This is a genomic window from Polyangium fumosum, from assembly GCF_005144585.1.
GTDB lineage: Bacteria > Myxococcota_A > Polyangia > Polyangiales > Polyangiaceae > Polyangium > Polyangium fumosum.
Map to the genome: position 1 here is coordinate 1 of NZ_SSMQ01000026.1, position 57,671 is coordinate 57,671.

The 57,671-nt window shown below is 69.9% G+C and carries 39 protein-coding genes and 2 tRNA genes (1 of these 41 running past the window's edge); 23 read left to right on the top strand and 18 right to left on the bottom strand.

What is annotated here, in order from left to right:
• Positions 1 to 136 precede the first annotated feature (136 nt).
• A complete protein-coding gene (locus E8A74_RS23985; RefSeq protein ID WP_136931390.1) occupies positions 137 to 976 on the top strand; it encodes a hypothetical protein in 840 nt (279 codons plus the stop codon).
• Between the two features lie 24 nt (positions 977 to 1,000).
• Here the strand turns inward: E8A74_RS23985 and E8A74_RS23990 are convergent, their stop codons facing one another.
• The 5 genes from E8A74_RS23990 to E8A74_RS24010 all read right to left on the bottom strand — a co-directional run bounded on the left by E8A74_RS23990 (position 1,001) and on the right by E8A74_RS24010 (position 7,768).
• Positions 1,001 to 2,431, bottom strand: a complete 1,431-nt coding sequence (locus tag E8A74_RS23990; RefSeq protein WP_136931391.1) for a hypothetical protein — start codon at positions 2,429 to 2,431, stop codon at positions 1,001 to 1,003.
• 47 nt (positions 2,432 to 2,478) lie between these two features.
• Positions 2,479 to 4,413 carry a tetratricopeptide repeat protein gene (locus tag E8A74_RS23995; protein WP_170229324.1) on the bottom strand — a complete coding sequence of 645 codons (1,935 nt, stop codon included), beginning with the start codon at positions 4,411 to 4,413 and terminating at the stop codon, positions 2,479 to 2,481.
• A gap of 179 nt (positions 4,414 to 4,592) precedes the next feature.
• Positions 4,593 to 5,111, bottom strand: a complete 519-nt coding sequence (locus tag E8A74_RS24000; RefSeq protein ID WP_136931393.1) for a tellurite resistance TerB family protein — start codon at positions 5,109 to 5,111, stop codon at positions 4,593 to 4,595.
• Positions 5,112 to 5,516: 405 nt separating this feature from the next.
• Complete coding sequence (locus tag E8A74_RS24005; RefSeq protein ID WP_136931394.1) at positions 5,517 to 6,053, bottom strand: hypothetical protein; 537 nt, start codon at positions 6,051 to 6,053, stop codon at positions 5,517 to 5,519.
• A gap of 242 nt (positions 6,054 to 6,295) precedes the next feature.
• On the bottom strand, positions 6,296 to 7,768 hold the full coding sequence (locus E8A74_RS24010; RefSeq protein WP_136931395.1) for a DUF4178 domain-containing protein: 1,473 nt from the start codon (positions 7,766 to 7,768) through the stop codon (positions 6,296 to 6,298).
• 117 nt (positions 7,769 to 7,885) lie between these two features.
• Here E8A74_RS24010 and E8A74_RS24015 point away from each other — a divergent pair, with 117 nt between their 5' ends.
• From E8A74_RS24015 to E8A74_RS24025, 3 genes are all read left to right on the top strand, one after another.
• Complete coding sequence (locus E8A74_RS24015) at positions 7,886 to 9,424, top strand: polyamine aminopropyltransferase (protein WP_136931396.1); 1,539 nt, start codon at positions 7,886 to 7,888, stop codon at positions 9,422 to 9,424.
• 41 nt (positions 9,425 to 9,465) lie between these two features.
• Positions 9,466 to 11,019 carry an FAD-dependent oxidoreductase gene (locus E8A74_RS24020; RefSeq protein ID WP_232379718.1) on the top strand — a complete coding sequence of 518 codons (1,554 nt, stop codon included), beginning with the start codon at positions 9,466 to 9,468 and terminating at the stop codon, positions 11,017 to 11,019.
• Between the two features lie 178 nt (positions 11,020 to 11,197).
• A complete protein-coding gene (locus E8A74_RS24025) occupies positions 11,198 to 11,974 on the top strand; it encodes a PP2C family protein-serine/threonine phosphatase (protein WP_136931397.1) in 777 nt (258 codons plus the stop codon).
• 128 nt (positions 11,975 to 12,102) lie between these two features.
• On the opposite strand, the gene E8A74_RS24030 is transcribed toward E8A74_RS24025, so the two are convergent.
• The 4 genes from E8A74_RS24030 to groES form a co-directional block, all read right to left on the bottom strand.
• Entirely contained in the window at positions 12,103 to 12,870 is a 768-nt protein-coding gene (locus E8A74_RS24030) for an MBL fold metallo-hydrolase (protein WP_136931398.1), read from the bottom strand.
• Between the two features lie 5 nt (positions 12,871 to 12,875).
• Positions 12,876 to 13,523, bottom strand: coding sequence for a Crp/Fnr family transcriptional regulator (locus E8A74_RS24035; RefSeq protein WP_136931399.1), 648 nt, complete (start codon positions 13,521 to 13,523; stop codon positions 12,876 to 12,878).
• Between the two features lie 138 nt (positions 13,524 to 13,661).
• On the bottom strand, positions 13,662 to 15,356 hold the full coding sequence (groL, locus tag E8A74_RS24040) for a chaperonin GroEL (RefSeq protein WP_136931400.1): 1,695 nt from the start codon (positions 15,354 to 15,356) through the stop codon (positions 13,662 to 13,664).
• 42 nt (positions 15,357 to 15,398) lie between these two features.
• Positions 15,399 to 15,704, bottom strand: coding sequence for a co-chaperone GroES (gene groES, locus E8A74_RS24045; protein WP_136931401.1), 306 nt, complete (start codon positions 15,702 to 15,704; stop codon positions 15,399 to 15,401).
• Between the two features lie 437 nt (positions 15,705 to 16,141).
• Here groES and E8A74_RS24050 point away from each other — a divergent pair.
• From E8A74_RS24050 to E8A74_RS24060, 3 genes are all read left to right on the top strand, one after another.
• Positions 16,142 to 16,212, top strand: a tRNA-Gln gene (locus E8A74_RS24050).
• Positions 16,213 to 16,254: 42 nt separating this feature from the next.
• Positions 16,255 to 16,329, top strand: a tRNA-Glu gene (locus tag E8A74_RS24055).
• Positions 16,330 to 16,468: 139 nt separating this feature from the next.
• The gene (locus tag E8A74_RS24060) at positions 16,469 to 17,407 is read left to right on the top strand and encodes an alcohol dehydrogenase catalytic domain-containing protein (RefSeq protein ID WP_136931402.1); all 939 of its coding nucleotides are present in this window, start codon (positions 16,469 to 16,471) and stop codon (positions 17,405 to 17,407) included.
• Position 17,408: 1 nt separating this feature from the next.
• Here E8A74_RS24060 and E8A74_RS24065 read toward each other — a convergent pair whose 3' ends face one another.
• Both E8A74_RS24065 and E8A74_RS24075 read right to left on the bottom strand, forming a co-directional pair.
• Complete coding sequence (locus E8A74_RS24065) at positions 17,409 to 18,683, bottom strand: metallophosphoesterase (protein ID WP_170229325.1); 1,275 nt, start codon at positions 18,681 to 18,683, stop codon at positions 17,409 to 17,411.
• Positions 18,684 to 18,767: 84 nt separating this feature from the next.
• Positions 18,768 to 20,633, bottom strand: coding sequence for a bifunctional serine/threonine-protein kinase/formylglycine-generating enzyme family protein (locus tag E8A74_RS24075; RefSeq protein WP_170229326.1), 1,866 nt, complete (start codon positions 20,631 to 20,633; stop codon positions 18,768 to 18,770).
• A gap of 82 nt (positions 20,634 to 20,715) precedes the next feature.
• On the opposite strand from E8A74_RS24075, the gene E8A74_RS24080 reads away from it, so the two are divergent.
• Complete coding sequence (locus E8A74_RS24080) at positions 20,716 to 21,570, top strand: alpha/beta fold hydrolase (RefSeq protein ID WP_136931406.1); 855 nt, start codon at positions 20,716 to 20,718, stop codon at positions 21,568 to 21,570.
• A gap of 43 nt (positions 21,571 to 21,613) precedes the next feature.
• Here E8A74_RS24080 and E8A74_RS24085 read toward each other — a convergent pair whose 3' ends face one another.
• Positions 21,614 to 23,218: a hypothetical protein gene (locus E8A74_RS24085; protein ID WP_170229327.1), complete on the bottom strand. Its 1,605-nt coding sequence runs from the start codon at positions 23,216 to 23,218 to the stop codon at positions 21,614 to 21,616.
• A gap of 474 nt (positions 23,219 to 23,692) precedes the next feature.
• On the opposite strand from E8A74_RS24085, the gene E8A74_RS24095 reads away from it, so the two are divergent.
• From E8A74_RS24095 to E8A74_RS24105, 3 genes are all read left to right on the top strand, one after another.
• On the top strand, positions 23,693 to 24,349 hold the full coding sequence (locus E8A74_RS24095) for a hypothetical protein (RefSeq protein ID WP_136931409.1): 657 nt from the start codon (positions 23,693 to 23,695) through the stop codon (positions 24,347 to 24,349).
• Entirely contained in the window at positions 24,336 to 25,598 is a 1,263-nt protein-coding gene (locus E8A74_RS24100; protein ID WP_136931410.1) for a hypothetical protein, read from the top strand. The genes E8A74_RS24095 and E8A74_RS24100 overlap by 14 nt, the downstream gene beginning before the upstream one ends.
• Before the next feature lie 124 nt (positions 25,599 to 25,722).
• The gene (locus tag E8A74_RS24105; RefSeq protein ID WP_136931411.1) at positions 25,723 to 27,474 is read left to right on the top strand and encodes a PAS domain S-box protein; all 1,752 of its coding nucleotides are present in this window, start codon (positions 25,723 to 25,725) and stop codon (positions 27,472 to 27,474) included.
• On the opposite strand, the gene E8A74_RS52605 is transcribed toward E8A74_RS24105, so the two are convergent.
• Entirely contained in the window at positions 27,461 to 27,874 is a 414-nt protein-coding gene (locus tag E8A74_RS52605) for a PilZ domain-containing protein (protein ID WP_170229328.1), read from the bottom strand. The genes E8A74_RS24105 and E8A74_RS52605 overlap by 14 nt on opposite strands.
• Before the next feature lie 102 nt (positions 27,875 to 27,976).
• Here E8A74_RS52605 and E8A74_RS24115 point away from each other — a divergent pair, with 102 nt between their 5' ends.
• Positions 27,977 to 29,149 carry a Kelch repeat-containing protein gene (locus tag E8A74_RS24115; protein WP_170229329.1) on the top strand — a complete coding sequence of 391 codons (1,173 nt, stop codon included), beginning with the start codon at positions 27,977 to 27,979 and terminating at the stop codon, positions 29,147 to 29,149.
• A 1-nt stretch (position 29,150) separates the two neighbouring features.
• Here E8A74_RS24115 and E8A74_RS24120 read toward each other — a convergent pair whose 3' ends face one another.
• A complete protein-coding gene (locus E8A74_RS24120; protein WP_136931414.1) occupies positions 29,151 to 29,981 on the bottom strand; it encodes a J domain-containing protein in 831 nt (276 codons plus the stop codon).
• A 55-nt stretch (positions 29,982 to 30,036) separates the two neighbouring features.
• Here E8A74_RS24120 and E8A74_RS24125 point away from each other — a divergent pair, with 55 nt between their 5' ends.
• The 6 genes from E8A74_RS24125 (at position 30,037) to E8A74_RS24150 (ending at position 36,210) form a co-directional block, all read left to right on the top strand.
• Positions 30,037 to 30,849: a hypothetical protein gene (locus tag E8A74_RS24125; RefSeq protein ID WP_136931415.1), complete on the top strand. Its 813-nt coding sequence runs from the start codon at positions 30,037 to 30,039 to the stop codon at positions 30,847 to 30,849.
• Positions 30,846 to 31,679: a S8 family serine peptidase gene (locus E8A74_RS24130; RefSeq protein ID WP_136931416.1), complete on the top strand. Its 834-nt coding sequence runs from the start codon at positions 30,846 to 30,848 to the stop codon at positions 31,677 to 31,679. Before E8A74_RS24125 ends, E8A74_RS24130 begins: the two co-directional genes overlap by 4 nt.
• On the top strand, positions 31,676 to 33,418 hold the full coding sequence (locus E8A74_RS24135; protein WP_136931417.1) for a tetratricopeptide repeat protein: 1,743 nt from the start codon (positions 31,676 to 31,678) through the stop codon (positions 33,416 to 33,418). Before E8A74_RS24130 ends, E8A74_RS24135 begins: the two co-directional genes overlap by 4 nt.
• Before the next feature lie 36 nt (positions 33,419 to 33,454).
• Positions 33,455 to 34,189 carry a ferredoxin--NADP reductase gene (locus E8A74_RS24140; protein ID WP_136931418.1) on the top strand — a complete coding sequence of 245 codons (735 nt, stop codon included), beginning with the start codon at positions 33,455 to 33,457 and terminating at the stop codon, positions 34,187 to 34,189.
• A 356-nt stretch (positions 34,190 to 34,545) separates the two neighbouring features.
• Complete coding sequence (locus tag E8A74_RS52610; RefSeq protein WP_170229330.1) at positions 34,546 to 35,199, top strand: hypothetical protein; 654 nt, start codon at positions 34,546 to 34,548, stop codon at positions 35,197 to 35,199.
• Positions 35,200 to 35,349: 150 nt separating this feature from the next.
• Entirely contained in the window at positions 35,350 to 36,210 is an 861-nt protein-coding gene (locus E8A74_RS24150; RefSeq protein WP_136931419.1) for an SIR2 family NAD-dependent protein deacylase, read from the top strand.
• 84 nt (positions 36,211 to 36,294) lie between these two features.
• Here E8A74_RS24150 and E8A74_RS24155 read toward each other — a convergent pair whose 3' ends face one another.
• The 3 genes from E8A74_RS24155 to E8A74_RS24165 all read right to left on the bottom strand — a co-directional run bounded on the left by E8A74_RS24155 (position 36,295) and on the right by E8A74_RS24165 (position 47,535).
• Positions 36,295 to 40,740 carry a VIT domain-containing protein gene (locus tag E8A74_RS24155; RefSeq protein WP_136931420.1) on the bottom strand — a complete coding sequence of 1,482 codons (4,446 nt, stop codon included), beginning with the start codon at positions 40,738 to 40,740 and terminating at the stop codon, positions 36,295 to 36,297.
• On the bottom strand, positions 40,737 to 45,377 hold the full coding sequence (locus tag E8A74_RS24160; RefSeq protein ID WP_170229331.1) for a VIT domain-containing protein: 4,641 nt from the start codon (positions 45,375 to 45,377) through the stop codon (positions 40,737 to 40,739). Before E8A74_RS24160 ends, E8A74_RS24155 begins: the two co-directional genes overlap by 4 nt.
• 172 nt (positions 45,378 to 45,549) lie before the next feature.
• Positions 45,550 to 47,535: an OmpA family protein gene (locus E8A74_RS24165; RefSeq protein WP_136931422.1), complete on the bottom strand. Its 1,986-nt coding sequence runs from the start codon at positions 47,533 to 47,535 to the stop codon at positions 45,550 to 45,552.
• Between the two features lie 516 nt (positions 47,536 to 48,051).
• On the opposite strand from E8A74_RS24165, the gene E8A74_RS24170 reads away from it, so the two are divergent.
• The 5 genes from E8A74_RS24170 to E8A74_RS24190 all read left to right on the top strand — a co-directional run bounded on the left by E8A74_RS24170 (position 48,052) and on the right by E8A74_RS24190 (position 55,622).
• Positions 48,052 to 50,115, top strand: a complete 2,064-nt coding sequence (locus E8A74_RS24170; RefSeq protein ID WP_232379719.1) for a TIGR04551 family protein — start codon at positions 48,052 to 48,054, stop codon at positions 50,113 to 50,115.
• Between the two features lie 30 nt (positions 50,116 to 50,145).
• Positions 50,146 to 52,929, top strand: a complete 2,784-nt coding sequence (alaS, locus tag E8A74_RS24175; RefSeq protein ID WP_136931424.1) for an alanine--tRNA ligase — start codon at positions 50,146 to 50,148, stop codon at positions 52,927 to 52,929.
• Positions 52,930 to 53,010: 81 nt separating this feature from the next.
• The gene (locus E8A74_RS24180) at positions 53,011 to 53,646 is read left to right on the top strand and encodes a hypothetical protein (protein WP_136931425.1); all 636 of its coding nucleotides are present in this window, start codon (positions 53,011 to 53,013) and stop codon (positions 53,644 to 53,646) included.
• A gap of 490 nt (positions 53,647 to 54,136) precedes the next feature.
• Positions 54,137 to 55,045: a PAS domain S-box protein gene (locus E8A74_RS24185; protein ID WP_136931426.1), complete on the top strand. Its 909-nt coding sequence runs from the start codon at positions 54,137 to 54,139 to the stop codon at positions 55,043 to 55,045.
• A 16-nt stretch (positions 55,046 to 55,061) separates the two neighbouring features.
• Positions 55,062 to 55,622: a DNA/RNA non-specific endonuclease gene (locus tag E8A74_RS24190; protein ID WP_136931427.1), complete on the top strand. Its 561-nt coding sequence runs from the start codon at positions 55,062 to 55,064 to the stop codon at positions 55,620 to 55,622.
• 18 nt (positions 55,623 to 55,640) lie between these two features.
• Here the strand turns inward: E8A74_RS24190 and E8A74_RS24195 are convergent, their stop codons facing one another.
• Positions 55,641 to 57,671: the 3' portion of a S9 family peptidase gene (locus E8A74_RS24195; protein WP_136931428.1), read on the bottom strand. It continues 207 nt past the right edge of the window; the window shows 2,031 of its 2,238 coding nt (coding positions 208–2,238); its start codon lies off the right edge, out of view; its stop codon occupies positions 55,641 to 55,643.

Sequence of the window (57,671 nt, forward strand, 5' to 3'; positions counted from 1 at the left end):
CGGGCCTGTTCGATGAACTGCGCATCGCGCAGTTCATCGAGCTTGGGTCCAGCCCCTGGCTGGTCCGGGGTGGAGGGGGCGGACAGCCCCCTCCTGGGGTCTGGGGCAACGCCCCAGCGCGGTGGAGCTCGGGGGCTTGAAGCGCGGCGCGGGCACCCCCATCATCGCGTTCGTGCGCCGCATGCAACTCGTCGAGCTCGAGGATCTCCCCTGGATGCCTGCCGCCATCCGCGACGGCGGCACGGATCTCCTCGACTTTGGCTTCGATCGCCTGGAGTTTTACCGCGGGGTCGTGCCGAAGCTCGGGGCGCTGCTCGATCAAACCGGCTGCACACAGGTGATCGACGTGTGCTCGGGTGGCGGCGGCGGCGCGCTCTATGCGATGCGGGCGCTGCGCGATGAGGGGCGGGGGGATGTGCGGTTCGTCTTGACGGATCGGTACCCGAACGAGGCGGGCCGGGCGCGTGTCGCGGAGCGGAAGGATCCTGGGCTCGTGTACCGCGAAGAATCCGTGGATGCCCTCGCGGTCCCGCCCGAGCTCGACGGCGTGCGCACGATGTGGAGCGCGCTGCACCACTTCCCGCCCGAGGCTGTCGCGGCGCTCGTGGCGTCGACCGTCCGTGATGGCAAGCCGCTCGCGTTTTTTGATGTCGCGGCCTCGCCTGCGCTGCGGCGGCTGCCGGGCGTGCTTGCGCCGCTGGCGCTGGGCGTGAACATGACCATGCTCTTCGTCGGCTCGTTCGTCCTGGTGCCGTTCGTGCGCCCGCTGCGGGCGTCGCGCTGGGCGCTCACGTACCTCCTCCCGCTGATTCCGACGCTCGTGGCGTGGGATGGGATGGTCTCCGCGCTCCGCGCCTACACGCCCGACGAGCTGCTCGCGATTGCGCGCGCCGTGCCCGGCGGCGACGCCTATGCGTGGGACGCGGGTGTCGCGGGGTCGGCGCTTTATCTCACGGGATGCCCGCGCGTGTCGTGACGCGGCGGCGCCCTGGGACGGGCTTCACTTCTTCGCCTTGATCTCGATGACCCGGGGCCCCTTCGGGGCGTAACAGATGAGCTCGGGTTGCTCGTCCTTCATGTTCGCCTTCACGTGGGCGATCACGGCCTCGCCTTGCTCCTTGCTCTTCACGGTGATGCCGAGGCGCCGCCCGTCGTCGTAATACTCGACGAGCCCGAGGTCGGCGACCTCGGGGAACGTGGAGAGCGCCTTCGTGGTCGTGGGGAAGGTGTATTTCGCGTCGTTCCTCCACGACACCTCGTAGAGGTAGACGAACGGCGTCTTGCAGCTTTCTTCCTCCACGTCGGCGTTCTGCGTTTCGCGCAGCCGGGAGACGCCGCTGTGCGAGACCCAGATCGTCTCCTTGTCATCCATGACGACCGCGCCGAACCGCATGGGACGGGCGAGATTCGCGATCACGGTCCACGTGCCCTCGTCGAAACGGACGATCGACCGGCCCGAGATGCCGTGGAGCTTGCCGCTCGGCGAGACGAAGAGGTCCCGGATCGGTTTGTCGAGCGTCGGCAAGATGTCGAATTTCCCGCCGTTGTAATGCAGCACCGGCGTGGTCTCGACCCAGAGGTCGTCGCCCTTTCCCCGGAGCATCTTGGGGAAGTAGGCGAACTCCTTCACCAGGGCGCCGAGTTCGACGATGCGCGATGTGCCGGGCTTTTCCCAGACCTCCGCGGCTGGGCTCTTCGCCCGATCGCAGAGGTTTCCGATCGTCACGAGCGTGCCGGATTCGGTCGCGGCCACGGCGCTGGGCGGGAGCGCGATCCCCTTGTCGTTGTCGTCGCCCCAGACGTTCTTCACCTCGCCCTTCTTGCAGCCGCCCTTCTCGGCCTCGATGGGCTTCAGCACGAGCGTCGGCCCCCGGACGGTGTCGAACCGATGGCCATCATTCACGTCGTACCCCACCACGAGCGTCGTCTTGCCGAGCCGGGCCGTGCCATGGATCCACCCGAGGGAGCCTCCCGGGCCGAACGTGCGCGACACGCCCTTGCCCGTGAGCGGGAAGTACGTGGGCATCGGCGCGCGGCCCATGTTCATGGAAAGCACGTCGACGCTGTCCGGCCAGGAGCCGTGGACGGAGGAGACCCGGGTGGGGCCGAGGGACAGGTTGGTCTCGGGGACGCTGCCGATCCACTCGACGCGCTCCTCGACGATCCGGCCGACGCGCAGGCCCTCGGCCACGAGGAGCGCGCCCTCGATGCCGAAGAGCTCCACGGAGAGCCCCTTCGTCCCCTCGAAGGGCTCGGGCGCGAGCGTGGGGATCGTCTTCTTCGGCGGCTCGCGCTCGGCCGACGCGGCGCTCGCGCTCGGGGCGGGGGGCGCGGCGCTCGGCGCGACGGTCGCCTCTTTTTCGGGCGTCGGGGTCGACTTGGAGCAGGAGATGGCGAGGGCGCAAAGGGCGGCGAGCGAAAGGTTTTTCATACGAATCGATCGGAAAGAGGGGCGAACGATCCTGGTTCGTCGGAGCTTCAGGGGTCCTGGCAGAACTTGTTGATGGCGTCGACGAGCGGGTCCTCTTGCTTGACCGCCTTGTCGAGGTCGGCTTGCGCGGCGTGGATCGCGGCGACGTCCTTCGCGTCCGCCGCCTTTGCCATGGCGCGCGCGGCCTTCACGACGGCGAGGGCCATCCCGCGATAGTCAGCGCCGAACTGGACGAGCTCGGGCACCGTGAGGCGGACGCCCGCCGCCTTTTGCGCCACGTGGTCCATCACGTCGGCCATCCTGCGAAGCTCGCGTGCGCCCGTCGGATCGGCGTCGGGGTCCGGGCCCGGCACCTTGTTGAGGTCCTCGATGCCCGTGTTGATGACCTCGATGAGCGCATTGCACTCGTCGACCTTCACGCGGCTCTTTGCGCGCAGCGCCACGCGGTCGGCAGGCTTCGCCGCGAGGAGCTTGCAGCCGAGCTCGTTCTCGCCGTCGCATGCCTTCCGGAGCAGCTCGGTCGACGCGGCCTCGTCGCGTGGCCCGCCGCGGCCCTCGGCGCGAAACATGCCGAGTTCGAGGCACGCGTCCTCCTGCCGCCCCTCACACGCGCGGTGGTAGAGGTCGGCGGCGCGTACGTCGTCCCGCGCCGTGCCCTTCCCCTCGGCGTAGGCGATCGCCGCCTGCCCGCAGCCGATCACCGCGCCCGCCTCGCAGCTCTCCAGGAAAAGCGCGAGCGCGCGCGCCGGATCCGGTGCGGCCGTCGTTCCCTTGCCGAGGAGCTTGCCGAGCACCGCGCAGGCGTCGGGCAGGTGCGCGTCACACGCCGTGGAGACGAGCGCGAAGCCACCCCGCTTGTCCTGGGCCACGCTGTCGCCCCGCACCATGACGAGCCCGAGCGCCGTGCAGGACGTCACGTCGCCCGCGGCGCACGCGCGCCGGAAGAGCGCGGCGGCTTTTTGTTTGTCCTTGGGCACGCCCGCGCCCTTTTCGTACGCCGCGCCGAGGTGGACGCAGGCCGAGGGCTCGGCCTCGCAGCCGCGCCGCGCGGCCGAGGCCCCTTCGACGGGATCCTTCGCGCCGCCCACGCCCTCGCCGAGGAGGGAGCCGAGGGTGGCGCAGCCGTAGGGGCTGCCCTCCTCGCAGCTCTGCGCGGCGAGGGCGCGCGCGCGTGGCCCGTCGCGAGGGACGCCGAGGCCGTAGGCATAGGCCCCGCTCAGCCATTCGCACCCGTCGGCGAGCCCCGCCATGCAGGCGCGCTGGAAGATCGCCGCGGCGCGCACCTGGTCCCGTCGCACGCCGCGCCCGAGGGCGAGCGCCTTGCCGAGCGCGAGACAGGCGCGCGGATCCTCGGCGGCGCAGCCCTTTTCGCTCACCTTGGCGGCCTTGACGAAGAGCGCCTGCGCGCGCTCGGGATCCGGCGTGACGGCGAGGCCGAAGAGGAGCGCGATGCCGAGCACGTCGCAGCTCGTGCCGTCGCCCGCGTCGCAGGCGTTCGCGAGCAGCGGGGCGCCGCGTTGATCGTCGAGGTCGGCGCCGACGCCGTGGAGGAACATCCGCCCGAGGTCGCCGCATCCAGCGGGATCTCCGCTGTCGCATGCGCGGCGCGCGAGGGTGACGGCCTGCGTCGGGTCGGCGGCGAGCGCCCCGGGAAAACCGTGCAGCATGAGCCGCGAGAGCTTCTGACAGCCGCGCGCATGGCCGCCCTTGCACGCCTTGCCGAGCGCCTCCGCCGCGGCGAGCGCCCGCGAGGGCCCGCGGTCGCGATCCCGAAACACGAGGTCGCCCAAACGCTCGCAGCAGGCCACGTTTCCGCCGTCACACGCTGTCCGGCAAGCGCTCTCCGTGGTGCTTTCGCAGGCGCCCGCGGGGGTGCTTGTGGCCACCTTGGGCGCCGGCTCCTGCGGTGCGGCTCCTCCACACGCGGCTGGCGCGACGAGCGCGAGGCCAAGGAGCAGGCGCGGAGCGGCCGAGCGATTCATGCGTGTCATCGGACCGTCGAGCGCGCCAGGCTGTCAAGCAAGATGCACGGGAGGTCCAGGGCGGTGCCCTGGTTCGGGTCCAGGGGCGAAGAGCCCCTGGTCGGGACCGGGGTGAAACCCCGGCGAGACGCGGTGAACCCCCCTCTACGCGTCACGCCGGGGTTTTCACGCCGGGGTTTTCACGCCGGGTCCGACGAGGCGGCGTCCGCGCGCAGCGTCGGAGGTGTCCCCGCCGGATACACGAGCTTCACCCGTCGCTCCCACAGCCGGGCTTCTTCGAGGGCGATTTCTTCGATTTGGCGGATCAAATCCTCGGCAATTCCGAGCTTCGATCCCATCTTGCGCACCGTGGCCCTCTCCCGGTCGTTGTATTCTCCATCGGCGCTGCAGGCTCGAACCGCGTCGTAAATGAGGACGCGCCGGGAAGCATCCGCCTGAGGGCTCATGGCGAGCAGCTTCTCGATATCCTCGTCGGCCTTGTAGGTCTTGAGCTCCTCCAGCAACGAGTCCAGCGCGCCCACGGCAGACCCATGGCCGAGCACCCACTCTCTTTCTGCGGGCGTCAGGTTGCCGTCTCCGTTGGCACAAGTGAGGATCGCCTTCAGGTAGCCCTCGAACGCTTCGAGCGTCGGCAATCGGTCCACGTTGCACTTCTGCTTGAGCGACCACAAAAAGCCCAGCTCTCGATTCGTCGTCATATTCACCTCGGTGGTATCGTCGTTGGATGCGATGACTCTGTGCCGCTGTTCGGGGCGATGCCCATCTCGTCACGAGACACGGCGCCCTCCGGAGCCAGCGTTCCTGCCGCTCCGGGCCACCCTTCCGGGCCGTCGCACGCGCGCCGTCCAATTGCGCGTGGCCTCCGCGGTGCGCCGTGCGCTCCCACGCGCGCCGTGTACTTCCATGGGAATATAAAATCGCTCGATCGGACCGTCGTAACGTTACGTCGCCTTCGACGCTTGGCAGGACAGCAGCAGGCTGCGTACTTAGCTCCCAGCGCGCGGAAAATCCAGATTTATATCGGCCTTCTTAGGAAGGCACGACCATCACCTTGGCCATGGGCGCCTGTGGGTCGCCCATCACGAAAATACGCTTCGGCGTCGTCACGCGTCGGAACGCTCCTCGCCCCCCGGGAGCGGCTTCGGCGGCGGCGTCGCCTCCTCGATCCGCTGACGAACGAACGTGGTGTACGCCATCCCCAGCGGCAACTCGAACTCCACATGCAGCCTGCGCCGCGTCGTGACGACGGCGCTTCCATCCCGCCCATCCCTGCCGACGTGCTCGACATCGCGGTAATGCAGGCCCACGCCGCGTTTTTGCCAGGCCGGCAGATCGTTGAACTGGATCCCGTGCTGGAACAATAGCTCGTTCCGATCCGCCACCGACTGCCCTTCGAGCTGCCGCGTGGCCGCGCGATCCGTGAGCCCCTGGGATCGGAGGAGCCAGTAACAATGCCCGCCGAGCGCATTCCGGTGGGCGTCCTCGTGCCGCCAGCGGAGATAATCGATCACGTCCTTCTCGGTGGGGAGCTGCGAGATCCGGGCGTCGAAGGCCGCGTGATCGTCGAGGAGACGCGCAAACTTGGCGCTCGCCTCCCCGGCCAGGATCGACTCGTACTTGCGCAGCTTGCGGCCGAACACGTCTGCTCGATGAACTGCGCTCCGCGCAGCTCATCGAACAGGCCCGGTCAAGACCAGCAGCGACGTTGCCCACCAAGACAGCCGCGCTACGGCTTCTGCTGGCCCCCCGCCTTCTTCGTCGGCCTGTTTGAAAAACTGCGCGGAGCGCAGTTTTTCAACCCTGGGTCCAGCGCCTCGCTGGTCCGGGGTCGAGGGGGCGGACAGCCCCCCGCGGGGTCCGGGGCAGCGCCCCGGCGCGACGGCTACTTGCCGCCGCCGAAGCTTGGACCGCCGATGAAGACGCCGCCGCCTCCGCTGCTTCCGCCGCAGTCGCTGAAGACGATGAGCAGGACGAACAGGACGATGACGCCGATGATGAGCATCGTGCCGCATCCGCTGGTTGTGCAGCCGCTGCCGCCTTCGCCGGAGGCGAGCAGGGAGCCTGCGGGGGGCTTGATGCCGAAGGCTGCGCCGATGTCGCCGGACGAGAGGCGCTCGCAGAACGAGTAGGTCACCTCTTTCGGTGTCTGCTCGACGCTGACCTTGCCGCCGGGGCCTTCGTATTCTGTTGCCTGGACGGCTTCGCCGATCTCGACCTTCCAGTAGAACTCGCCGACCACGTATTCGGTCTCGGCGCGGACGCTCTGCTTCCAGTTGTAGTGCTGGCTGCGGAACATCGCGGCGCCGCCGGAGACGCTGACTTCGCCGGGTGGGATGGGCGTGACGAGCCACCACGCGCCGTCCTCCTCCATCAGCCACAGGTAGCCGACACGCGGGCCTGCATAGAGCAGGTACTCGCGCCATCGGTAGCGCTCGCCTTCCACCGTGCAGCCGCGGATCGTGAAGCCGATGCAGATGACGCGGTTGCCGCGCAGGTTGCCTTCGGCGCCGAGCGGGATGAAGGGCTCGATCGGCGGCTTCGGCGCGGGGCCGAGCGCGCGCAACGCGCCCTGGTTGAGATCGCTCGCCATGCCGCAGTACCGGCAGACGATACGCTCGGTTTGTCCCGGGGTGACGATCGGCAGGTTGCCGCCGCAGTTCGGACACGCGACGCTCGTGACTTCGGCCTTTGCGGCTTCGACCGGCGCGCCCGAGTCGAGCACCATCACCGCGGGATCGATCTGCCGCCCGAGGTAGAGCTTCGGCGGGATGCGGCCGTCGCCGTAGTCGATCGTCCCGAAGGCGCCGTTGGGCGCGGCGATGTCCGCGTAGCCTGTGGGCACGCCGGGCGATGCGACGGCGGGCATCTCGCCTTCGCCTGAGATCACGCGGCGCTGCCCGACCTCGGCGACGGTCCAGACGCCGTAGGTGCCGAGGCTGATTTGCTGGCCTGCGCGGAGCGCGTGGATCGGCGGGAGCTCCGGCGGGAGCGGCACCTCGCTCGTCGAGTACCAGCGCCCTTGCGCGCTCGCGACCCAGCACCACTTCCCGCTCATCGGGAACGTGATGAAAAACTCCTGCCATGGCGCGCCGGGCGCGCTCGCGCGATCGAGCTGCACGCGGCCGTCGACCGCGAACGGCTCGCCGCCGCTCCAGCGGCCTGTCCCGCCGAGCTGCAGGGGCGACGGGATGTCGACGAGGTCTGCCATCCGGCCGACGGCGACGAGGTTCCGGTCCGTGCGTGCAACGACGAAATTGCAATGCTTGCAGACCTGCGCAGCGGCGCCGGCGAAGCGGAACGTGATGGGCGCCCCGCACGACGGACACGCCGCCTGGCGGTCGAACGGGCTAGTCACGCCTCGGATGGTAGCCCATTTTCGTCGCGGGCGTGCTCTCTCGTCGGACGGCTTCCGACGTGGGCGTCTCGGATCGGGCTCACCGGCCGCGCCGACCCGGTGCTAGGAAGGCGCGGCATGCCGCAGCCGCAGTTGCCGCGCCGCTGGGTCCACCCTGCGCTCCTCGCCATGGTGGCCGTGATCGCGACCTCCGGGCTCGTCTACGAGCTCGTGACGGGCACGCTGGCGAGCTACGTGCTGGGCGACTCGGTCACCCAGTTCAGCCTGGTGATCGGCCTGTACTTGTTCGCGATGGGCATTGGCTCGTACCTGTCGAAGTTCCTCGAGGATCGCCTGCTCGAGCGCTTCGTCGAGATCGAGCTTTGCCTCGCCCTCGCGGGGGGCCTCTCGGCGCCGCTGCTCTTCAAGGTCTACACGGCGGCCGCGGCGTTTCGCTTCGCGCTCTACGGCGTCGTGGTGCTCGTCGGCACGCTCGTGGGCCTGGAGATCCCGCTGCTCATCCGGCTGCTCCAGTTCTCGGTCGACCTGAAGGAGCTCGTCGCGCGCGTCCTCACGCTCGACTACGTGGGCGCGTTGATCGCGAGCCTGCTCTTCCCGTCGCTGCTGCTGCCGAAGCTCGGCGTGCACCAGACGAGCCTCTTCTTCGGCCTCCTGAACGCGGCCGTGGCGATGCTCGCGACGTTCCTCTTCCCGCTCGATCGCGCCGTCACGATCCGCTTGCGCGCGCAGTGCTTGCTCATCTTCGGCGTGCTCGCCGCGGTGTTCGGGTTCGTCACGCGGTTCGTCGACCGCGCCGAGACCGTCTATTTCGGCGCGCCGATCCTCTACACGGCGCAGTCACCCTACCAGCGCGTGGTGATCACGCGCTCGCCGCGCACGACGCGCCTCTTCCTCAACGGCAACCTCCAGTTCTCCTCGGACGACGAGCAGCGCTACCACGAGGTCCTCGTCCACCCCGCCGTCGCCGCGCTCGGCCGTGATCCGCGCAGCGTGCTCGTGCTCGGCGGCGGGGATGGGCTCGCGGCGCGCGAGCTGCTTCGTTACCCCTCGATCGAGCGCATCGTGCTCATCGACCTCGACGCCGCGGTCACGGACGCGTTCCGCACGCTGCCCGTCGCGCTGGAGCTGAACGGCGGAGCCTTGAACGATCCACGCGTCACCGTGCGCAACGAGGACGCGTACAAGTTCCTCGAGGACTCACGCGATTCGTTCGACCTCGCGATCGTCGACTTCCCCGATCCCTCGAACTACGCCGTCGGCAAGCTCTACACCGACGCGTTCTACCACCTCCTGCGCGAGCGCCTCTCCTTTCGCGGCGTCGCCGTCGTGCAGGCGACCTCGCCGCAGTACGCGCGTGAGTCGTTCTGGACCATCGTGCAGACGCTCGAAAGCGCGGGCTGGAAGACGGCGCCGCTCCACGTGTACGTGCCGAGCTTCGGCGACTGGGGCTTCGTGTTGGCGGGCGGCGAAGAACTCGCGGCGCCGGGCGCGCTCCGCATCGAACCCACGAAGCTCCGGTGGCTCGAGTCCTCGGGGCTGCCCGAGCTCTTCCGCTTCCCGCGCGACATCGGCCGTGTCGAGGCCCCCGTGAACCGGCTGAACGATCAGAAGCTCGTGGCGACCTACGCGCGCGAGTGGGGCGTCTTCACGCGCTGATGGACCGGCGGGCCTTCCTCACAACGGTCGCGGCGGGCTGGATGGTCGACACCATCCTCCCCGGAAAGGCGCCGATCGCAGGTCGCATCATCGGCGCCTCGCACGGCGTGGGTCACCTCGTGCGCGACGGCGGTGCGCCCACGCCGAGCGGGCCGCCGGATCGTGCGGATGTCGTCATCGTCGGCGCGGGCATCGCCGGCCTCTCCGCGGCGTGGAGGCTCGCGCCCGCGGGGCTCGACGTGCGTGTGCTCGAGCTCGAGCAGTTCCTCGGCGGCACGAGCACGTGGGGCGACGACGGCGCCGCGCCGCATCCGTGGGGCGCGCACTACCTCGCGGCGCCGAACCCCGAGGCGCGCGCTGCGCTGCGCCTGCTCGAACAGATGGGCGTGGTGAAGGGATGGGATGCGGCGGGTCGCCCGCGCTTCGATCCACGCGTGCTCTGCCACGCGCCGCAAGAGCGCATCTTCTACCGCGGCGCGTGGCATCCGGGGCTCGTGCCGCAGGACGAGCTCGACGCGCACGATCGTGCCGAGATGGAGCGCTTCTCCCGCTTCGAGGATGAGCTCACCGAGCGCGTCGGCGCCGACGGCAAGCCCGTCTTCCAGATCCCGCTCGCGTTCTCGTCGCGGGATCCGGACACGCTCGCGCTCGATCGGATCAGCATGCGCGCGTGGCTCGATCGCGAGGGCTACACCTCGCCGTTCTTGCGCTGGTACGTGCGCTACGCGTGCCTCGACGACTTCGGCGCCGAGCCCGAGGAGGTCTCGGCCTGGGCCGCGCTGCACTACTTCGCGGGGCGCAAGCTGAAGACACCCGAGCTCGACGGCAGCCACTTCCTCGTGTGGCCCGAGGGCAATGGAAAGCTCGTCCAAGCGCTCTCCGAACGTGCACGCGCGACGGTCACGCACGGCGCGCTCGTGACGGGCCTCGTCGCGATCGAAGGCGGTCGTGTCGAAGTGCGCTGGCTCGACGTGCGGGATCGCGCTCCGCGGCGCACGCACGCGCGGGCTGTCGTCGTCGCGGCGCCCGCGTTCGTCACCCGTCGACTCTTCCCTTCGGCTGCGGCGCGCTTGCCCACGCGCACGAGCTCACCATGGATCGTCGCGAACATGCACGTCGAGCGCCCGATCGATCCCGACATGGCGTGGGACTCCGTCCTCTACGATGCGGCGGGCCTCGGCTACGTCGACGCGCGCCATCAGCTCACGGAGCTCTCCGCGCGCACGGTGCTCACGTACTACCGCGCGTACGGCGGGCCCGACGTCGTGGGCGCTCGAAAAGGCCTCGTCGTCGCGCCGTGGGAGCAGATCGCGAACGACGTGCTGCGTGATCTCGCACCTGCGCATCCGGAGCTGCGTGAGCAGATCACACGCATGGACGTGTGCGTGTGGGGTCACGCGATGCCACGTCCGCGCCCTGGATTTCTCGGCGAACAGCCCTTCGAACCGCTCGTCTTGCTCGACGAGCGCGTGGCCTGGGCGCACGCGGATCAGCCTGGCATGGCGCTCTTCGAAGAGTCGCAGGCGTCCGGTGTTCGAGCGGCCGAGGCGCTCGCGCCTGCGCTCGGGATCGCGCTCGGCTCGACCTGGTTGTGAAATCCAGGAAAATCGTAGCCACAAGCACATAACCGACACCTGTTCCCCGCAAATTCGGGGTTCTGGTGGGCTTGCTGGCCTTCCGGGGGGGGCGTGGGGGTGGGTCTGCGCGGGAAAGGTGACGGGATCTGCTCACCGACCTTGCACGGCCCCCCCCCTACGCGTCTACTGTTCGGCCATGCGAACCCGGTTCGCCGGGATGACCGATGTCGGCCTGATGCGGGAGCACAACGAGGACAACCTCCTCGTGATGCCCGAGTACCATGTCGTCGCCGTTGCCGACGGAATGGGCGGGCATCGCTCTGGCGATGTAGCAAGCCGGCTGGCTGTCTCCACCCTCTCAGACTTCTTCTCGGTCACCGTCGGTCGCGACGGTACATGGCCATTTCCTGCCGATCCGAACCTGACGGAGGAGGAGAACTACGTCGTCACGGGCCTGCGACTGGCCAACCGTCGCATCTTCGACCGTTCGCTCAAGACCATGGCGGACTTCGGGATGGGCACGACGATCGTGACGGCGATGTTCGACAAGAACGCGACGCGCGTGACCGTGGGTCACGTCGGCGACAGCCGTTGTTACCGCATCCGAGGCGAGAAGATCACACAGCTCACCCGTGATCATTCGCTCGTCAGCGACGCCCTGCACATGGCGCCGTGGATGACCGAGGAGGAGATCAAGCGGCTGCCGCCGAACGTGATCACCCGCGCGCTCGGCATCCGCGAGGACGTGCTCGTCGATCTGCTCACCGAGGAGACAGCCGCAGGGGACATCTACCTGCTCTGCTCCGACGGGCTCTCGGGCCTCGTGAAGGACCCGGAGATCTGCGACATCGTCACGAAGGCCCCGTCGCTCGACGAGGCGTGCCGCGTGCTCATCGAGCGCGCGAACTTCCACGGCGGACTCGACAACATCACGGTCGTGCTCGCGCGCGTGGAGCCCGAGCAGCAGGGCTGATCGACCCTCACCTCAGTCCCGCCCCTCTCCTCAGTCCCGCCCTCTCCCGAACCCCTCTCCCGCAAGCGGGAGAGGGGCTTTGCATTTCAGCGGTGCTGGCAGCGGTCGCAGCGCGAGACGCTCGTGTCCTAGAGCAAGAACTGATCGCCGATCTTCATCACTTCGAGGCTCACGCCTTCGAGCGCGGCGCACTCGCGCTCCACCTCGGCCTGGAACACCGGCTTGATGTGGTAGAGCAGCGTCGGCAAATCCTGCGGGCGGCGTAGCTTCTTCAGATCGGCGCGCAGCGTCTGCGGCGTGTGATGACCACTCACCGTGGCGAGCCGCTGCTCCCGGTTCGGAAAGCTCACCTCCATCAAGAGCGCGCGCAGGTTCGGCTGCTCGTCGAGCACCTGCCACAGCCGATCCGTGGGGCCCGTGTCACCGCTGTACGCGATGGCGCCGCCCGGCGTCTCGATCACGAACGCGGCCGACTCGATCGTGTGACTCACCATGATCGCGCGGACATTGCAGCCCGCGAGCGGCGCCGGGGTCTCCGGCGAGAGCTCGAGGTAGCGGATCGTCGGGTTGTCCGGCGTCGGGATCGTCGCGAAGTCGGGCCAGAGCTCGTTGTTGAAGAAGTGCTGCCGCAGGATGCGGATCGTCTCGCGCGTGCCCGCGACGATGAGCGGAGGCGCGCCCATCTGACAGCGGTTGTCCGCGAGCGTCGCGAGGTCGCGGATGTGATCGAGGTGCGCGTGACTGACGAGGCACCCTTCGAGCTTGAGCTGCCCCTCGACTTCGAGGCCACTCGTGAGGGATCCCGCGTCGATCGCCAGACGCTCGTCGAGGATGAAGGCGCTCGTGCGGTGCTTCGGAGTCTCGCCGCCGTGGCAACCGATGACGCGGAGATCCACGTCGCTCAGCCTTCCCCGCCGAACTTCTGCGGCATCTCGAGGAACTCGACGAAGTCCTGGAGCCTGCCGACGTCGGCGACGACGATGCCCCCCGGGACCTCACTGGCGAGGCGCAACCTGCGCAGCCGCAGCATCACATCGGAGGCCGCGACCGCGTCCACGCCGACGTCACGCGCGAGATCCTCCGCCCGCGTGCGGATCAGGATCCCTTCGGCCGTCTTCTCGCCGAAGGCCTCCGCGTTCCGCGCCAGCGCGAGCATGATCCGGGCCTTCGGATCGCGGTGCATCAGCACCTCGATCAACGCGTCGGCCGAGTCGAGCCGCTTCGCGAGCTTCTTGATCAGCCGCATCGCGATCTCGGCGTTGACCGCGACCATCTTCTCGAGCGTCCTCGCCTCGACCAGCAGACACCGCGTCGTCTCGACGACCGTCGCCGTCGCGCTGCGCGGCTTGCCGTTCAGGATCGCCAGCTCGCCGAGGAACTCGCCTGGGCCGAGCATCGCGATCACGCGCTCCTCGCCCGCGATCATCTTCGTGATGCGGACGGAGCCGGTCTGGATCACGTACATCACATCGCCGGGATCGCCCTCGCGGCACAGTATGTCCCCGGCCGAGAACTCGCGGCCAAACCGGGCGAAGAGCGGGTCCGACATCGTGGGGGGGAGTTTACCGCCATACGGCAGGCCGGGTCAAAAACCGGAGGCCTGGACGCCGCGGTCTTCGAAAAACGAAAGCCCCGGACGCAGCAGGCGCCCGAGGCTCTCGTGTTGGCTTGTGGGCTCGCGGGGCGATCAGCCCATGTCGAAGTCGCCCATGCCGCCCATGCCGCCCATGCCGCCCATGCCGCCCATGCCACCCATGCCGCCCATGCCGCCCATGCCGCCGCCGCCAGCCGCAGCAGCCGCTTCCTTCTTGGGCTTCTCGGCGACGAGCGCCTCGGTGGTGAGCATCAGGGCCGCCACGCTCGACGCGTTCGCGAGCGCGTGGTGCACGACCTTGGCCGGGTCGATGACGCCGGCGGCGAAGAGGTCCTCGTAGGTGTCGGTCGCGGCGTTGTAGCCGAACGAGCCTTGCCCCGTGCGGACCTTCTCGACGACGACGCTGCCGTCGATGCCGGCGTTCGTGGCGATCTGCCGGATCGGCGCCTCGGCGGACTTGCGCACGATGCGCACGCCGACGTCGCGCTCGTCCTTGAACTTCAGGGTGTCGAGCACGGCCGAGGCGCGGAGCAGCGCGACGCCGCCGCCGACGACGATGCCCTCTTCGACGGCCGCGCGCGTCGCGTGCAGCGCGTCCTCGACGCGGGCCTTCTTCTCCTTCATCTCGACCTCGGTCGCCGCGCCGACGCGCACGACGGCCACGCCGCCGGCGAGCTTCGCGAGGCGCTCCTGGAGCTTCTCGCGATCGTAGTCGCTCGACGTGTCGCCGATCTGCTTGCGGATCGACTCGACGCGGGCCTTGATCGCGACCTTGTCGCCGGCGCCGTCGACGATGACGGTGTTGTCCTTGTCGATCTCGACGCGGCGGGCCGTGCCGAGGTCACGCAGCGTGGCGGTGTCGAGCTTCTGGCCGAGGTCCTCCATGAAGGCCGTCGCGCCCGTCAGGGTCGCGATGTCCTTCAGCATCTCCTTGCGGCGATCGCCGAAGCCGGGGGCCTTCACGGCGGCGACCTTGAGCGTGCCGCGCAGCTTGTTCACGACGAGCGTCGCGAGCGCCTCGCCCTCGATGTCCTCGGCGATGATGAGGACCTCGCGGCCGTTCTTCACGACCTGCTCGAGCACCGGGAGGAGATCGGCCATCGCCGAGATCTTCTTCTCGTTCACGAGGATGAGCGGGTTGTTGAGGACCGTCTTCATCTTCTCGGGATCGGTCACGAAGTACGGCGAGAGGTAGCCGCGGTCGAACTGCATGCCCTCGACCGTGTCGAGCTCGGTCGACATGCGCTTGTTCTCTTCGACCGTGATCACGCCCTCCTTGCCGACCTTCTCCATCGCCTCGGCGAGGATGTTGCCGATCTCCTTGTCGCCGTTGGCGCTGATGGTGGCGACCTGGGCGATCTGGCCCTTGTCCTTGGTCGGGACGGCTTGCTTCTTCAGCTCGCCGAGGATGGCGCTGACGGCGGCGTCGATGCCGCGCTTCAGGTCCATCGGGTTGTGGCCGGCTTCGACGAGGCGGAGGCCCTCGTTGTAGATGGCCTGGGCGAGGACGGTCGCGGTGGTCGTGCCGTCGCCGGCCTTGTCGCTCGTCTTCGAGGCGACCTCGCGGACCATCTGCGCGCCCATGTTCTCGAGCTTCGAGTGCAGCTCGACTTCCTTGGCCACGGTGACGCCGTCCTTCGTGACGACCGGCGAACCCCAGCTCTTCTCGATGACGACATTCCGGCCCTTGGGCCCGAGGGTCACCTTCACGGCCTCGGCGAGCGTGTTGACGCCCCGGAGGATCGCGGCGCGCGCGCTACGGCTGTAAATGATCTGCTTGGCGGACATGGATCTTCTTCCCTTTGGAGTTGATGAGGAGAGGGCGGGCGTTCAGCTCGCGGCGCCTTCGCCGCCGGTGATCGCGAGCAGGTCGTCCTCGCGCAGGAGCACGTAGTCCTCGCCGTCGATCTTCACCTCGTTGCCGGCGTACTTGCCGAAGAGGACGACGTCGCCGACCTTGATGTCGAGCGGCCGGAGCTTGCCGTCGCGGAGCAGCTTGCCGTTGCCCACGGCCACCACGCGCCCCTCGATGGGCTTCTCCTTGGCCGAATCCGGGATGATGATCCCACCCTTCGTCTGGGTCTCGCTCTCGAGACGCTTGACCACGATGCGGTCGTGCAGCGGCCTGATCTTCATGATGGCTTCCTCTATCGTCTGTTGCGGGCCCCGGCGGGCCGACTCCCCCCGGCCGTGGCTCTTGGCCACGGAGGGTGTCGAGCACCAACGCCGCTGGCACTCGGCTATGCCGGTGGCTAAAACCGGCCCGGAAAATAGATCCCCCCTTTCCACCGTCAAGCCCACCCTGGACCGGCCGGTCGTTTTTCCGGAGGGCGGCGTACGTCCCGGAAGCACCCCGAACGACCTGGTTCGGGTGCACGGAGGACGGCGGGAGGACGAGCCCGGCCAAGACGGACGGAATTTCCAAGCGATCTCAAGCTGTTCCGAACAAACGACAAGAAGCGCTTGACAGGACCGACGGTTCGGCTAAGTTGCGCGGCCCGTGGACGACGGAGCGATTGCTCCGGTGTTCCGCCGGTCCCTTGGTCCGCAGGGCCTGGGGAGAGCCGATCCTTTGGGGGATCGTCTAATGGCAGGACGACGGTTTCTGGCACCGTCTATCAAGGTTCGAATCCTTGTCCCCCAGCCCGAAGTCGGCTAAGAAGTGTCGCCGACGGATTTGAAAACTGGTCCCATCGTCTAGCGGTTAGGACGCCGGCCTCTCACGTCGGTAACGCGGGTTCAATTCCCGCTGGGATCGCCAGGTAAAACAGAAACAGCGAACAACGGCACCTTCGGGTGCCGTTTTCGTTTTGTGCCTTTGTTTCCGGACCTCGCTTCGGCCCGGCCGGCGCAAAAGACGCGAGGTTGCGCACGCGGTCCTCTTTTGAGAGAGAGGACGCATGAAGGCGCTCCAGTGCACAGAAAACGGCGTCGTCCTCGCCGACGTCCCCGATCCCGCGCCCGCGCCGGGCGAGGCCATCGTCAAGGTCCTGTCGGCCGGAATCTGCAATACCGACCAGGAGCTCGCCCGCGGCTACATGGGCTTTCGCGGCGTGCTCGGCCACGAGGTCCTCGGCCTGCACGCGGGCAAGCGTGTCGTCATGGAGATCAATTGCGCCTGCGGGAGCTGCGCGACCTGCCGCGCGGGCGGGCGTAACCATTGCCCCACGCGCACCGTGCTCGGGATCCTCGGCCGTGACGGCGGAATCGCCGAATTCGTACGGATCCCCGAGGAGAACCTGCATGTCTTGCCGGACGTGATCCCCGACGAGAGCGCAGCCTTCATCGAGCCGCTCGCCGCCGCGCTGCATGCCTTCGACGAGGCCGCGCCCCGGCCGGGGGATCGCGTTTGCCTGCTCGGCGACGGCAAGCTCGGCCTGCTCACGGGGCTCGCCCTCGCAGCGCGGCGCGGGGATCTCGGCCGCGCCGTCGCCGTCGGCCGGCACCAGGACAAACTCGCGATCCTCGAAGCCGCCGGGCTCGACGTCGCGCTCGAATCCGATTTTTCCGAGGCGGGGTTCGACCTCGTCGTCGAGGCGACCGGCCAGCCTGCGGGGCTCGCCCGCGCGCTCGCCATCGTGAAGCCGCGCGGCACGATCATCCTCAAGAGCACATATGCAGGCGTTGCGAACATCGACCTCGCGCCCGCCGTCATCAACGAGAACAAGATCATCGGCTCGCGTTGCGGCGATTTTCAGCGCGCCATCGACGTGCTCGCCCGCGGCAGCGTCGACCCGCGCCCGCTCCTTTCGGCGCGGTATCCGCTCGCGGACGCCGCGCGCGCGTTCGCACGCGCCGCCGAGCCGGGCGTCTTGAAGGTGCTCGTCTTGCCGTCTTGAATCAGGCCGACACGAGCACGACGCGCGTCACCTCCGGCGGCGCGCCGACCCGCGCCGGCGGTCCCGCCGTCCCGAACCCGCGGTTCACCCACAGCCGCGATCCATTCCGCTCGTAAAGCCCCGCGACGTACCCGTACGGGAGCACGAGCTTGCCCGGCTGCAATGCGCCGAGGTTCACCTGCCCGCCGTGCGTGTGCCCCGAGAGCTGCAAGGCCACCTGGCCCGCGGCCTCCGGAAAAAACACGGGGTTGTGGCAAAGCAAGACACGCGGCAGGTCCTTCGGGACCCGCGCGAGCGCAGCGTCGAGGTTCGGCCCATTCCCCGGCGCGAGCCGCCGCGCCCACACGTCCTCCACGCCGAGCAGCGAAAACCCATCTTTCTCGTCGCCGATCACGAAGCCGTCATTGCGCAGGACCCGCGCCCCGGCCGCCTGCAAGGCCGCCACGACCTCGTCGATCCCCGCATACCAATCGTGATTGCCCGGAATGGCCACGACGCCGTCTCGCGCGAGCGGCGCGATGTTCCGCACAAAGCGCCCGAGCATCTCCGCATATCTCGCGTCGTTGTCGAGGAGGTCGCCGGTGAGCACGATCCGATCGGGCCGCGCCTTGCGCACGAGCTCCTCGGCCGCGCGCATCTCGGCGTCGCCGACGAACGTGCCGAAATGAATGTCCGAGAGCTGGACCAGCGTATACCCGTCGAGGCGCTTCGAAAGCCCCGGGATCCGGACGGGCACCTCCTCGATCACGTAATCGTGCCGGCCGAAGACCGCGCCATAAAACGAGCTGCCCGAGCCCACGAGCAGCGCCGAGCCCGTCACCGCCTGCGTGAGGAAGTCACGGCGCGTGGGCAAGGCGGGCGCCGCCTCGGCGTTCGCGGGCGCCGGGGCCGGCGCCTCCGCGGGCGCAGGCGCGGGCGCGGCAGACTCGGTCGCGAGGGCGAGCACGGGCTCGGGCGCAGGCGCAGGCTTCACGCGGGACGCGATCCACGTGAAAGGCAGGGCCCCGAGCTTCGCGAGATCCACGAGCAAGAGCAGGCCCGTGCTGATGAGGAGCGCGAGCAGGAGCGTGAACGCGACCTCGCCGAGCGGGCGCAGGCCGACGGCGCGCGCGAGGATCATCGCCACCACGGACCCGAGCACCACGAAGAGGCCTGCGCGCTCGGCCCGCACGGAGAGCCCGAACGCCTGCTTCAAGCGGCGGCCCACGTAAAAACTCGCGGCGAAAAGAACGAGCGAGATGACGACGAAAAAGATCACGATCCGCGGAATTCCCATGGGATGCCGTGCCCTCGGTCGCGAAGCGTAGCGCACGCCCGGCGCCCGCGGGAGGGGGCCGCCCGAAGAGTTCGGGCTCGGTGCTCAGCGCGCCGAGCGCACGCAACGAAAGCCGCCGCCCGCGAAACGATAATGCGGCTCGAACCGGGTGCGCGAATACGTCTTCAGCGATTGCGCGCCGAAGAGCCAGGAGCCGCCGCGCATGACGTAGAGCGGGTGCGGCGGCCGCGCCGTGTTTTTCGGGTTGCGCGAGGGGCCGTCCGTGTAAAAGGCCGGATCGTCGACGTCCTCGCACCACTCCCACACGTTGCCGGCCATGTCGAGCGCGCCGTACGGCGATTGGCCCTCGGGGTAGGAGCCGACGGGCGAGGTGCCGCGGTGTTTTCCGCCGTAATGGGCCCGCGAGGGCGTCGGCTCGGCCTTGCCCCAGGGATACCGACGGCCGTCCGTGCCACGCGCGGCCTTCTCCCATTCGGCCTCCGTGGGCAAACGCTTGCCGGCCCACGAGGCATACGCGCACGCGTCGTCCCACGAGACGTTCACCACGGGGTGCTCCTCGAGCCCCCGAGGCACGACGCCGCGCGCCCAATGCGCGAGGAACCGACCGCCGCTCTCGTCGACCGGCTTGTATCCGGTGACCTGGACGAAGAGCGCGAATTGCCGGTTCGTGACGGGCGCGCGGTCGATGTAATACGCGTCGAGGAAGACCTCGCGGCGATCCGGGCCCATGAGAAACGACCCCGCTGGCACGAGCACGGACTCGGCGCCGTCGGTGTCGCGCAGGACCGTGGCGAGCGGCGGAACGGAGGTGCTGGTCGGGCGCACGGCGACGTGCCCCGGCGTGGGTTCGTCAATGGCGGCGAGCAGGCGCTCGCGGAACTCTGCGCAGGTCTGCGGCCGCTCGGCGGCGTTTTTCGCGAGCGCGGAGAGGATGAGGTCTTCGAGCAGGGTCGGGATCTCGGCGCGGTGCTGCGAGGGCTTCGGGGGCTCGGCCTGGACGTGCGACATCATGAGCGCGAAATGGTTGTCCTCGGGGAAAGGCGGCCGGCCCGCCGCGAGCTCGTAGAGCGAGACGCCGAGCGAGTAGATGTCCGAGCGATGATCGGCCGTCTTGTCGCCCTTGACCTGCTCGGGCGACATGTACCGGCAGGTGCCGAGCAGCGCGCCGCTCACGGTGTACGTCGTGCCTTCGAGGATCCGCGCGATGCCGAAATCGACGACCTTCGGAACCAGCTCGCCCGCAGGCCCGCGCATGACGAGCACGTTGTCGGGCTTGAGATCGCGATGGATGATGCCCTGCCGGTGCGCCGCGTCCATCGCGTCGAGCACGGCGATGAAGATCTCGCGGATCTCGACGAAGGGCATGCGGCCGCGCCATTTCACGAGGTGATGCGCGAGCGTTTGCCCCTCGACGTGCTCCATCACGATGCCGAGCAAGTGCTCGTGCTCGATGAGGTCGAAGACGGAGACGACGTGCGGATGCGAGAACGTGCGCAGGACGCGGGCCTCGCGGACGAAGCGGCGCCGAATCTCGGCGTCGCCCGCGAGGTTCGAGTGCAGGCACTTGATCGCGACCGTGCGGCCGAGCGCGCCGTCGTGCGCGCGGTAGACGACGCCCATGCCACCCTCGCCGAGCACGTTCTGCACGGCGTACACGCCCGAGAGCACGGTGCCCGACGGGATGCGCATGGGCGGCAAGCGGCTGTTCGGCTGGGCAGACGCAGGCGTCGGCTCAGGCTGGACGTTGGGGGCCCCGCTCGGACGAGCCGAGCTGTGCCCCCAAACCCCCTGTTCAACCGGCGTCGTCGGCGCGAGCGCGCTCGGCACCTTCATGAAGAGGACCGTGGGATCGGGCGCGGCAGCGACAGGAGCGCCGCAATCGGCACAAAAACGCGCCTTCTCGCCAATCACGGCGCCGCAACGCCGGCAGGAGGGCTCGCCCGTAGCCATGGGGGGCGGCAGAGCTTCGCAGATCGTCGGGGCACGAGGCAAGACATCGTCGCGCCCGAACCCTGCGTGGTAAAAAGCGACCATGGTTCTTCTGTCCGTCCTCGATCACGTGACGCGTGCGATGCTCGTGCGCCGCGGCGTCGAGAGCCGCTTCGTCGAAACGCCCGTCGGGCGCGTGCACGTGTACGACGCGTCGGGCCAGGGAGCGGCCCCGCCCGTCGTGTTCCTGCACGGCATCGCCGCGTCCTCCGCGGTGTTCGCGCCGACCCTCGCGAGGCTCCGGAAACAGAGCCGTCGCGTGGTCGCCGTCGACGCGCCGGGGCACGGACTTTCGGGCGCGCCCTGGGTCACGCTCGGGCCCGAGCGCCTGTTCGAGGCCCTGTCGTACGTGCTCGATCACGAGCTCGACGCGCCGTCCGTCGTCGTGGGCAATTCGCTTGGCGGCGCGATGGCGCTCCGGTACGCGCTGCGGAGCCCCGAGCGCGTCGCAGGCCTCGCGCTCACGTCGCCGGGCGGCGCGCCGGTCGAGGATCCCGAGGAGTGCGAGCGCTTCCTGCGCGGGTTCGTCCTTTCGAACGTGCGCGACGCCCGCGACTTCCTCGGGCGATTGAACCACGCCGTGCCGTGGTACGGGCCGCTCGTCGCGCCGGATCTCGTGCGCATCTTCAAGAACCCATCCGTGCGCTCGATCCTCGACGGGCTCGAGCCGAAGCACTTCTTCGCGCCCGGCGAGCTCGCGTCGCTCTCCATGCCGATCCACGTGATCTGGGGCCAATCGGACCGCGTGATCCCGCCGTGCTGCCTCGGCTTCTTCAAGGAAAACCTGCCGCCGCACACGGTCTTCCTGGAGCCGGAGGGCATCGGGCACTCGCCGCACACCGAGGACCCGAAGGCGTTCGCGGACTTCGTGCTCCGCGCGCTCGAACGCGCCTCGTGAGCCGCCGCAGCAGCCAGGCGCGCTCGCGCGAGACGGGCTCGTTTCAGGGCGCGCCGGGGTCGATCTTCGCGATGACCTCGTCGCGCGGCCGCGCGCGGTAAAACAGGCTGCGCTTCGGCGCCTCGGCCATGATGCCCTCCCAGGTGCGGCGACGCGGGCGCTTCATTTGATCGGCGAGGCCAAACGGAAACCCCGTCACGGGGTCGGCGCGCTCGACGAAGATCGCGTGCTGGTGAATGTGCTTGTCGCGCTTCTCGCCCTGGATGGAGATGACGTCGCCCGGACGAACCTCGTCCGCAAAATCATGTAGCTCCGCGAAGAAACGCGACCGCTCGCCGAAGGGGATCCGCTCTTCGCCGCGGAAGCGGCGGACCTCGAAGAGCTCGGGCTTCGCCTCGGCGAACTCGCCGAACGAGATGACGCCGCGGCGGTTCTTGATGCCGGATTCGTCGAAATCGAGCCGCCCCACGGCGCGGCCGGGTTTGTCGCCGCGGGCGCGGTACCAGGTGCCCGCGGCGCGCTCGTAGGTATCGAGGACGAAATCGACGCACACCTCGGGCGGGCGTGGGCGGCCCGAGGAATCGAAGACCGCGTACCGTTTTTCTTCGAACGAAAAGCTGTCGCGGCCCTGGAGATAGGCCGTCATCCATTGCGGCCGGAGGGTGCCGTCGCGGAAATGGTCGGGCTCGGCGTCGGGGCGATCGAAGGGAAGCGCCTCGTCGACGGCGCGGCTCACGGCGCCGCGGATCGCCTGCATCGCGCGGCGTTTTTGCGCGGTCTTGTCCTGGAAGGCGCGGACGGCTTCGCGCGCGGGGGGATCCTCGGCGAGGCAATCGAACGAGAGGCGCGCGCCGTCCGCGCGGAGGAGCGCCGCGGCCCAGGTCTCGCCAAAGCGGAGATCGGCGACGATCGCGGATTCGGTCGTGTGGCGGAGGCGCGCGCGCTCGAAGCCGATCTCGTCGGCGAGGGCGGCGAGATCGCGATGGAGCGGTCGTTCGAGCTCGGCCTCCGTGACGGCGACCCGATCGCCGAACAGCAGATCGGCGGGTTTGCCCGCGGCGTCCTGATAACGAACCTCGCGGCGGACCTCCACGCGATCGAGGGCGCGTATCTCGTGGCCTCGGAGGAGGTGGATGCGGGGCTCGTCGAAGAGGTCGGCCAGGGTGATTTGCGTGACGAGGGCGAGGGCGTCCTGCGGGTCGGATGCATACGCGTATCCCTCGCGGAGGACGAGGGCGCGGAGCGCGCGCGGATCACCGCGGTGCCGCTTGCGCAAGCCGCCGACGCGGCCGCCTGGGCGCTCCTTGGCGTACAGGCGGGCGGAGGGGACGAGGCGTGCGTCGAGGGCGTCCTCGGGCGTGGGCGCGGGCTCGCGGACGAAGACGAGGGGTTCGCCGCGGGCGCGGCCGAGGATTTCGATCCGGGCGGCGTCGAAGGCGGGCGCGCCTGGGGCCGCGGGAGAAGCGAGCACCTCCGCGACGCGACGGCGGCAAGCGTTTGCCTCGTCCTCGACGTTCGGGGCGGCCGGCGCGGGCGCGGAGGCGGTGGGCGCAGCCGTGCTGGCGAGCGCGGGCGCGGGGAGCGGGCCTCGGTCGCAGGCGAGGCCGAGGAGCGGAAGGACGAGGGTCGAGAGGAGTGCCCAGCGCATGCGGACCGATGGACGAACGAGGGGGCCCAGGGAATTCCCATGATCGGGGCGCGGCGTCCATCCGGCGCTGTCCCGAGAGCAACCGGGCGAGCGTCGGGGCCCCGGATCGGACCGAAAATGTCCGCTCTCGCATGAATACGACGACGCGGTGCGCCGTGGGCCGCGGCAGGGGATATGGACATTGTCAGTCCCATCGCCGGACATTCCTCTCGACAACCACGAACGCGCCGGATCCCGCATGAAACAAGGGCTTCCGGCTTTTTTCCAGGAATTCGGTTCGCGGACGGAGAATGTCCGATCGCGGGATCGATTCCATTGCGGCGAACCCGGAGATTGCGTATGCATGGGTTCACGGCTCGCGGGACATGAGCCGGCGCTCGGGGGAGGTACGCTCGCGCAGGAAGCGCGGCGAGGGCCGTCTTTTGTGCGGAGGTGCGTCCGAACGTGGGCGCGCCCCCTCCTTTTGAGCGAACGATGAACGACTCGAACCATTCCTCGGACCTGGCCATGCAAGGAATCGACGTCTTCCTGAATACTTACGTGCGAATCGACGAGGGAACGGCCGTGCTCCTCTGCTTGCATCGCTCCTCGGTGCGCACGGCGGCCTGGATCTATGCTGCGCTCTGGACGCGTGGCGCGGGCCCCGAGACGTATTGCTTCGAAGAGGACGACGAGGCCGGCGACGAGGCGGTGACCGCGGCGATCCAGGCGCTCCGCGCGCGGCCGGGCGTCCGGCGCGTGGCGGTCATCGTATGCGAGCCGGGCGGGCCGTCTCTTCAAAACGCGCTCTGCCAGGCGCAAGGGGACAAGCCCGAGCGGACGCCGATCTTCCGCATCTCGGGCCGCGGGATGGGGATCTTCGAGACGGGATTCGGCGCGGCCGAAGACGAGGCCGAACACGAGGGCCTCGGGCTCACGCCGAGCGACATCGACGATCTGCTCGCGCAGTGCGACACCGAAATGGGCGACCTCGACGATCGCGATATCGAGGAGGTCGCCGCGATGGCCCTGGAAGAGGATATCGACGCGCTGAGCGACGAAGAGCTCGCCGCGCTCGCCGAGCTCGAGGACAGCGAACTGCTGGAGCTCGCGACGGCCTGGGGCGAGGAGGGTTTCCGTGTCCTTGCTTGAAGAGGTGCCCGTGCGACGAAATGCATTGCAATCGGCGAACGGCCCCGCGTCGTCGCGGCGGCGCGTGGACGGGCGGTTCATCACGGACGAGCCGCTCGCGCCCTACGATCGTCACGTGCGGCGCGAACTCGCGAGCTGGTCGGCCGAGGTGCTGCAAAGGCTGGACACGGCGCCCGAAGACCCGATGGAGCGCGCCGCGTCGCTCGCCCGCGCGCACCAGGACGCGGCGCTCCTCGCGAGCTCCTTGGGCCGCCCGAACGAGGCGCGGCTCATTTGCCACGCGGGGCTCGATTGCGTGGCGGAGCAGGCGGAGACGTCGGGCGATACGTCCGTCCTGCTCCTCGGCTTCGGCCCGCTCGTGGAACTGTCGCGGCTCGACGCGCGGCTCGGGCGGACCGACGAGGCGCTCGGCGTGCTGGAGCGTTTGTCGGGGCTCTTGCGAGGCCAGGGGCTCGTGTTCGGGGCGCTGACGATCGCCCCCGCGACCTGGTCCCGCATCGGGCCGGGCGAAGGCGGCGCCGAGGGCGCGCTCGCGTCGATGGTGGCGATCGAGACGCTCCGGACGCTGCTCGGCTCGGGTCGTCACGAAGCGGCGCTGGAGATCGCGCGCAGCCAGGCGCCGGCGCCGGCCGATCCGGTGCTCGAAGCGATGCGGCGCGAGGCGTACCTGGTCTCGCTCTGCCGGCTCGGTCGCGGCGAGCAAGCGCTGCTCGTGGCCGCGCTCTGGGCCGCGGAGGCGCACCCGATCCGGCGGCCGATCTTCGAGATCCGCCACGCCGAGGCGCTCGCCGCGTTCGGCGACCCGGTGCGGGCGCACGCGATCACCGAGGAATGCGTGCGGCGCGTGGAGTCACGCCTCGCGGCAGGACCCGCGACCCTGTTCGATCTGACGATCGCGGCGCGCGTGTCGCGGCTGCTCGCGACGCTCGGAGATCCGCTCGCGGCCGAACTCTGCCGAACGACGCTCCCCGCGGCGACGTCGCTCGGCGACGTGCCCCTCGCGGCGGAGCTCGCGCTCCGGATCCTCGCCATGGATCGCCGTCCGGAGGAGCGCGCCGAGGCGCTCGAAGCGCTGCGTGCGATCGCGACGGGCAGCGGATACCGGATCCCCGCCGTGGAGCGAGCGATCGAGGCCGAGGACGGCCCGCTGCTCGCGCGCTCCTTGAAAGAACGCGCGCCGAGTTATCCGCGGCTGTTCGAACGCTTGCTCGGCTTCCCGCCCGACACGCTCGATCGTTCCTCGAAATGAAACGCTAGGACCTCGAACACGAGGCGCGGCGTACCGACGGCGACCTCTTGGCTCGCGCGTCCGTCTTCCCCATTCTTCGGGTGGACTGGAAATCCGCGCGCGCAGCGCAGAGGCGGCGCCTCCAATGCGGTCGACGGGCGCGCGCGCGTCGTGCGAGGATGCGACCCCAAACAAGCGCGATTCGCGCTGGCTCATCAAGGACACGAAGCGGGCGATGGAGCATCGGGACGAGGTGGAGGCGCTGCGCGCCGAGGTGAGCGCGCTCCGAGCAGAGCTCGCGGAGGCCCGCGCGGCGCGGGACCGAGAGAGATGTCTCGCCGCGGGCTACCGCGAGCTCTTCCACGGCGTCCCGACCGCCATGATCCTGACCGACAGCGCCGGGCGCTTCGTGGACATGAACGAGGCCTTCGTCGCCCTGCTCGGCTATACGCTCGACGATCTGCGCGGCCGCTCCCCGGACGAGATCTCGCACCCGGATGATCTGCCCGTCGAGCGGACGCTCTTCGCGTCGCTCGCGCGCGGGACGCGGCCCTTCGTGGAGTTCGAGAAGCGCTACCGCCGCAAGGACGGGACCTGGATGTGGGCGCGCCTGTTCACGGGCGTGGTGCGGAACGAGCAAGGCGAGATCATCGCGTCGTACGGGTCGCTGAAGGACGCGGAAGAGGAGTTCAGCACGACGGTGACGTCGGTGCGCGCGGTCGAGGCGCGCAACCGCGCGCTCCTCGACGCCGTGCCCGATCTGCTCTTCGTGATGGGCCGCGACACGCGGTTCCTCGACTGCAAGCCCGCGCGGGACGTGCCGCTGCTCGTCTCGCCGGCGCAGTTCCTCGGGCGGCGCCTCGTCGACGTGTTCGGCACCGACTGGTCGCGACGGCAAGCCGACATCATCCGCGACGTGGCCGAGGACGGCGAGCCGAGGATGGACAGGTACTCCGTCGAGACGCCCGACGGCCCCATGCATTTCGAGGCCATGTTCTCGCGGTCGAGCACGGGCGAGGTCGTCGTCGCGATCCGGGACGTCACGAAGCGCGTGCAGGCCGAAGCCGAGCGGGATCGGCTCGCGCGCGAGGTGAGCGCGCAGGTGAACGAGCTGCGGCGCTGGAAGGCGCTCGCCGACCGCGCGCCCGACGGGATCTCGATCGTCGGCCTCGACGGCGAACTGACGTACGCAAACGCGGCGTTCGAGGACATGCTCGATCGACGTCCGCTCGTCGGGACCAACGTGGCGCACGTGCTCGCGACGGCCGCGGAGGCCCGGAGCATCGACACAGCGCTCCGGGCCGAAGGCCAGTACCGCGGCGATCTCGTGCTCCTGCGGGGCGATCGGACGCAGATCGCCACGCAAGGCGTGCTCTTCGTCATGACGAACGAGGACGGGACGCCCGCGTCGTTCGGCACGATCATCCGGGATCGGACCGAGGAGCGGCGCGCGGAGGAGGAGCGGGCGCTCCTGCGCGAGCAGCTCATCGTGGCGCAACAAAAGCTCATCGAGGAGCTGGAGACGCCGATCCTGCCCGTGGCGCCCGGCGTGCTCGTGATGCCGCTCGTGGGGCGGGTGGACGCGGCGCGCGCAGAACGGCTGCTCGGATCGGTGCTCGCGGGGACCACGGCGCACGGGGCGCGCATGGTGATCCTCGACATCACGGGCGTGCCGGTGGTGGACGCGGAGGTGGCCGAGGGCCTCGTGCGGGCCGCGCGCGCGGTGCGGCTGCTCGGCGCCGAGACGCTCCTCACGGGCGTCGGCGCCCTCGTGGCGCGGGAGCTCGTCGCCCACGCCGAGGAGATCGCGGTGCTCCGGCCTTGCAGCACGCTCGAACGCGCGGTCTCGATCGCGCTCGGGATGTCGCGGCGCGGCAGCGGTCCTAAAGCAAGCTGATCATGTCGACGGTGGCGGCGTAATCGACGCGCGGCGCGCGCGACGACACGACCGTGGGATACGCGCAGAGCGCCTCTTCGAGGGCATGGCGCGTCCCGCCCGGCGGGAGCTCGAACGCGATGCCGACGCCGCGGCGGCCCTCGTGCGCAGCAAGCTCATCGGCGATCCGCGTGACCTTGCCGCGGGCATCGATCCACTGCTCCCGCCCGGGGATTCGCAGCGAAATCAGGACGTCGTCGCCCACGGTGGCGGGCGCGTCCGCAACGAGGAGCATCCCGCAGGTGGACAGGTCGACGCCCCGAGCGCCGAGCATGGTGAAATCGTCCTCGCGTACGACTTGACACTCGACGGTCACGGCATGGCGCGGGACGCGGCGCTCGTTGACAAGCAACATCTCCATCAGTGGCCTCCTCGCGCGAAGCCTACCGAGCCGCCCCGACGCGGCCAAGAAAGCGCCTTTCCCACGTCCCCAGAGCGCGCCGCGTTGGGATACGCTCGGGCCATGTCCTCGCGTACCTTCGTCCTCGCGCTCCTGCCTCTCGCCTGCCTCGCCTGCGGTGATCCCGCCTCGAACGAGCCGCCGGACCAAGACGGGCCGCCGAAGGAGATCGTCTGGAACGCGCTGCCCACGAACGGCGCGCCCGCGCCGCGGTACGCGCATTCGGCCGTGTGGGCGGGCTCGAAGATGATCGTGTGGGGCGGCGATCTCGGCGGAAACCCGGCCGCGACGAACACGGGCGGCATCTACGATCCGGCCACGCGCACGTGGACGAGCACGAGCACGGCGGGCGCGCCGGCCGCGCGGTTCTCGCACACCGCGGTATGGACGGGCTCGAGGATGATCGTGTGGGGAGGCTTCGGCGCCGCGGATCTCGAAGCCGCGGGCGGGATCTACGATCCGGCGACGGACACGTGGACGCCGATGAGCACGATGGGACAACCTCCGCCGCGCTTCGCGCACACCGCGGTGTGGACGGGCTCGAAGATGATCGTGTGGGGCGGCGCGAGCGGGGCGAACGTGCTCGGCTCGGGCGGGATCTACGATCCGGAGACCGACACGTGGATGAGCACGAACGGCGCAGGAGCCCCGAAGGGGCGCCGGTATCACGGCGCCGCGTGGTCCGGGCAGCAGATGGTGGTCTGGGGCGGGACCGACGCCTTCGATTGGCTCAACGACGGTTTGTGGTTCGATCCCACGGGCACGCCGCAGGGCGTGTGGATCCGCCCGACGGGAACGAGCAACGTGCCGGAGCGGCGCGAGCGTATGACCCTGGTCGCCACGGGCCCGTTGTTCCTCGTGTGGGGCGGATGGAACGGCGGCGTCAACTTGAACACGGGCGGGCAGCTCGACGCGGAGTCGAACGAATGGACGCCGACGACAATCAAAGGCGCTCCAGGCATCCGCGCCGATCACGCGAGCGTGTGGGCCGGCAATCACCTCGTCGTGTGGGGAGGTTGTCGGGAAACACCTTGCATGCCGAACAACATCGAAGGAGACGGGGGACAATACGTGCCGGGTCGGGACGGCGGCACGTGGTATCCGATCGCGGCGCAGGCAAACCTCCCGGCGCGGTACGGGGCGACGCTCGTGTACACGAAGAGCTCGGTGATCGCGTGGGGCGGGCGGACGGATCCGTCGACGCGGACGAATACGGGCGCCGAAGCGCCGCTTTGATCTACGCGACGAGCACGTGATACGCCGCGCTGACCTCGGCAAACCGCGCGGCGTTCCGATCCCGCGTCGCTGCGGGAGCCGTGACGTGGCGATCAGGATGCAGCTCGATCGCGAGCTTGCGGAAAGCGCGCCGCACCTCGTTTTCGCTGGCCGCCTCCGAGAGGCCCAGCTTCGCGAGCGCACGCCGCTTCGCTTCGGGGATCGGGTGGCAAAACCGCGACGACGACGCGCGCGGCGGCTCCCTCCGTGTCTCCTCCTCGGCCTTCGGCGCGCCGGGGTAAAACCTTTGCGCGCGCGCCGGCGCGCGGCGGTAGCGGACCTCGGACGCGGGGACGAGATCCCGCAGACGCGGCCGGCCCACCAGAAAATCACGTGGTTCGAGCGGGTGAATGCGGCGCGCGGTGATCTTCGTGGGCCGGGCCGTGTGAAACGCGATGGCCGCGTCCTCTAGCTCGAAGAGCGCGTCGAGCTTCATGCGGAGCTGCACGCGCAGCGCAGCTTCGACGGTCGACGGATCCGCGAGGCGCTCCGCGACGAGGATCTCCCCGCTCGGCCTCGGATCACCGTCCCCGAGGCGGCGCAGGAGCGCGCGCAACGCCGGCTCACCGAGGAACCCTTCGCGCCGGAGCAGCTCCCCGAGCGGCGGCGCGGGCAAGCTCGACTCCACACCGGAGACGAGGCCCGAGGCCAAGTGGATCTTGTGCCTCGACGACACCGCGCCGGGAGGCGCCCATAGATCGGAGAGCTCGAGCGTGCCCGTCGTCCGCTGGCGATACAGCCTCCCGAGCAGATCCCCGAGCGTCGTCGCCGAGAGCCGGCTGGGCAGGATCATGGGCGTCGGTTACCCAAAGCCTCCGATCGTGGCCAAGTTTTTGTAGGATGCGGCCATGACGCTTCCCGCGCCCGCCGCCGACGTCGCCCGAGCCTCGTTGCTCGGCTTCTCGAGCCGGCTGCGAGATCTGCTCGCCACGCTGGAGTCCGCCGCCCTCGTGGGTCAATCGGAGGTGCGCATGCGCGGGCTCGGCGAGCACCTGCGTTTCGCGTGCCTCGCGCTCCCCTGCGCCGAGGCGCTCGTCGCGCTCGAAGTCGAGACGCTCGGCCGGCTCAGCGTCCCCGTCGTGGCCGATGCCCAAGGCTATCGCCGCGCCACGCTGGAGTTTCTCCCGAGCGGGACGCCCTTCGCCTACCTGCTCGGCGGCGGCGGCGCGCACGCCGCGGAGCTCGGCCCGGACGATCCGATGATCGCCGCCTTGCGCCCCGCGCTCGCGACGAAGCCAACGGCGGGCATCTTCGTCCCGATCCGCATCGGCGAGTCCACGATCGGCGGCGCCGCGCTGCTCGCGGCGGACACGCCGCTCGGCGATCATCACCTGGAGATGGCCGAGCGCCTCGCCGAGGTGCTCGCGTTGACGGTCGAGTCGTTCCGCACCGAGCAGATGATCTTTTCGCTCTTCGCGCGCGCGCTGCCGGACCTGCTCGGCGCGGACGCGCCCACGTCGCTGCGCGAGTCGCTCGCGCAGTACATCCACGCGTTGCGGCTCGGGCCGACGTACAAGGAGCGGCTGAAGCTCTCGCTCGCCGTGGGCAAGCTCTGCGATCGCGGGCCGGCCGAGGCCATGCTCTGCGCCGAGGTGCTCGGCCGCATCGACGCCTACGCAGCCTCGATGGGCGGCGTCGCGTCCTACGACGGAACGCCATGACGGAGACGAGCGCAGAGGCGACGAACGAGGCGCGCCGCGTGCGTGTCGCCCTCGTGGACTCGGGCGTGGACACGTCGCACCCGTGGCTCGTGAACGCAGCGCTTCGCTCGCTGCGCGTCGAGCGGAAGGGCGAGGGATACACGGTCGGCCCCGACGAACCTGTCGATCGTTCGGGCCACGGGACGGCGTGCGCGGGCATCATCCACAGGCTCGCGCCGTTCGCCGAGATCACGAGCGTCTGCGTGCTCTCGCCCGAGGGCCGATGCTCGCGCGACGGGCTGCTCGCGGCGACGCGCTTCTGCGTGCGCGAGGGCTTCGACGTGGTGAACCTGAGCCTCGGTATCGACGTGCCCAAGGGCGCGCCGCTCCGGCCGACCGACTACAAATCGATCGTCGAGCTCTACGAGATCGCGGACATCGCGTACACGGCCGGCGTGGTGCTCGTGGCGTCGGGGCCCAACGCGTCGGCGTTCCGGACCTACCCGGGCCGCTTCAAATCCCTGATCGGCGTGGGACGCGCGTCGTCCGACGACCCGGAGTTTTTGCGAACCGAGATCACGGTCGACTGGGAGATCCTCGCGCCGGGCAACGACGTGCTCGCGCCCGCGCTCGGCGGCGGCGAGCGGAGGTGGACGGGCACCTCGTTCGCCGCGCCCCACGTGGCGGCGCACGTCGCGCGCCTCCGGCGCGACCGATCCGATTTCTCGATCCAGGACATCAAGGCCGCGCTGCACGCGCTCGCGGCCCGGCGGCTCGAACGCGAAGCAGGCCTTCCGCGTGTCTCGCTCCCCCCCGCGCAGATCGATCACGGAGGCGCGCTCTCATCATGATCCGTCCCTTGGACCCCCTTCACGAGGTCTCTTCGATCGCGCGGCTCCTGAAGAGCGCGCCCGCGGAGGAGGCGCACGCCGAGATGGCGCGCCTCGAAGCCCAAGGCCTCGATCCCTTGCGCGCCGCCGCGCGCCTCTTCGCGAAGGGCGCGCTCGGCCAGCGGGAAGGCGCGCTCGATGTGGCGCGCGAGAGCCTGTCCGCGGCGGCCGCGGCGTTCGCGGATCTCGGCGAGACGCGCGCCAGCAAGATCGCGCGGTGCGAGGCGATCCTGGCGGCGGTGCGGCGCGGCCCGCGCGCGGTGTACCGCGAGTCGATCGCGATGCTCGAAGCCCTCACGCGGGAAGCGGACGGCGACGCGCTCGTCGAGGTCGTCGCGACGCACTACCGCGGCGCGGCGGAGCGGCTGCTCGGCGACGCGGCGGCGACGCAGCGCAGCCTGCTCTGGGCGCTCGAACGATCGCAGCCGTTCCTCGACGAACGCGCGAAAATCCTGAACTCGCTCGGGACGCTCTACGTGGTCATGGGCGCGCACGGCGCGGCGCGGGAGCTGCTCGAGCACGCGGCCGAGCTGCACCACCAGCACGGCGACGTCATCGGCGAGGCGATCTCCTTCGGGCAGCTCGGCTCGGCCGCGCTCGCGCTCGGCAACCTCGAACGCGCGCGGCATTTCCTGCAGCGGCAGGAGTGGCTCTGCTCGCGGGTCGGCGACGTCTTCGGCCAGGCCCGCGCGCTGAACTTCCTCGCGGACGTGGCGAGCGCGCGCGGCCGCCCCGACGACGCCCTCGCCCTCGCGACCCGCGCCCGCGAGATCGCCGCCGCCGCGCGCCCGCCGCTCCGCCTGTGGATCGCCTACGCCACGCGCGCGATCGGCCGCGCCCGGATGGACCTCGGCGATACGAACGCGCGCGAGGATCTCGAAGCCGCGGCGACGCTCTTCGGCGAGGTGGGAAACCCGCTCGGCGCCGCGCTCACGAGCTGGGATCGCGCGAGGATCGAGGCACGCACGAGCGCCTCCGTGCCCGAACCTCGGGCGCCCGCGAGCTTCTTCGGCCCGGCTTCGCAACTCGCCGCGCTCGGCCTCTCGGGCCGCGTCGCCGAAGTGTTGCGGGACGATCGGACGTTCTCGGCGGGAGGCGCGCGCGCCTCCGAAAAGGCCATCGCGGCCGCGTCGCAGGGGTTGCCGCACCTCTCCGTGGCCCAGGAGGTGGAGCTCCTCCACGCCGCGCCCGACGAGCTCGCGCGCCTGGCCGAGGCGAAGACCACCGCGCAACGCAACCTCGCCCGCCTCTCCTCCTTTTGCCTCGCCCCGCCAGGCCTCCTCGTGGCAGCCGTGGCGAGCCCGAGCGCGGGCACGGGGCGGCCCTCGTTGCCCTCCGAGCGCAGCGCAGCGGCCGCGATCGCAGACATGCCCGGGATCGTCGTGTGGGCCTGGCTCGCGAGCACGCCGATCGTCGAGGTAGGCCGTGATCTCGCCTCGCTGAAGGTCGCGCTCGGCAGCGATGCGCGGGCGAGGCTCTCCCGCGTCGCGGAGGCGCGTGTCCTCTCGGCGCCGCTCGCGGGTGAGGTCGGGCCTCTCGTCGAGGCGCTGGATCTAGGCCCGATCGTGGCTGCGGCGCTCTCCTTGCCGCCGGCGACGCTCGAGGTCGGCGCGAGCGTCGCGTGGGATCCCGAGGCCGAGGGGCGCGCGGTGATGGCGGGCTTCGCGGTGCGCAGGGATCCCACGGATGGGCCCGCTTGACGTAACGGCACCTCCCCCTATGTTCCGCGTCGCCGGATGAAAAAACCCGAGACGTTCGAGGTGCGGCTCGCGTCGGCGACGATGATCGCGCCGACGGTGCGGCAGCTCATGTTCGAACGGGTCGACGATCGGCCTCTCGATCACGACCCGGGGCAATGGATCAACCTCGTCTTGCCGCTCCCTGAGGGAGAGTGTCGCCGCGCGTATTCGATCGCGTCGGCGCCCGACGGATCGAGCCACTTCGAGGTCGCCGTCACGCGTGTCCCCTGCGGCCCGGGCTCGACGTATTTGCACGATCTTTCCGAAGGCTCCGTCCTCTCGGCGATCGGCCCGCACGGCCTGTTCACGCGCGCGCCGGACGACCCGAGCCCCTCGCTCTTCGTCGGCACCGGGACGGGCGTGACGCCGCTCCGCGCGATGATGCAGGCCGCGCTCGCGTCGGGTTCGAAGGCGCCGCTCTGGCTGCTCTTCGGCGCGCGTTTCGAGGAGGACATCCTCTACCGCGCCGAGATGGAGGCCTTCACCCGCGCGCACCCGCACGTGCGGTACACGATCACGCTCTCGCGGCCGGGCGAGTCCTGGACGGGCAAGAGCGGGTATGTCCAGACGCACGTCCCTGCCCTGCTCCGCGAGCTCGAAGCGGCGGGCGCGTCTGCTGCGCCGCACGTCTACGTCTGCGGCCTCGAACGCATGGTGAAAGCCGTGCGCGAGCTCTGTCGTCACGAGCTCGGCGTCGACCGCAAGCACGTGCACACCGAGCGGTACGACTGATCGAGCCCTTTCGGGTGTGGCGCGACGAACCTCTACCTACGCGCGTGTTCAAGTCGTTCCCCACGCTCCGGGTCGAGCCACTGGACAGCCGTTTCTGTATGGTGTGCATCGACGGCAAATTCGGCGCCCCTGACTGGAATATCGACCCCGAAAACGCCGCCGCTGCCTGCGCGACGCTGAATCACGCGCCAAAACGAGCTCTGAGGGGCGGCCCGTAGGGATCCTCGACCGAGCGCGCAGACGCGCGCCGAAATGCGGCGCGCTCGGTGGACGAAGGCTGGCCCCGAAGCTATAAAATTTCCATGTTACGTCCAATGTTGGATCTTGGCGAAGCTTTCTCTATGCGAGGAGGGATCATGCGTTTCGTCTTGCTGGCTCAGGTGGCGGGTGCGGCGTTGTTTTTGGCTGGATGCCCGGGGGATCAGCAGGTCGAACCCACCGGCGGCGCGACAGGCTGCCCGGCCGGCCAGGTCTGTCCCCCGGGGACGGGCGGCGGCGGAGGCAACGGCGGTGACGGCGGTGACGGCGCCGGCGGCTCGGGCAACGGCACCGCGCAAGGCGGCAGCGGGCAAGGCGGCAATGGCGCGGGCGGCGCGGGCGCCGGCAATGGCTCCGGCGGCGCGGGCGGCAATGGCTCCGGCGGCGCGGGTGGCAATGGCTCCGGCGGCGCGGGCGCGGGTGGCTCGGGCGGAAGTGGCGGAAATGCGGCCGTTTGCGAGCCGCTCAAGGCCGACGTCGACCTCAAGCTCGTCGAAGCGACGAAATGTTACCCGCTGCAGCCCGAAATCGCACAGTGCCAGGAGATCATCGCGGGCCCCTGCTGCCCCATCAGCGTGCTCGCCCAGGATCTGCCCGAGGTCGTCGCTTACAAGGAAGCGCTCAACAAGTACGAGAGCGCCGACTGCGACGCGGCTTGCCCCCCGATTCCTTGCCCGGCAATGCCCCAGTTCAAGTGCACGGCGAACGAAAACGACCCGACCACGGGCGCCTGCACGCCGGTCACGCCCTGACAGCGCCGGGAACCTCCCTGCCGCGCTCCCCTGCCCCTTCGTCTTCGCCCGCGCGTCGACGAAGGGGCAGGCGGGTTTATGCCGCCACCGCGCCGACCGATGATTCGATGACGAGCGCCCCTCACGACCGGGGGCGCACGAGGAGTTCCCATGACCCCGCATGATTCCCTCTTCGAGCAAGCCGCTCGTGCCCTCGAAACCGCGCGCGCTCTCGTCATCACGGCAGGCGCGGGCATGGGCGTCGACTCGGGTCTGCCAGATTTTCGCGGCGACGAGGGATTCTGGCGCGCGTACCCGCCGTACAAGGACCTCGGCCTCGGCTTCTCGTCCCTCGCGAATCCGCGCTGGTTCGCGAAGGATCCCACCCTCGCCTGGGGTTTTTATGGTCACCGCCTCGGGCTCTACCGCAAGACGCGGCCGCATGACGGCTTCGGGGTGCTCGCGCGGCTCGCACGCAGGATGGACGACGGCTGCTTCGTTTTCACCTCCAACGTCGACGGCCAGTTCCAGCGCGCAGGCTTCGACCCCGCGCGCATCGTCGAGTGCCACGGCGCCATCGATTTCATGCAATGCACGCGCGGCTGCGGCGCCGGAGTCTTCCCCGCCGATCCCTACACGGTCGAAGTGGATCCGACGTCGTTCCGCGCCAAGGAGCCGCTTCCGGTCTGCCCGCGTTGCGGGGCGATGGCCCGGCCCAACGTGCTCATGTTCGGCGACGGAGGCTGGGACGCGAGCCGCACCGACGCGCAGGAGGAGAGGCTCGGGGCGTGGCTCGTGTCGATCCGGGGCGAGGCGCGCGGCCGCGTGGTCGTGATCGAATGCGGCGCCGGCACGGCCATCCCCACGGTTCGTCATTTCAGCGAACGGATCGCCACGAGCCTCGGCGGCCTGCTCGTGCGCATCAACGTCCGCGAGCCCGAGGTCCCCGCGGGGCACGTGGGCCTGCCCCTCGGGGCCCGCGCGGCGCTGACCGAGATCCTGGCGCGCATCAAGCCCCACGCAAAGGGCTGACCTGCGCGACGCGCATTCGATGGCGCGATTGTTGGGAGCTCAAAAGAACGAGCGGCGGCATCCCGGGGGACACCACCGCTCACCTCAACCCGGCGTGAACGCGCTGCCCGTCCAGCGGAGCGTCAGGGGTTTGCCGGTCGGCGGGAGCTCGACGTCGATCGAGACGAGCTTCGGCGGTTTGCCCTCGCCGTCGGGCACGAGCGCATCGACACGAACCTTCGTCGCGCGCGCGGGCGCGAGCTCTTCGGGGCGCGCGAGGCGGAGGGAGATCGGCGACTTCTCCGCGAGGCCAAAGCGGAGCGCGTAGAGGCCCACGCCCGCCGCGGCGACGTCGGGGCCGAGGGGGTCCTCGGTCTTGTCGCGCAGGAGCTTCACGTCGAGGGCGAGCGCGCCCGCAGGGGCACGGACGAGCGCGACCACGGCGGCATTCGGGTACGGGAGCTCCAGCGAGGCGCGCGCGAGGCGATCCGTGTCCGACTCCGAGAGCCCTTGCTGGCCGCGCCCCTCAGCGAGCAGGACATGCGCGAGGTAGCCCGCGAGCCTGCCGAGCGTCTCGTCCCCCGCGCGGCCGCCCGTCTGCGCGACCCGCGCGAGCATGCGGTGCGCGATGTCGAGCCGACCCGCGCCCGCATGCGCGAGCGCGAGGCGGATCACGGCCGCAGGCTCCTCGGGGACGAGCTCTTCGAGCACCGCGTAGGCCAGAGAGGCGTCGTCGAAGAAGCCTTCGTTGCGAAGGCGATCCCCGAGGAAGGCGCGCGCCCAGGGGTCTCGCGGGGCGCGCTCGGAGAGCTCGCCGAACGTCCGGCGCGCCTCCGCTTCGTCGCCGATGCGCAGGAGCGCCGACGCCGCGTCCGCGAGCAAGCCCGCGTCGGCAAACGGATCACGGCGGGCGCGGCGGATCTCCTCCGAGAGCTCGGCTTTCATGTCGAGCGCTTCGAGCAGCGCGAAGAGCCTTCGCCGGAGCCGCGCGTCGTGCGGCGCAATCCCGAGGAAGCGGCGCACGACCGCGAGCCGCCCCTTGTCGCCGTCCGCCGCGCGATACTGCTTCCGGAACGTGCCCACGGGGTACCGCTCGCTGCCCACGAGCTCGCGCTTGATCGCGTAGAGCTCCTCGGGGCTCTGCGCGCGGCGGATCGCCTCGCGCCGGAGCAGCGCGGCCGCGTCGCTCTCGCCGAGCAGCTCGAGCCGCCCCGCGACGCCGACACGCGCGAGGCCGTTCGGCTCGTTCACGAGGATGAGCTCGAGCAGCGCGCGGCGATCGGTCCACGTGGGCAGCTCGCACGACTGCTTCGCCTCGACGTACACCACGTCGGCCTGGCTGCGTTCGAGTCGCTCGCGCCACACGCCGCGGCGGAGCGGCATCGGCAGAAACGAGGTCGGCGAGCACTTGCGGCCCCGCAGCGTCGCGCGCGGCGGCGGCAAGCCGAGCGTGCGCGTCACCTCGATCGACACGGTGAGCCCACTCGCGGGGAAGATCATCCCGCGCACGACGACCTCGACGCATCGGTTGAGCGCGTCGTCGTCAGCACCAGCGACGCCCTTCACGCGGACCTTGTCGGCGCGGCCTTCGCCGTCGATCGAGAAGTTCACGTCGAGTTTGCCCGAGAGCTCCGGCCGGAGCGCCGCGCGCGAGTCGCGGCACGCGCGGACCGAGGGGCCCGCCTCGTCGAGGAGCCTCGCAGCGGCCTCGGCCACCGCGGCCTTGTAGGCGGCCTCGTCGTCCTTGTCCTCGGCCGACTCGGTCTCCTGCGGGACGTTCATGAGCGTCCCGGCCGCCGCGCGCGGCGTGGCAAACGCCGCCGAGAAGCCGGACTCGGGCCCGGCCGAGAGGTCGAGGATGCGCGTCTGCAAGAGCGACGGCGGGTAGACGCGCGGGCCGCCGATCACGAAGCCGGTCCACGGCGTGAGCAGGCCGGCACGCAGGGCCACGTCGGTCGCGGCCTCCCGCCCCTTGCCCTTCAGCGCGATCTCCTCGACGCGCGCCGCGGCCCAGCGCCGCGCCACGTCCTGCTCGCGGAGCGCGCGCTCCACAACGACGGGCCGCTTCTCCTCGTGCACGCCGCGCGCATCCCGGTACCGAAGCGTGATCGAGCGCGGCGGATCCCCGCGCACGCGCCCCACCGCGAAGACCGTCTCGCCGGCTGTGATCGCGCGGGCCGAGCGCGGGTAGATGCGATCGACCTCGGTCCCGAACACGACCTCGACGCCCGCCACCGCAGGCTGGAGCGCCTCGGCGATGAGCTCGGTCGCGACGCGCGCGGCGTCGGTCGTGTCCGCGATCTCGAGCAGCGGCCCCGAGCCGCGCACCAGGCTCGCGAGCGCGAACCGGTTCACGAGCGGCCCGACGCCCACGGCCCCGAGGCGCGGCGCCCCGCCCTGCCGGCGCGCGAGCCGCGCCTGGATTCGATCAACCGTTGGATCTCCAACGGTCGGCCAGCCGTCGCCCACGTAGATCACCATGCCCGCAGGCGCGTCGGCCGGAAGCGCGTCCGCACCGGCTTCGAGGGCGCGGCCGAGATCCGTCGCGCCGCCTGTCGAGATCTGCCCGAGCGCATCGCGGATCGCCTTGCGGCGCGCCTCGTCCACCGGGCCGATCGCGGCCGGGCCGAGGGGGCGCACGGTCTGATCGGCGGCCAGCACGACCACCTTGTCGCGCGCCCCGAGGCCCGAGAGCACCGCGTCGACGAGCGCACGCTCCGCATCGAGCAGCGCCGGCTCCACGCTCGACGAGACATCGAGCACGAGCGCAAGCGTGACCCCGTCCTCGGCGCGCGCCTCGGGCACCTCGGTGCGCACGAGGATCGTCGAGGCCGGATCGTCCTCGTCTCCCTCGAACGGCGGCGCCACGAAGAGCCGCGCGGGCGCCGATGAAGGCTCGATCGCGACGTCCACCACGAGGTCCGCGGTCGGCCGATAATCGGGCCGCCGCACCTCGACGGTGCTGCCCGTCACGCGCGCGCCGAGCCCTGCGCCGATCGACTTCGGGCTCGACTGCGTCGCGTCGATCTTCGCGGAAAACTCGCCGATGAGCGGAGGCGCGGCGTCCGAGACCATGGGGTAGCGGTACTGCACGACCCAGGTCCCGTCGCCCTTCGGCCGCGGTGAGAGCCACTCGACGTACCGGACGATCACCTGCACCGTCGCGCCGGGCGAGATGCTCGGGATCGTCGCGCGGACCCAGCCTTCGCCGGCCCACTCGAGCACCTCGCCGCCCGAGCTGGAGCTCCCCGGGCCGCGCAGTTCGCGCGTGGCGAGCGCGATGTGGCCCTCGTTCACGTTGCCACCACGCACGGAGGCGAAACGCGCGACGATCGCGCCCGGCGGGATCGCGAGGCGATAATCACCCGTCACGGAGGTGCTGCCGGCGTTGAAGAACGTCGTCCGCACCTCGGTCTCGGCGAGCTCCCGCGCGACGGTCGCCTCCACGTCGTGCGCGCGGATCGTGAGCGGGGAGCCGGCGTCTCCGGGTTTGTCCGGCCGACCCCACAGCTCACCGACGGCCCTCCGCGGCGCGCCCTTCGCGCCCCACGGCGCGGCCATCCCACCGGTCCAGTCGTCGTAACCGCGCTCGGGCGCGATCTCGACCTTGCTGCCGTCCACCGTGGCCGTCTCGCCCGCGCGCACCGTCTTCTCGGCGCCGCCCGCGCGCACCGTGATCTCCTCGGTCGCCGCGTAGAGCTTCGCGCTCGCTGGGCGCTCGCGCGAGCGCTCGATGCCGGTGTTCGCGCCGCTGACGATGCCCGTCGCCTCGCCGAGCTCGATCTCGGTCCGCGCGCCGAGCGCGCCCTGCACGAAGATGCGCCCGTGTTCGAGGGCCACGCCCTTTTGCGTGATGCGCAGGCTCGTCGCTCGATCGAGCACGAGGCCCGTGCCGTCGTCGAGGCGCAGGCGCGCGCGGCCGTCGGTGTCGGTCTTGACGACGTCTCCCTCGGAGAGCCGCCGCGTCTTGTGCACGGGCGCGCCCGCGGCGGTCACCGAGGCGTGCACCGCTTGCAGATCGGCCACCGTCGGCACGAGCGGCTGGCTTGGCATCCGCTCGCCTTGCCCGCGCAGCAGGACGACCGTCACGAGGATGACCACGATCGAGCTCACGATCGCAAAGAGCGCGGGCGGGATGCTCCCGCCTCCGGACGGCAGGGGCGGAGGCGGGGTCCGCCGGATCTGCTCCTGCGCGCGCGGATCACTCACGGGGAGCCACTCGGCCGTGTCGAGCTTCTCGCCGCGCGTGACCACGATGATCCGACGCTCGTTCGTGCGCGGAGGCTCAGGCGTAGCGGCCGCGGGCGCGTCGTCGTCGTGATCATCGTCGTCGTCGCTTCCGCCGCCGCTTCCGCTTCTGCTTCCGCCGCCGCTTCCGCTTCCGCTTCCGCCTCCGCTCGCGGTTTCGTCTCCGCTTTCGCTCGCGCGCGCGCTCTCCTCTGCGCTGCCCGTGGGTTCTTCGGGACGAACGGCTGCCTCTCCGGCCGCCTTGCTCGCTTCCTCGGAGGGCGTGCTGTTCACGTCTTGCTCTTCTCGTCGCTCGTCGCTCACGGCTCGACCTCCCGGGCCTCACCCTTCGAGATGGCGAACGCCCGCACCGGCTTGCCGCCGCGCGCGAAGCGGATCGATTGCTTCACGATGGTCTCGCCGTCCTCCCCTTCGTCGAAGACGATCGTCAGGATCGCCTCCGCGCCGAGCCGCGCGGCGTGCTCCACGTCCTCCCCTTCGAGCCGCACCTCCACGCGTGCGTCGGGGCGCATCGGCAGGAGCGCCTGCGCGATGCCCAGCGTCACGTCGCCCTCCGGCGCAGGCATCTGCGTGCCGAGACCGTTCGTCCAGAGCGACGGGTGAAACTCGGGGTGCGACCACGTCAGCGAGACCCGCGCCCCGCGCGGCGCCTTGCCGGCCGCGCGTTCGGTCGAGATCACCCGCAGGAGCCGCGCGCGCAGCGTCTGCTCCTCGTCCTTCTTGCCGTTCTTCTGCGCGAGGAGCCGGCCCCACGCGAGGTACGTCGCGGCGAACGCGCGCGCCGTCACGGCCGGGCTCTGCTCCGCGTCGGGCGCGCCGGCCGCGCCGCCCTTCTCGGTCCACTTGATCGCCTCTTCGAGCTTCCCCATGCCCTCGGCGGCGGCCGCGAGCAGGAGCGAGACGCTCGTGTCGTCGGGCGCGAGCCGCGCCAGCGTCTCGTACTGCCGCGCCGCGTCCGCGTACCAACCGTGGGCCCTCAAAAGATCGCCGAGCCTGCGCCGCGCGACCGGATCGTCGGGAGCGAACTCCACGATCTCGCCGAACGACCGCCGCGCCTCGGCCTCGTACGCGGCCTTCTTGCCCGCGTCGGCCTCCTTCGCCGCGAGGCGCATGTAGAGCTCGCCGACCGCGGTCCGCACCCGCGCGTCCGCGTCGGGCCTCGACCGCAACGTCCTGCCGAGCTCACGCGCGCCCGCGTCGTCCGACGCATCCTCCAGCATGTCGAGCAGGCGCAGCGCGAGCGCAAAATCGTCCGGCCACTGCGCCACGAGCTCCCGCACCTTCTTCACCCGCTCGTCGGGAGACTTCGTGTCCTTGATGAGCTTCTCCAGGAGGCTCGGATCCATCGTCTTCAGGCCGAGCGCCGCGTGCAGCTCGCGCATCTCCTGCGCCGTGCGCACCCGCGCGAGGATCCCGCGGTAGAGCGCGTCGGCCACGCCGAGATCCGTGAACATCACGCGCCAGAGCGACACCTTCGCGGCGATCGACGGCATCGCATCGAGCATGAGCGACACGAGCTTCGACCTCTCCCGCCACGTCGGCGCCTCGCACGCCGAGAGCGCCGCGCGGTAAACCGATCGCACGCCCTGCGCGTTGCCCGCGGCGCGCCCGAACCGCTCGCGCCACAAGCCCACGCGCTCCTCGAACGGAACGAGCGCGGCGCCGCTGCACGGCGACGCCTGATGCGGCACGTCGCCCACGTGCACCACGATCGTCGTGCCCGTGAGGCCGGAGGCGCGCTTGGCCTTCTCCGCGGGCTTCTGATCCTCATCGGCCTTGGAGATGTCCTCCCCGGCAGACGGCTTGCCACTCAGGTCCCCGCCCGCGAGCGGATCCCCTGGTGCATTCGACTGCTTCGTCGAGCCGAACGGCAGCGACGGCGCGGGCTGCGGTACAGGCGGACGTGCCGCCGGCGCGGCCGTCGCCGCGGCGCTCGGCATCGCGATCGGCGCCTCCATGATCTTCGGCGGCGCGCTCTTGTGCTGTCCACCGAGCCGGCCCTGCCCCGAGCCAAAGCCTTGCCCCGTGCCCGTGCCCGCGCCGTGCCCGATCGTCCCGATGGAACCGAGCCCGATCCCTTCGCCTCGTCCGCCGCCACCCTCGGCGACGCCCGAAAGCCCGAGGCCGCCGGCGCCGAACCCGTCGCCGATCGTGTTGCCCCACTGGTTGCCGACGGCGGAGGTCGGCTCACTCGCGAGCGAGTCGTCGCGCCCCCACGGCGCCGTCGGCGCGTTCGGATCGCCGCCCGCGCCCGTGTTCAGCATGCCGATCATCCCGAACTCGGCTGCGTCACGCAGCGCGGCTTGCCGCGCGATGTGTGGATCGGCGTTGTCCGCGGGCCCTTGCACGCCGTAGCGGTTGCCCGTCGAGCGCGAGACCGGGTTCCCCATCGATCCCTCTTCGCCCTTCGCGCGCGTGCCCGTGCCGCCTTCCTTGTTGTCGGCGTTCGGCGCAGCCGCGACCTCCGCGGTCGCGACGCTGACTTCCTCTTCCTCGTCGTCGACGTCCGCCTTGATGATCGGCGTCCAGCCCATCCGCCGCTTCGTCTCGACGAGGCTGCGCGCCATGCCCTTCTTGCGCTCGAGCTCCGCGCGCTCCTCCGGCGTCATCTCGTTCTTCGTCGGCACGTAGAGCGACGTGACCGGCGTGATGATCGCGTGCCGCGAGCCGAGATCCACCATCGCCGCGCGCCCCGTCGCCTCGGCCATCATCTGCATCAGGCGCCCTTCCGCCCAGCGACGTCGCAGATCCCCCTCGTCCTCGATCCGCGTCACCTGCAGGTTCGTCTTGACCGTACCCGCGGGCCCCGTCAGCGAGACCGACGTCGGCAGCCCCGCCGTCGTCACGCGGCCGATCACCGCGATGCTCTCGTCCGCCACGAGCGCGCCGAGATCCCGCGGGAAAATGCGCTCCACCGTCGGACCGAGATCCACCTGCGCGCCCAGCCAAACCGGACGCTCAGCATGTTCGAGCAGCCGGAGCGCCACGCGCGCCGCGGCGTTCGCGTCGGCCACGCGCTCCGCAAACCCGCCCCGCGCGAGGCCTTCGAGCAACGCCATGTCCGCCTCGTCGCCCACGCCCACGCCGAACATCCGCACCGGCCGCGGCAGCTTCGCCATCCGATCGCGAAGCTCCTGCAGCCTGAGCTCGCCGACCGTGGGCGCGCCGTCGCCGACGTACACCACCGCGCCGCGCCGCGCCGGATCGAGCAGCGCCGCGGCCTGGCTCAACATCGCCCCGAGATCCGTCGCGCCGCCTCGCTCGATGCGCGACATCCGCGCGAGCACCTCACGCCGCCCCGCCTCGTCGATCGGCGCGAGCCCCTCCTTGCCCGGCACGACCGGCACGAGCGACGTGTCCCCGCCGAACACGCCCACCCGATCGTCCTTGCCGAGGTGCGCGAGGAGCGCCGCCGTCGTCGCGCGCGCGATCGCGAGCGACGGCGCGTCCGTCGCGGCCGACGTGTCGATCACGATCGCCAGATCGAGCCCGCCCTTCGCGAGCGGCACGTCCGCGGATCGCACCGGCACGATGACGTAGTCGGCCTCCGTCCTCGCGCGCTGCATCGCGTCCGCGCGCTCCGACGGCGGCACCGTCTCGGGATCCATCGTGTGCGGCGCCGTGTAGCCGCGCGGCGCGACGAGGCCGTCGTCGAAGAGCTCGATCGCGAGATCGGCCCTCGGCACGAAGTCCTGCGCGCGCACCGTGATCGTCCCGCCCTCGCGCACGCCGCTCATGCCCGTGCGCACCTCGCGCGCGCCCGCCCGCGCGAGATCGATCGTGGCCGTCAACTCCTCGATGTGCGGCAGCGACCCCTCGGCGCCCTCGGCGGCCATCGGGTACACGTAGAGCCGGCGTTCACCGCGCGCGCCCGTGCGTCCGAGCCACTCGGCATAACGCACCACGACACGCCGCGATTGTCCGGGCAAGAGCGGGTAGAGCCGCGCCTTGTACACGCCCGGCGCCTCCCACTCGAGCAGCGCCGGATCCTCCTTGCTGCCCTCGTAGACGTTCGCCTGGTACTGCGCGGCGGCGGCCGCCTTCTCTTTGACGTACCCCCAGAACACCACGCCGTCGCGATCCACGCCGAACTTGTGCAGCGTCGCGCCCGCGGGCGTGCGGAACCGATACACGCCCTCGACCGTCGCCGAGCTCGGATTGAAGAAGACCTCGTCGACCTCGGTGATCGCGAAGTCGTCCTGGATCGACACGCGCACGTCGAGTCTCTGGATCGCGAGCGGAAAGCGCGGCGCGCCTTGCTCGCCCGGGCGACGCGCGCCCACCGTGCCCACGCCGTACGGCGAAGGTTCGGCGGAGCGATCCGTCGTCGCGAGGCCGCCCGTCCAGTCCTCCCACGTGAGCACCGGCGACGTCTTCGCCGTTGGCTCGCCCTTGTGGGGTTCGAGCGTGAGCCGCTCGCCGGCCGTCGCGCGCCCCGCGCCGTCCGTGCGCACCTCGCCGGCGAGTACGTATACGTCCGACGCGCCGTCCTTCTGCGCCACGTCGATGCTCGCCCGCACGTGCGCGAGGTGCAGCGGCCCAGTCGGCGTCCGCAGCTCGGTCGTGATCGTCGCGGGCGTGTCCACGAAGACGCGCCCGTGCTTGATGTCGATCACGTCGGCGTGGAGGACGAGCTCCGCGGGGCCTCGGATGAGCAGCGTCGCACCCCCGTCGCGCCGGAGCCACGCGAGCCCGTTCTCCTGCACCCGCACCACCTCGCCGTCCACGAGCCTTTCTCGCGGGTACGGAGGCCGTATCGGCTCGCCGGGCGGCGCGACCAGGACGTCGCGGCGGACCGTCCGCAGCTCGGCCCAGGTCTGGGATCGTGGCAGGAGCGGGCGCTCCGGTTCACGACACGCGGTGAGCAGCCCCGGACAAACCAGGGCGAAGAACGCCAGCACCACGAGGGCGAGGCGCGAACGAGCGCGGTACGAGGACATCCTGGGGTGCCTCCACATCGAAAGGAATGCGAAGGCACAGGCGCGCCCCCGATCCTGTCGAGAAGACTCTACCAGGACACCCGAGCTGGGATTTGGTTCCTTTTGAGATGGGATCGCGAGGGAGGGGCGAGGAGCGAGGCGAAGACGTCACCCCGCTCCTCGTCGAGCCTGCTCAGGGCGGGGGGGCCGCCTGGCTCTTCTTCGCCGACTTCAGGATGTTGAACTCGACGCGGCGGTTCTTCTGGCGGCCAGCGGACTGCTTGTTGTCGGCGACCGGCTTGTCGGGCCCGTAGCCCTTCGCCTGGATCCGCGTCTTGTCGATGCCCTTGTCGATCAGGTACTTGACCACGGCATCGGCGCGCTTCTGCGACAGCGCCCGGTTCTCCTCCGTCTTGCCCACGTTGTCCGTGTGGCCCGCGACCTCCACGAGGAAGATCTCCTTGTGGATTTCGAGCACGCTCGCGACCGCGTTGAGCACGGCGAAGCTCGTCGCGCCCTGGATCTTGTCGCTGTTCGTGGCGAACTCGACGCGCTGGAGGATCTTGATGTCGTCGTCCGTGATCGTGACGAGCGACGGGCCCTTGTCCGGGCAGCCGTCGGTGTCCTCGAAGCCGTTCAGGTTCTCCGGCTGCTTCGGGCACTTGTCCTTGTCGTCCGGGATGCCGTCCTTGTCCGAGTCCGGCGACTCGTCGGGGCAGCCGTCCTCGTCCTTGAAGCCGTTGTAGACCTCCGGCTGATCGATGCACTCGTCGGAATCGTCGTTGATCTTGTCACCGTCGTTGTCCGGATCCGGGCAACCGTCGGTGTCGGCGAAGCCGTCGGTGTCTTCCGGCTGATCCGGGCAGCCGTCGGCCTTGTCGGCGACGCCGTCCTGATCCTTGTCCGGGCAGCCGTAGAACTCCTTCACGCGCATCTTGCCGAAGTCGTCGGGGCACTTGTCGTCCGCGTCCCCGATGCCGTCCTTGTCGCGATCCGGCAGCTCGTCGGGGCAGCCGTCGTCGTCGTTCAGGCCGTTGATCGTCTCCGGCTTGAGCGGGCACTTGTCCTTGACGTCGGGGACCTTGTCCTGATCGTTGTCGTCTTCGAGGCAGCCGTCGTCGTCCTCGAAGCCGTCGATGTCCTCGGCGATCGACGGGCACTTGTCGTCCTTGTCGTTGATGCCGTCGCCGTCCTCGTCGCCGACCTCCGCGACGAACGCGATGCCGCCGAGCGCGCGGAAGAGCGGCACGCCCACGCCTTGCAGCACGCCGCCGCCACCGCCGACCGTGAAGGCGAGCGGCAGGCTGAGCGGCGTGATCTGAAGGGCGCCGTCGACCTCGAGCGAGTTCGTCCCGTTCTGCGAGCTGAACTTCGTGCCGCCGAAGCCCTCGGCGATCACGCGGACCGTCGGGCTCACCCGGTAGCCGAGCGCCGCGCCGTAGCGGAACTCGAAGGGACCGACCGTCGTCGTGCCGAGCCGCGCCTCGGGGCGGTAGACGCCGCGCAGGTTCAGGCCGAACGACAACGCACCGAACGAGCCGTCGAAGATCAGCCGACCGCCGGCCGTGATCGGCGTGCTGTTGCCGATGTACTTGTCCTTCGCCGTGATCGTCCCGAGCGGCGCCGACACGTCCACGGCGCCGCCGAGCACCACGGCGCTGTTCTTCGGGTCGCCGTAGAAGCGGAACTTGCCTTCGAGCGTCGCGTCGCCGACGCCGAACGCCTTGAGCCCGTTCGGATCGGGCCCGCCCGTGTCGAGGTTGATGCCCGAGCCGCTCACGTACATCACGGGCAGACGCAGGCCGATCTGCACGGCCGGGATGGGCGTCAGCGACGCGAGCACGTCGGCCGTGAACATGTCGCTGATGACCGCGACGTCCTGGAGCTGCGCGTTCGGCGAGGCGCAGTCCGCCTGCGCCCTACAGCTCTTCACCACGAACGGTTTGTTCGCGTAGTTCACCATCAGGCCCGCGGTGAAGCCCATCGCGGCGTCCATGCGAGCGCCCGCGACCGTGAGGTAGTTCTTCGAGCCCGGCACGGGTTCGAACCGCTGGACGGAGAACTCTCCCTCCTTGGCGCCCCCCGCGGAGCTCTCCTGGGCCAGCGCGGCGGTTGGAACGAGCGAGACGGAGAGAAGTCCCAGAAGAGTCAGCAGCCTTGGCGATAGTCGCGTTCTCATCAACCCTCTTGGCGCGGACAGCAAACCGGCACGTTGGGAACGGCGGTACACGAGAATTGCAGGAATAGAAGACCGTCCAGAGCGCCGCAACGGGGATCCTGGATTCGGGTGAAATTTCGAGCCGTTCTGGTCGTACTGGACGCGATCCGCGGTGCCGGCTTGCGCCGGCGCGGCGGGCCCGGGGGCGCGAAAGGCCGTCGCGGAGGGGCCGTCCACGACGCGGACGACCCGGAGACCGGGTTTTCCCCGAGGGACCTCGGAACCTGTCCCTTGGCCAGGCGGCCAACACCGATCCACGTTGACCACACCCGCTCGGCGTGAGACATCGCCCCTGCCCGAGCGCCCGGACGATCCGTGCGCGGGCACGGCGAGACGAACCTCGTTACGACACCCAAAGCGCGCGGCACGCGGATTCCAAAGCGGGGCCCCGTCCGGCGCGACACACGCAGCAAACGCGCCATGCGAATTTCGTCGCGGTACCTAGGCTCCTCGTACGGATCGGGAACGAGAACGGCAGTGTCGCTCGCGGCGCTCGCCTTCGGCCTCTCTGCGGCAGGGTCCGCCCTCGCCCAGCCCGCGGCGCCGCCTCCGCCCAAGCCCGCGGAGACCACGACGACAGCGCCGACGACGGCGCCCGCAGACGAGCCTCTCGTACCGCCGAACGGCACGACGCCGCCCGCGACCACGCCTGCGACGCCGCCCGCGACCACGCCTGCGCAAAAGCCCGCCGCGCCCGTCGCTGCCACGCCGGATCCGGATCGCGACGCGCGCGCGCTCACGCGCCAGGGCGCCGATCGTCCTGCGCCGACAGGCGACGTGGGCGTGCGGCCGAGCGACGTCTTCGCGGAGGACTGGTGGTCCCAGGCGCGACCAAGCCTGGAGATCCACGGCCTCTTCCGCGTACGCGCCGAGCTCTTCCATACGTTCGATCTCGGCCGTCGAGAGCTGCCCGATCGCGCGCTCTGGCCGCAGCCGCCGGACAACGCCTACTACCCCATGTCGGGCGAGGTGCAGACCGTCACCCTCTGCGGCGACGATCCCACGGGGACCACGCCTTGTGAGAACCACACGCAGGCCGGCGCGAACATGCGCTTCCGCCTCACGCCGGAGCTGCACATCAGCGACAACCTCCGGGTCCTCTCGCAGATCGACATCCTCGACAACTTCGTCCTCGGCTCGACGCCCGAGGGCTACTGGAACAACCCCGCAGCCGGCGGCGGCTACACCGTCGGCCAGCGCGGCGGCTACGCGCCGATCGGCGCGCTCGCGACCACCTCGTGGGCGCCCGTTGCGGGACAAACGAGCACGGTCGACAGCATCATCGTCAAGCGCGCCTGGGGCGAGTACGTCACGCCCGTCGGCCTCCTCCGCTTCGGCCGCATGCCGAACCAGTGGGGCCTCGGCATCCTCAACAACGAGGGCAACGGCTACGACTCCGACTACCAGAGCACGGTCGACCGGATCATGTTCGTCACCGGCATCAAGAAGTACGACCTCTACTTCGCCGGCGCGTGGGACTTCATCAGCGAGGGGGCGACGAGCGCCGCGCTCCGCGAGCAACAGGGCCAGCCCTACGATCTCGGCCAGTTCGACGACGTGAGCCAGTACGTGTTCATGGCCGCGCGCAGGCGGGATCCCGAGCTCGCGCGGCTCGATCTCGCCAAGGGGCTGCCGGTCATCAACGGCGGCCTCTACTTCGCCTACCGCAACCAGGCCCTCGCGAACGACACCACGGATCCGGCGACGAGCGCCACGTTCGGCCAGGCATCGAACAACATCCGCGCCGGCTACTCCCGCCGCGGCGCGCAGTTCTTCACGCCCGACCTCTGGTTCCAGTTCCTCTACAAGAAGTTCCGCTTCGAGGCCGAGGCCTCGATGACCTACGGCACCATCGACAACCTCCAGACCGCGGGCGGCACCACCGTCGAGAGCAACCCGCTCGACGCCGAGGACACCGGCTGGACCGTGCGGAGCTTCATCGTCGCGGCGCAGTCCGAGTTCCGCGCCCTCGACGACAAACTCCGCCTCGACCTCGGCTTCGGCTGGGCCTCGGGGGATCCCGACGTCGAGGGCCTCGCGCCGCCGCGCGGCGGCCTCGAGCGGCAGCTCACGGCCGATCGGACGTTCTCGACGGGCCGGTTCCACCAGGACTACCGCGTCGACCTCATCCTCTGGCGCAACATCATGAGCCGCGTGCAGGGCGCGTACTACTTCCGTCCTTCGGTGCAGTACGACTTCGCGCGCGACCCGAACGGACAGCGCCTCGGCGGCAGCGCGGCGATCATCTGGAGCCGCGCGAGCGAGTTCATTCAGACGCCCGGCAACAAGCGTGACCTCGGCGTCGAGCTCGATTTCTCGCTCTATTTCCAGGCGAAGGACGGCGCGCTGAACGACCGTCCCGATCAGATGGGCGGCTTCTACACGATGCTCCAGTACGGCGTGCTCTTCCCCCTCGGCGGCTTCAACTACTTGCCCGGCGAGGCCAGCCGCTACGAGAGCGCTCCGGAGAACCGCAACGCGCCGGCGCTCGACACCGAGACGGCGATGACGCTCCGCTGGTACCTCGGGATCATGTTCTGAGGCGCGAAACATGGTAGATGGGCGGGCGCCATGTCCGCCTCGAGCCATCAGATCCGCCGCACCTTCCTCGATTTCTTCGCCTCTCGCGGCCACGAGGTCGTCCCGAGCGCGCCGATCGTCCCGCAGAACGACCCCACGTTGATGTTCGTCAACGCCGGGATGGTCCCGTTCAAGGACGTCTTCACGGGCAAGGACCGCCGCGCGTACACGCGCGCCGCGAGCAGCCAGAAGTGCATCCGCATCAGCGGCAAGCACAACGACCTCGAGAACGTCGGCGTCACCGCGCGCCACCACACGTTCTTCGAGATGCTCGGCAACTTCAGCTTCGGCGACTACTTCAAGGAAGAGGCCATCACGAGCGCGTGGGAGCTGCTCACGAAGGTCTACGGCGTCCCGAAGGAGCGGCTCGTCGTCACCGTGTTCAAGGGCGAGAACAACTTCCCCGCGGACGAGGAGGCGGCCTCGATCTGGCGCAAGGTCACGGGCTTCGGCGACGATCGCATCCTCCGGCTCGGCATGGCGGACAACTTCTGGAGCATGGGCGACACCGGCCCGTGTGGCCCCTGCTCGGAGATCCACTTCTTCACGGGCGACGAGGTCGACCTCGCGCGGTTCGGCGAGGAGCCCCGGCTCGACGGCTCCGGCTGGACCGAGATCTGGAACCTCGTCTTCATGCAGTACGACCGCGCGGAGAAGGACGCGCCCGTCACGTCGCTCCCGGCGCCGAGCATCGACACGGGCATGGGCCTCGAGCGCATTTCGTTCGTGCTCCAAGGGGTCACGTCGAACTACGACACCGACCTCTTGCGCCCGCTCGTCGAGCGCGCGGCCGAGATCGCGGGCAAGAAGTACGGCGCGAGCCTCGCGCCCGACGACGTCTCGATGCGCGTCATCGCCGACCACGCCCGCACCACCGCCTTCCTCGTGGCCGAGGGCGTGATGCCCGAGAAGCAACGGCGCGAGTACGTGCTCCGCCGCGTCATGCGCCGCGCGATCCGGCACGGCTACCGGCTCGGCATCGAAAAACCCTTCCTCCACGAGGTCGCGCTGCTCGTCGTGGATCGCATGGGCGACGTCTACCCCGAGCTTCGTGATCGGCGCGAGCTCATCGCCCGCGTCACCGAGGACGAGGAGGTCCGCTTCCGCGCCACGTTGAAGCGCGGCATGAAGATCCTCGACGAGCGCTTCGAGGAGATGCGCGAGAAGGGCGACAAGGCCCTCTCGGCGCCGGCGGCCGCGGACCTCTACACGACGTACGGCTTCCCGCTCGATCTGACGCAGGTCATCTGCGGCGAGCAGGGTTTTGCCGTTGATCTCGAGGGCGCCGAGAAGATCGTCAAGGGCGCGGACGAGGCCGACGGGCCGATCGATCCGACGGCCGCCGTCGACCCGGCATACCGGCAGGCCCGCGAAAAACTCGGCTCGCCCGTGACCTTCACCGGCTACGAGCGCGAGGCGGGCGAGAGCGAGGTCGTCGTGATCATCGCGGTCGAAACGAAGGACGGCTCGGACAAACTCACCCGCGCGCTCGTGGACCGGGCGAGCGCGGGCGCGCGCGTCGAGGTCGTCGTGAAGGAGACGCCCTTCTACGCGGAGAGCGGCGGCCAGGTCGGCGACATCGGCGTGATCACGGCGGGGTTTGGGGCGCAGGACGCCGAAGGCGATCCGAAGCCCCAAATGTCGATGGGCGATCTGCGCATCCGCGTCACGGATACGCAGCGCCCGCTCACCGGGCTCGTCGTGCACGAGGGTGTGGTCGAGGCGGGCGAGGTCAGCGTGGGCCAGAAGGTCACGCTCACCGTCGATCACGCCGCGCGCTCGGCCACGCGGCGCAACCACTCCGCGACGCACCTGCTCCACTGGGCCCTGCGCACGGTGCTCGGCGAACATGCGCAGCAGAAGGGCTCGCGCGTCGGCCCGGACATGCTCCGCTTCGACTTCGCGCACAACAAGCCTCTCACGCGTGACGAGGTCGAGCGCATCGAGGACCTCGTGAACGGCAAGGTCCTGGAGAACGCGCCGGTGCTCACGGAGGTCTTGCCCGTCGACGAGGCGCGCAAGCGCGGCGCCGTCGCGATCTTCGAGGAGAAGTACGGCGACGTCGTCCGCATGTTGACGATGACCCAGGACTCGATCGAGCTCTGCGGCGGCACGCACGCGCGCGCGCTCGGCGACATCGGCCTGTTCAAGATCACGGGCGAGGGCGGCGTCGCGGCCGGCGTGCGTCGCGTCTTCGCGGCGACGGGCAAGAACGCGCTCGGCTACATGCGCGGCCTGGAAGACGACATCCAGAAGGCGCGCCAGGTCGCGAAGGCACAAGGCGGCGACCTCGCGGACAAGATCGGCAAGATCGTCGCGCACGAGCGGGAGCTCGAGAAGAAGGTCGCCGAGCTCGAGCGCCGGCTCATCGAGGGTGGCGGCCCCGGCGGCGGCGGGGGCGGCGGGATCGACGCGATGCTCGCGGAGGCCCGCGAGATCTCGGGCATCAAGGTCCTCGCCCGGCGCATGCCCGACGGCACGCAGGCGGCGGCGCTGCGCGAGATCGCGGAGAAGCTCCGGGACAAACTCGGCGCGTCGAGCCTCGTGCTCGTCGGCGCGGTGGACGCGGGCAAGGCGCAGCTCGCGGTGATGGTCTCGAAGGCCGCGACGAGCCGGGTGAAGGCCGGCGACGTCATCAAGAACGTGGCTGCCCTCGTGGGTGGGCGCGGCGGCGGCCGGCCCGACATGGCGCAGGCCGGCGGTCCCGAGGCCGGCAAGCTCGACGAGGCCATCGCGGCCACGTATGGCGAGGTCGAGCGTCTCGTGACGGCGTGACCGTCGCGGAGGGGGACGAGGTGAGTCGATGAGCGGACCTGAACCCGTCCCTCCGTGCAGCTACCTGCTTCAGGTCACGCCATGGCTGTCAAATCGCGAGCCGATCTCTTCCGGACCAACGAGAGCGAGCCAAAGCACCCGCGCCTCCGTCGCTGGAAAAAACTGCGCGAATCGGGATACCACCTGGATCTGGAGATCCACCGTGAATGGGACGGCCTGACATTTTCTCCGGCCAAGATGTTCGTCACCCTCCGCAAGCATGAAGAAGACCCTGGAATTCTAGAGGAATTGCTGTGGGAGGATGCGCTGAACCAGGGGCTCGTGGAACTCGGCATTCCGGCGAGCACGCCCGAGGGGGAGGTCATGCGTTACGCCCTCGCGTTCAAGACAGCGCTCGAGCCCGTATCGCTACGCCATAACGAGGATTTCCTGCGGTCCGTGCTCGTGGAGTTCTTGCGCGCTGGCGACGTCTTCCCCTCGCATCCCGAGCTGATGAAGATGCTCGATCAGGTGCACCCGGCGCAGGCCTACCGGGGCGCGTCGTATGACCAGGCGCTCGAAGCGGTGGAGAGCATTATCAACGCGAAGGCCGAGGAGCTCGAATCCAAGCTCCGCTATCCACAGGAGAAGGCCTTCGATATCCTCTGCCGCGCGCTTGCCCAGTACCTCGACGAGATCTTCCACGTCACGGCAAGGCGGTTTTGGTTCCCGAAATGAGTTGATAGCCCGCCGTCGCCCGGTAGTACCCTCCGCGGCCGCCGCAGCGTCACGCAAGCGCCAGGCCAGTTGCAGGCGATGCGCGAGCAGGCAGCCGCAGGGCGGACGAAAAGCCAGGCCCGGACGAGGGCGAAGGCTGAGGCTTCGCTGAGGTCGGGAACTCGGCGGAGGCTCGGGCGCGAGGCTTGGGGGAGGTCGGGAACTCGGCGGAGGCTCGGGCGCGAGGCTTGGGGGAGGTCGGGAGCTCGCCTGAGCCTCGCGTGGGAAGGTCTTGCAGAAGTCGGGAACTCGGGAGAGGCGCGCGCGCGACGCTCTGGGGAGGTCGCCGGCTCGGCGGAGCACCGTGGCGACGGATAGAACACGCTTCTCTCCCTGCACGTGATGCACTTTCCTACGTCGCCCCCCCTACCCCTTAGGGCTCCCCCGTACACCGGTCTTGCCCGGCGAAGGAAGACGCGTTACCGTCGCCCAATTTCCACGGGTCGAGGGGATGAGCCAGGACACGGATTCGCTCGCTGCACAGGTCGCGGAACTCCAGCGTCGCAACGCCGAGCTCCAGCGGGAGCTGCACCTGAAGAAGCAGATGTACGCCGCGCTCGTGGAGGACCAGCGCGAGCTCATCTGCAAGTTCAACCTGGACAGCACGCTCTCGTTCGTGAACGACGCGTATTGCCGCTTCTTCGGCAAGACACGCGAAGAGCTCGTCGGTCACCACTTCACGCCCCTCGTCCCGGAGGAGGATCGGGTCCTCATCGCCGACGTACTCGCCCGGCTCGGGCCAAAGGAGCCGGTCCTCGAATGCGAGCACCGCGTGCTGACGCCCGGGGGCGAGGTGCGCTGGCTCAACTGGGTCGATCGCGCCATCTTCGACGAAGCGGGCAACATCGCGGCGTTTCAGGCCGTCGGAATCGACGTCACCGATCGGCGGAGCGCCGAGGAGCACGCGGAGCGGAACGAAGTGCTGCGCGCGGAGCTCATTCACGCGCAAGAGCAGGCGCTCCGGGAGCTCGCGGCGCCGCTCATCCCCATCGCCGACGACGTGCTCGCCATGCCGCTCGTCGGACGTATCGACGAGAAACGCGCGCAGCTCGTGCTGGAGACGCTGCTCGAAGGGGTCGTGCGGATGGCGGCCGAGACCGTGCTGCTCGACGTGACGGGCATCACGACGGTCGACACCCAGGTCGCCGAGGCGCTCGTGCGCACGGCGCATGCCGTGAAGCTCATCGGCGCCAAGGCCGTATTCACCGGCATCCAGCCCCACGTCGCGCAGACGCTGATCACGATGGGCATCGAGGTGCACGGCGTGATCTCGGTGCGCAGCCTGAAGGACGGGATCGCGTGGGCCATGCAGGAGCGCGGCAAGAGCCGCAAGGTGGCCCCACGGCCTCGATCGCGGTGAACCTTGCGAGGGAGCCATGGGCACGATCGTCTGGGTGAAACGGCAGGGGCTCGACGCGACACTCGGGTTCACGTTCCGCGCGCAGGTGGAGCGGCTGCCGGCGCGCAAGGCGCGGACGCTCTCGATCGAGGGGCCCGTGCGCAACGTGGATCTGCCCCGCAAGCAGGCGTTCGGCGTCTCGGCGCGTTCGCCCTTTGATCATCGTGGCCACCTCATCGCCGAGCGGTTCGGCGGGCCGAACAGCTCGGTCAACCTCGTGGCCATGCACGGGCTCGTGAACATGAACGGCGGGCCCTGGTACGCGATGGAGGTCGAGATCGCGCGGATGCTCGACGCGAGCGGCGCGCACCGCCCGGGGCTGCCGCGGACGGGGTGGATGAAGGTCACCGTGCGCTACCACAGCGCCGAGCCGCTTCGGCCGATCGCATTTCACGTCGAGGCGAAGGATCCGAACGGGACCACGAAGTTCTGGCAGATCTTCAATGCGAACCCGCACCTGCCGAACCCGAACGATCCGCGGCGCCCGGACGCAAACGCGCTCGCCGTCGAGGTGAACGCGGACATCGCGCGCGGCTGACCACGCGCGCCGCCACGTCTACGTCCCGTCCGTCACGCCGAGCCTGTCGAGGAGCCATGCGTACTTGAACGCCATCTCCTGCATCCGCTCGTAACGCCCGGATTTGCCCCCGTGGCCGGCCGGGTCGAGGTGAATGCGCAGGAGGAGCGGGTTCGTGTCCGTCTTCATCGCGCGCAGCTTGGCCACCCATTTCGCGGGCTCCCAGTACATCACCTGGCTGTCGTTGTACGACGTGTTCACGAGGATCGACGGGTACGCCTTCTTCGCGACATTTTCATAAGGACTGTAGCGGAGGATGTACTCGAATTCGTCCTTCTTCTTCGGGTTCCCCCACTCCTCGAATTCTTCCACCGTGAGCGGGAGGGATTCGTCGAGCATCGTGTTGATCACGTCGACGAAAGGCACGTCGGCGATCGCCGCGCGATAGAGGTCCGGGCGCATGTTCAGGACCGCGCCCATGAGCAGCCCGCCCGCGCTCCCGCCCTGGATCGCGATGCGATCCTTCGCGGCCCAGCCCATTTGCACGAGCCCCTCGGTCACGTCCACGAAATCGGTGAACGTGTTCATCTTCGTCTTCATGCGCCCGGCCTCGTGCCAGGTCTCGCCGAGCTCGCCGCCGCCGCGGATATGCGCGATCGCGCAGACCACGCCGCGATCCACGAGCGAAAACGTCGGGGCCGAGAACATCGGGAAGAGCGGGGCACCATACGAGCCGTACCCATACAAGAACAGCGGGTGTTTCCCGTCCGGGTTCGTCCCCTTCTTGAAAAGCAGCGACACCGGGATCTTCGTGCCGTCCTTGGCCGTCGCGTGCACCCGCTTCGACTCGTACCGGCTGGAATCGTAGTTCGGGACCTCCGTGCGCTTCTTCAACACGAGCGCGCGTTTCTTCGGCTCGTAGTCGTAGACCGTGGAGGGCGTCGTCGGCGACTCGAAGCGGAATCGATAAAACGACGCGTCGAATTCACGGTTCTCCCCTGCCCGCAGCGTGAAGATCGGCTCGGGCAGCGCGATCCGGTGGGATCCGTCGAGCGCGAGCTTCTTCGGGTCGAGCACCCGGATCTGGCGCAAGCCGTCCTCGCGCTCGAACGCGACCGCGAACGTCGAGAAGAGCTGGATCGACTCGATCATCACGTCCTTGCGGTGCGGGATCGTCTCCTTCCATGAGGCGCGCCCCGGGGACGAGACCTTCGCCACCACGAGCCGGAAGTTCGTCGATTTCGCTTCGCCCGGCTTCGCGGGGCTGTTCGTGCGGATCACGAGCTCGTCGCCGTGATGGTCCACGTCGTACTCGTGGTCCTGCGCCCGCGGCTCCACGAGCGTGAGCGGCGCCTGGGGTTTGTCCGCAGGCAGGAAACGGACCTCGCTCGTCGTCATGCTGTTCGACTCGACGAAGATGAGCTTCTTGCTGCTGGAGCGCTTTGCAAACAGGCGGAACCGCTCGTCCTTCTCCTCGTAGAGCAGCACGTCCTTGGCCGCGTCCTCGCCGAGGTTGTGCCGGAACACCTTGTGCGAGCGCTTCGTGACCGGATCCTCGACCGTAGAAAGGAGCGTCTTGCCATCCTTGGCGAACACGACCGACGTGACGCGCTCGATCCGATCCGCGAGATCCTTGCCCGTCCGGAGGTCCCGCACGTGCAATACGAATTGCCGGAAGCCGGTGGTATCGAGGCCGTACGCGAGGAGATGGCCGTCCTCGGAGACGGCCAGCGGGCCAAGACCCACGAATTTCTCGGTCTTCGCGATCTCGTTCAAATCGATCAAGATCTCCTCGGGCGCCTTGTCCCCGCCCTTCACGGGCTTGCGACAGTAAAAGGGGTATTGTTTCCCTTTTTCGGTGCGCGTGTAATAGACATATGCGCCCTCCCGGAAAGGGACCTCCTCGTCGGACTCCTTCAGCCGGCTGAGCATCTCGCCGTAGATGCGCTCCTTCGCCGGCGCGAGCCCGGCCGTCATGGCCTCGGTGTACGCGTTCTCCGCGCGCAGGTACGCGAGCACCTCGGGCGTGTCCTTCTTGCGCAGCCACGCATAGTCGTCGACGAGCTCCAC

Coding starts and splice junctions, on each gene's coding strand:
- groL (WP_136931400.1), bottom strand. CDS start 15,356: ATGTCCGCCAAGCAGATCATTTACAGCCGTAGCGCGCGCGCCGCGATC.
- E8A74_RS24125 (WP_136931415.1), top strand. CDS start 30,037: ATGACGCTTCCCGCGCCCGCCGCCGACGTCGCCCGAGCCTCGTTGCTC.
- E8A74_RS24025 (WP_136931397.1), top strand. CDS start 11,198: ATGCGAACCCGGTTCGCCGGGATGACCGATGTCGGCCTGATGCGGGAG.
- E8A74_RS24165 (WP_136931422.1), bottom strand. CDS start 47,535: ATGAGAACGCGACTATCGCCAAGGCTGCTGACTCTTCTGGGACTTCTC.
- E8A74_RS24190 (WP_136931427.1), top strand. CDS start 55,062: ATGGGCACGATCGTCTGGGTGAAACGGCAGGGGCTCGACGCGACACTC.
- E8A74_RS23995 (WP_170229324.1), bottom strand. CDS start 4,413: ATGAATCGCTCGGCCGCTCCGCGCCTGCTCCTTGGCCTCGCGCTCGTC.
- E8A74_RS24160 (WP_170229331.1), bottom strand. CDS start 45,377: ATGTCCTCGTACCGCGCTCGTTCGCGCCTCGCCCTCGTGGTGCTGGCG.
- E8A74_RS24180 (WP_136931425.1), top strand. CDS start 53,011: ATGGCTGTCAAATCGCGAGCCGATCTCTTCCGGACCAACGAGAGCGAG.
- E8A74_RS24135 (WP_136931417.1), top strand. CDS start 31,676: ATGATCCGTCCCTTGGACCCCCTTCACGAGGTCTCTTCGATCGCGCGG.
- E8A74_RS24120 (WP_136931414.1), bottom strand. CDS start 29,981: ATGATCCTGCCCAGCCGGCTCTCGGCGACGACGCTCGGGGATCTGCTC.
- E8A74_RS23990 (WP_136931391.1), bottom strand. CDS start 2,431: ATGAAAAACCTTTCGCTCGCCGCCCTTTGCGCCCTCGCCATCTCCTGC.
- E8A74_RS24115 (WP_170229329.1), top strand. CDS start 27,977: ATGTCCTCGCGTACCTTCGTCCTCGCGCTCCTGCCTCTCGCCTGCCTC.
- E8A74_RS24095 (WP_136931409.1), top strand. CDS start 23,693: ATGAACGACTCGAACCATTCCTCGGACCTGGCCATGCAAGGAATCGAC.
- E8A74_RS24150 (WP_136931419.1), top strand. CDS start 35,350: ATGACCCCGCATGATTCCCTCTTCGAGCAAGCCGCTCGTGCCCTCGAA.
- E8A74_RS24105 (WP_136931411.1), top strand. CDS start 25,723: ATGCGGTCGACGGGCGCGCGCGCGTCGTGCGAGGATGCGACCCCAAAC.
- E8A74_RS24085 (WP_170229327.1), bottom strand. CDS start 23,218: ATGCGCTGGGCACTCCTCTCGACCCTCGTCCTTCCGCTCCTCGGCCTC.
- E8A74_RS24140 (WP_136931418.1), top strand. CDS start 33,455: ATGAAAAAACCCGAGACGTTCGAGGTGCGGCTCGCGTCGGCGACGATG.
- alaS (WP_136931424.1), top strand. CDS start 50,146: ATGTCCGCCTCGAGCCATCAGATCCGCCGCACCTTCCTCGATTTCTTC.
- E8A74_RS52605 (WP_170229328.1), bottom strand. CDS start 27,874: ATGGAGATGTTGCTTGTCAACGAGCGCCGCGTCCCGCGCCATGCCGTG.
- E8A74_RS24065 (WP_170229325.1), bottom strand. CDS start 18,683: ATGGGAATTCCGCGGATCGTGATCTTTTTCGTCGTCATCTCGCTCGTT.
- groES (WP_136931401.1), bottom strand. CDS start 15,704: ATGAAGATCAGGCCGCTGCACGACCGCATCGTGGTCAAGCGTCTCGAG.
- E8A74_RS24080 (WP_136931406.1), top strand. CDS start 20,716: ATGGTTCTTCTGTCCGTCCTCGATCACGTGACGCGTGCGATGCTCGTG.
- E8A74_RS24185 (WP_136931426.1), top strand. CDS start 54,137: ATGAGCCAGGACACGGATTCGCTCGCTGCACAGGTCGCGGAACTCCAG.
- E8A74_RS24020 (WP_232379718.1), top strand. CDS start 9,466: ATGGTCGACACCATCCTCCCCGGAAAGGCGCCGATCGCAGGTCGCATC.
- E8A74_RS52610 (WP_170229330.1), top strand. CDS start 34,546: ATGCGTTTCGTCTTGCTGGCTCAGGTGGCGGGTGCGGCGTTGTTTTTG.
- E8A74_RS24035 (WP_136931399.1), bottom strand. CDS start 13,523: ATGTCGGACCCGCTCTTCGCCCGGTTTGGCCGCGAGTTCTCGGCCGGG.
- E8A74_RS24015 (WP_136931396.1), top strand. CDS start 7,886: ATGCCGCAGCCGCAGTTGCCGCGCCGCTGGGTCCACCCTGCGCTCCTC.
- E8A74_RS24060 (WP_136931402.1), top strand. CDS start 16,469: ATGAAGGCGCTCCAGTGCACAGAAAACGGCGTCGTCCTCGCCGACGTC.
- E8A74_RS24000 (WP_136931393.1), bottom strand. CDS start 5,111: ATGACGACGAATCGAGAGCTGGGCTTTTTGTGGTCGCTCAAGCAGAAG.
- E8A74_RS24130 (WP_136931416.1), top strand. CDS start 30,846: ATGACGGAGACGAGCGCAGAGGCGACGAACGAGGCGCGCCGCGTGCGT.
- E8A74_RS24075 (WP_170229326.1), bottom strand. CDS start 20,633: ATGGCTACGGGCGAGCCCTCCTGCCGGCGTTGCGGCGCCGTGATTGGC.